Below are 54,825 nucleotides of genomic sequence, written 5' to 3' on the forward strand. Positions count from 1 at the left end.
ATGAGCGGCATCGATGCGACCAGCAAGAAGTATGTCGGCAATGCAGCCGTCATCAAGGCGCAGATTGCGGAAGTGCAGGCCGACAAGAAGATGTCCGCCAAGGACAAGAAGGAAGCCCTCGACGACCTCAATCAGGCAGCGAAGGCGCCCGATCAGACGATCGAGAACAAGGGCAACATCGATCTCGTCGTGAAGAATTACGACAAGCTCGCCGCCATCATGGGCGACGACCAGAACTGAATATGCGTCGTTCCGGCCAAGCGAAAGCGCGAGCCGGGACCCATACCGCGTGATCCGTCGGTCATGCGAATAATATCTGCCTGTGGTAATATCTGCCTGTGGTTATGGGTCCCGGGTCGGCGCTCGCGGAGCCTGTCATCGGGCGCGCATTCGCGCGACCCGTTGGCTCGCTTGCCCGGGACAACGAAATTACCGTCTGCCGCCAAACCGTTCTTCCATCGCCCGGCGCGTCTTGATGGTGTCGTTACTGGCGTCGAACTCGACATCGTCCCAACTCACGACGGCGCCATGGGCCACGTCTCGCTTCAACTTGAGGTGATGGGCAAGCCCGATCGGCAGTGCACGGGCCGCAAGGCTCGTTTGAGCCGGCATCAATTTGCCCCACACCGTGTAGCCGCCCTCGCCGTCGAGCATTTCGCCGGCGCGTAAGGCCCGTTTTGCGACAGCGGCGACGTCGCCGCGAAAACCTTGCGGCTGCCCGGTCGGCTCCTGGCGCAACGCCGCCGACAGGATCGAGATATTCAGTTCCAGTCCGATCAGATGATACGGCTTGTACATCGCCGCATAGCGCCCGCTGGCGTCGGTCTTCAGGCCATATTGCCTGAAACAGTCCGCGGCATAGTCGTTCGGCGCTTCCAGCACCACATAGACGCCCCAGCGCAGGTCCCGAAACACCCCCCGGCCGTCGCGCTCGAGCGATGACACCACTTCGACCACGCCGGATTTTTCCAGCACGCCGCCATGTCCGCGCGGCCGCATCACATGCGGCAGATCGTCGACGCCGCAGGGCGGAAACAAAAGGCCGTCTGACGGCACGTCGAGCCCGGTCGCATTGGCAATCGCCGCCATTTCGATCGCGGATTTGGTGCCATCGAGAAACGAATTGAACATCTGCGGATTCATGCCGGCCGACTGCGCCTCGCCGGCCGTGAGGCCATAGTGCTGCCACACGCCATCCGGCGTCACGTCGTGATAGGCCGGCAGATATTTGGTGCCCTTGCCGGCGGCAACCACGCGAAAGCCCGTGGCGCGCGCCCAGTCGACCATTTCGGCCGTGAGCGCCGGCTGATCGCCGTAAGCGAGCGAGTAGACCACGCCCGCACTTCGCGCTTCTTCCGCCAGCAGGGGGCCGGCGAGCGCATCGGCTTCGACATTGACCATCACGACATGCTTGCCGTTCCTGATCGCCTCGCGCGCATGTTTGATTCCGACAGCCGGATTGCCGGTCGCCTCCACCACCACCTCGATATTGCCCGCGATCGCCTTGGCGCCATCGGCGGTGAACGCCGTCGCGGCGATCCGGTCCCTGTCCCAGCCGACCGTGCGGCACGCCTCGCGCGCACGTTCCGGATCGAGATCGACGATCACGGGCACTTCGAGGCCCGGCACGTGCGGTACTTGCGAAAGAAACATCGAACCGAACTTGCCGGCGCCGATCAGCGCGACTCGCACGGGCTTGCCGACGGCATGTCGGGCGGCGAGGAGGGAGGAGAGGTTCATGGTGTGAAGTGAAACCCTTTCTGTCCGTCATGCCCGGCCTTGTGCCGGGCATCCACGTCTGGCCACATTGCACGAAAGACGTGGATGGCCGGGTCAAACCCGGCCTATCTTCTTCGCTACTCCGCCGCCTGCCGCGGCGCGCGGGCGAGGCGGATGAGCGAATCGTCGGCCACCGTCTTGATCGGTGTGAAATCGCGGTGCGCGATATAGTCCGGCCGCGTGGGGTTGCGAATGTAATTCGAGACGGCATTGAGCGTCAGGTAAACGATCTTGCGCGGGTAGGGCGTGATGTTGCCGGCCGAGCCGTGCACCAGGTTGCCGTGGAACATCAGCATGCTGCCGCCTTTTCCGGTCGGCGCGACGATGCCGCCTTCCTTGACCAGCCGCGTCACGGTTTCCTCGTCCAGCGTCCACAGCGGATAAGAGGTCGTTTGCAGGTCATGCGCGGCCTTGAGGTCGCCGGCATTCTGGCTGCGCGGCACCAGCATCAACGGCCCGTTGATCGGCAGCACCTCGTCGAGGAAGATCGCGATATTCATCGCGCGCGGCTCAGGCATGCCGTCGTCGCGCTTCCAGGTGCCATAGTCCTGATGCCATTGCCAGACGTCGCCGGTGAAGGCCGCCTTGGCGTTGATCTTGAACTGATGCATGTAGACCTTCTCGCCGAACAGCTGTTCGATCGGGTCGATCATGCGCGGATGCGCGCCGAGCAGCCGGAACGCTTCGTTATAGAGATGGGCTGCAAACGCGGTGCGCGGCGCGCCGCTCTTCTCGCGCCACACCTCCGGCCGGTTGGCGTCGTAAATGTTGACCGCCTCGCGCGCGAGCAAAGCGACTTCTTCCGGCGTGAACAGTTCCGGCAAAAACAGCCAGCCTTCGCGGTGAAAGTCGTCAATCTGCTGCTGTATGAGTTTCATGGCGGTTCCTCTCGCGCTTCGTTGGGATCAAGCCCATATTGTTCCTTGAGGTGAGGATATCATCTGACGGCGGGCTTGCCAGCGCTGAATGGGCGGCTATTGCGACGCAGAAACCGGGTGGATCGCAACAATCTCCAAGCCTAGATTTTGGCCCAAGAGCTAAACGGGCCTACATTTTGGAGTGAGCCATGACTGACCAGCATTATGCCCTGTTCGATACGGCAATCGGTATCTGCGGGATCGAGTGGGGTCCTCGCGGTATCAACGGACTGCAACTGCCGATGGGCAGCGACGAGAAAACCCGCGCCCGCATCCGCCAGCGCCGTGGCGACATCGGTGAAGCTGCGCCAACCGCAGAAGTGCAACGCGCGATCGACCGCATCGTCAAATTGCTTGCCGGCGAGCGCGACGACCTGATGGACATCGCGCTCGATCTCGATGGCGTGCCGGAGTTCAACCGCGGTGTCTACGATATCGCCCGAACCATACCGCCGGGCCAGACCATGACCTATGGCGATATCGCCAAGCGTCTCGGTGGGGTCGAATTATCGCGCGATGTCGGCCAGGCGCTCGGGCGCAACCCTTGTCCGATCGTGGTGCCGTGCCATCGCGTGCTGGCCGCAGGCAAGAAGCCCGGCGGATTTTCGGCCCGGGGCGGCGTCGACACGAAATTGAAAATGCTCGCGATCGAAGGCGCGGCCGTCAACCACACCCCGAGCCTGTTCGATTAGACCGCCTCGCAGCTGAATCCGCCGCCCTTGCGGCGGATCTTGCCGGTCGAGGGCGAGGGGAAGTGCGCCGTGCAGCACAGCGTATCGGTGTCGCAATAGCGCTCCAGGAAGTTCTTCCGCGTCACCGCAGCCTGAACCGGGTCGACGTCGAAGCGCGGCGACAATTCCGGATGCTGCAACTGGATCGGCGAGTGCATGATGTCGCCGACAAAGACCGCATCGTCCTTTGCCTTGCCCATCGCAAAGGCGATGTGGCCCGGCGTGTGACCCGGCGTCGGCAGGATGCGCAGGTGATCGCCGATGGCAAAGTCATGGCCCACCATGTCGGCGCGCTTGGCCTCGACCACCGGCAGCACGCTGTCGGCAAAGGGCGGTACTTCGGCCTTGGCGTTTTGCTCGGTCCAGTAGTCATACTCGGCCTTGCCGAAGATATAGCGCGCCTTCGGGAAGGTCGGCACCCAGCGTCCACCCTCAAGCCTGGTATTCCAGCCGACGTGATCGACATGCAGATGCGTACACATCACGAAATCGATGTCCTCGACCGCAAGACCGGCGGCGTTCAGTCCGCGCATATAGGTGTCGTCGGTCTTCTGGTGCCATTTCGGACGCGCCGGCCGCTGCTTGTCGTTGCCGATGCAGCTGTCGATCAGGATGGTGTGGTGCGGCGTGCGCACGACATAGGATTGGAAACAGAGGATCAGGACATCCCCGGCGTCGATTGCGTTCGACTTGCGCATCCAGTCCCGGTTCTCGGCCAGCAAATCGGGCGAAAGCGTCGGAAACAGCTCGAGCGCGGGAAAGAACGTGGTTTCCTGCTCGATGATGCGATGAATGCTGAGATCGCCGGCGTTGAATTTCAGGCTCATGGCGGCTCTCCTCGCGGTTACGCTTTGGGTGGCAGGGAGATTTTGATCGAAGGCCGCTCCAGCATCCGCTTATGGAAGGCGTCGAGATTTGGATAGGCCTTGCGCCAGCCGCAGTCGGGATAACGGAAATCGGCGTAGCCGAGCACGCAGGCGAGCGAGATCTGCACGATATCGAGCGGCCGCGACAGCACGTCTGGTTTGTTGTTGAAGCGCGCCATGCCTGTCCAGGCCCGGTTCCAGTGATCGTCGGACCAGCCCTGCCACTGCAAGCCCTTCGGCCGCACCATCCGTTCGTAGCGGCAGAGCAGCATGGAATCGAGCATGCCTTGCAGCATGGAGTGGTCGCTCTTGACCTTCCATCGATCCGGTCCGCTCGCCGGGATCAACTTGCCGCCGCCGGCGAGTTCATCGAGATATTCGACGATGACGTAGGAATCGAGGATCACGCTGCCGTCCCCGAGGATCAGCACCGGCAGTTTCTTCAGCGGCGTAATCTTCGAATATTCGTCATTGGCCGTGGCCGGCGCCACCGAGGTCGGCACCAGTTCGATTTTGTCGATCAGGCCAAGTTCGATCGCGGCGATGCGAACCTTGCGGGCGAAGGGAGAGGCTGCCGAGAAGGTGAGTTTCATTTGAAATCCCTTGAGAGGTCTTTCCGTCGTCATGCCCGGGCTTGACCCGGGCATCCACGTCTTGGCCGCAAGAAAGAAACGCGTGGATGGCCGGGTCAAGCCCGGCCATGACGGAAAGGGTTGCGGCCGTCAGCTTACGCCGCGACGATTTCCTGGCGCTGTTCGCCAAGTCCTTCGATGCCGAGCGTGACGACGTCGCCGACATTGAGGAACTTCGGCGGCTTCATGCCCATGCCGACGCCGGGCGGAGTGCCGGTGGCGATGACGTCGCCCGGCATCAGCGTCATGATCTCCGACAGGTATGACACGATCTTCTTGACGCCGAAGATCATGGTCGCGGTCGATCCGGTCTGGCAGCGCTTGCCGTTGACGTCGCACCACATCGGCAGTTTCTGCACGTCGGCGATTTCGTCCTTGGTGACCATCCATGGGCCAAGCGGGCCAAAGGTGTCGTGCGACTTGCCCTTGGTCCATTGTCCCAGGCGCTCGATCTGGAAGAAGCGCTCGGACACGTCGTTGCAGACGCTGTAGCCGGCGACGTGATTAAGCGCGTCGGCTTCGGAGATGTATTTGGCGCGACTGCCGATGATGATCGCGATCTCGACTTCCCAATCGAGCTTGGTCGAACCGCGCGGCTTTTCGACCGCGTCGTTGGGGCCGCACAGGCTGCTGTTGGCCTTCATGAAAACGATGGGCTCGGTCGGGATCGCGAGGCCAACCTCGTTCGCGTGATCGGTGTAATTCAGCCCGATGGCGAGGAATTTCGGCGAGCCGCCGACCGCGGCTCCGATGCGCGGCTTGCCGCTGACGGCAGGAAGTGAAGCAGGGTCGAGCGCAGCGATCTTGGCCAGCGACGACGGCGAAAGCGCGTCTCCGGCGAGGTCCGGAATATGCGCCGACAGGTCCCGGATCTGGCCCGATTTGTCGAGCAGGCCGGGCTTTTCCTTACCCTTTTCCCCATAGCGAAGAAGCTTCATGTCTCATCACTCCCTTAGATGGCTTTGTACGCTTGGCACGCTTCATGGAACAGGGAGCCGCCAAATTCAACTGCCTAAGGGGGCGGAGCAGGGCTGCCCATCGCCTTCGGCGGCGACCACTAGGCCGCCGCGATGAATTTGAAGGCATCCCCGTCGCGCTTGACGTGGCCGGCGTCGAAATGACCGCCGATGACCAGCACCTCGCGGTCGGCAAAGCGCGAAAACAGCTCCCGCCGGGTCTGGGTCGACTGGCGGGGATCGGAATCGGCGGTCGAGGACCAATCGAGATGGGCCATCTGGCAAGGGTGGTGGGCGACGTCGCCGGTAAGGCAGCCCTCTTCGCCAGCCGAGCGGATGTGCAGGCTGAGATGGCCGGGGCTGTGGCCGGGCGTCGGGATCAGGGTGATCTCCTCGCAGATCCGGGCGTCGCCCGCGACCAGGTCGGCCTTGCCGGCCTCGACGATCGGCGCCACGGAATCGCGGAAGATCGCCGCCTTGTCCGGCGCCGTCGAGTGGTTGCGCCAGTAGGCGTATTCAATGTCGGCGAACAGATAGCGCGCGTTGACGAAGGTCGGCACCCAGCGGCCGGCGACGAGCCTCGTATTCCAGCCGACATGATCGACATGCAGATGCGTGCACAGCACGGTGTCGATGCTGTCAGGCGGAAAGCCGGCTTTGGCTAGATCGCCGAGGAAATTCCCCTGCCGGTTGTTCCAGGTGGGAATGGTGCGGTCCTGCTTGTCGTTGCCGAGGCCGGTGTCGACCACGATCCTCCGCGTCGGCGTCTGGATCACCAGCGAATGGATCGACATCTTCAGCTGGCCCTCTTCTGTCGCGAAGTGCGGGATCAGCCACGGTAGTGCGCGGATTTCGTCGCGGCCGACCAAGGGCAAAATGAACCGCGTATGGCCGACCGTTTCCAGTTCGACGACCTTGGTGATCTTGACGTTGCCGATCCGCCAGTGCATCCGGCTGGCGCCTTAAAGCGTGCCGGGGAAGGCGCCGCCGTCGAGCAGGATGTTCTGTCCGGTGATGAAGCCGGATTTCGCCGCGCAGAGAAATGCGCATGCGAGGCCGAATTCGTCCGGTTCGCCGAAGCGGCCGGCCGGATTGAGCTTGGCGCGTTCGGCCAGCATGGCCTCGACCGTGGTCCCCCGCTTTTCGGCTTCGGCCTTGGCGACGGCGCCGCGCAGCCGGTCGGTGTTGAAGGGGCCCGGCAACAGCGCATTGATGGTGACGTTGTTGATCACGGTCTTGCGGGCGATGCCTGCGACGAATCCGGTGAGGCCGGCGCGCGCGCCGTTGGACAGGCCCAGCACCTCGATCGGCGCCTTCACCGCAGCCGAGGTGATGTTGACGATGCGGCCGAACTTGCGCGCCATCATGCCGTCCACCGTCGCCTTGATCAGCTCGATCGGCGTCAGCATGTTGGCGTCGATCGCCTTGATCCAGTCGTCGCGGGTCCAGTTGCGGAAGTCGCCGGGCGGCGGGCCGCCGGCATTGTTGATCAGGATGTCCGGTTCGGGGCAGGCTTTCAGCGCGGCCGCGCGGCCCTCGGGCGCGGTGATATCGCCGGCAACCTCGGTGACGGTCACGCCCGGATTGGCGTTGCGGATTTCATCGGCGGTCTTCTTCAGCGCTTCGGCGCCGCGCGCCGTCAGCGTCACATGCACGCCTTCGCCGGCAAGCGCCATCGCGCAGGCGCGTCCCAATCCCTTGCTCGATGCGCAGACGATGGCGCGACGGCCCTTGATGCCTAAATCCACTGTTTCACTCCCGTAAGTCCAAATGATTTTGTCGAGGCCGCCCTGATCAGGGAGCCCACGCCAAACGCATAGCAGAGACGGAGGCGAGTTTAAATCCGCCGATCCCTTTTCAGGCGGTCGACATAGGCCGCAATGTCCGGCGGCAGGGATTTGAGCCCCATCTGGCCGGCGGCGGAAAACAGCGGCCGAAGCCGGGAACCGGCGAGATAGGGCGGTTGGCGGTCTGGGGGGATGAGCTGATCGAAGACGACCACCACCGAGATGGCGACGAGGCCGACGCGGACTGCACCAAGCGCGCTGCCCGCGAGGCGATCGGCAATTCCGGATTCGGTTCCGATGGTCTCGTCGATCGCCATGCGCATGAGTTTTCCGAGCACGATGCCTGCGATCAGGAACGTTCCGAAGAACGGCAACGGATTTTGCACCAGCGCCAGGCTGCTGGTATCGCGCGTAACCTGCGAGGTGAGCCAGACCGCGATCGGCATCGCAATCAGGTAGGCCAGTATCGTCACCGCGCTGCGCAGCAGCCCGGCGTTGAAGCCCATGATCATCGCGGCGATCGTTGCCGCACAAACCACAACATCAAAGCTGTTCATGGACACCGCTCCTAGTGGTCCGATTCTAACATTCGCATCCCTTCTCAGCAGTCACTTTGCGAATGTTAGAATCAAAGGACCACTAGCAAATATAGGTCTCTAGTGGAGTTTAGGATCTGACATTCGCTTTCCGAACTTGCGGCTAGGTGGGGAGCGAATGTCAGATCCACTCCACTAGTCTTGCGCGATGGTGGCGAACCTTGGTGAACGAATTCGGTTTGCGGTCGTGAAAATCGTCTATATCAATCGGAGCTTGAGTGACGCTTTCGGAGTTCGTCATGTCCGGTCTATTCGACGTCAGTAAAGAAACCATCCTCATCACCGGCGCTTCGCAGGGATTAGGCCGGCAGTTCGCGCGCGTGCTTTCCGCCCATGGTGCGGCCGTCGCACTGGCCGCGCGGCAGACCGCCAAGCTGAAGGGGCTGGAAGAAGAGATCAAAGCCAAAGGCGGCCGCGCCGCCGCGGTCGCGATGGACGTCACCGACGGTGCCTCGATCGTCAGCGCCATCGATGCCGCGGAGGCCGCGCTCGGTCCCGTCACCGTGCTGATCAACAATGCCGGGATCGCGATCGAGAAGCCGGCGGTCGAGCAGACCGAAGCGGACTGGGATGCGGTGATCGGCGCCAATCTCAAGGGCGCCTACTTCGTGGCGACCGAAATGGCGCGGCGGATGATCTCGCGCAAGCAGGAAGGCAACATCGTCAACGTCGCTTCCGTGCTTGGATTCGGCGTGATGAAATTCCTCTCCCCCTACACCATCTCCAAGGCCGGCATCGTGCAGGCAACGAAGGCGATGGCGCTCGAACTTGCGGGCAACCGCATCCGCGTCAATGCGATCGCGCCCGGCTATATCGATACCGAGATCAACCACCATTTCTGGTCGACGCCGGGCGGCGAAAAGCTGACCAAGCGGATTCCGCAGCGGCGTGTCGGCAGCGAATCCGATCTCGACGGCGCGATCATGCTGCTGGCGTCTTCCGCCTCGCGCTACATGACCGGCAGCGTGGTCACCGTGGATGGCGGTTTTCTGCTGACCTGAGCCGGGACGATGCCCGGCGGTAACGATGGGTTCCCGTCAGGCCTGAGCGAGGGCCCTGACGGAAATCCGGCCGGGCGCGCTGGTTTCGGCCGGTTCGGCGAAAAAGGGCAGGTTTTTCGCCAATTTTGCTGTCACAAAATCCTCAAAAGTGACCTCGCGGCCCTTTCCAAAGCAGGCGGTCGTTGGTACATACCGCCCGCGACCTCAAGGCCTCAGCGGCCGTGGGTTGCCTTCTCAGGAAGCCTCTGGACGGAAGCGGCGCCTCTGGCGTTAACCTACCCGTTTCGGCTTTTCTAAAAGGCAAAGCAAAAGTTTATCGCGGGGTGGAGCAGCCCGGTAGCTCGTCAGGCTCATAACCTGAAGGTCATAGGTTCAAATCCTATCCCCGCAACCAAATAAAATGCTGTTTTATCAGCTTTATTTGAAAGAGCCGCTCTCCGGAGCGGCTCTTTTCCTTTCGGGAATCGCCATCGAGTCGCGACGCATGTTTTACTGCGAGTTCGCGGGCCTCATTTGGGCGCTTTCCGGTGGACACCGGGTTTTCGACTACCGTCATTCGTTTCGTAGTAGAACGCTCCAAAGAGGGACCCAGAATGTCACACGCTTACCAGCTAAACGATGAAGTGCTTCATCGCGGTCAGGGGCCGCAGGGACGGGTACAGGTCGAAACGCCCAAAATTTACACCATCGTCCAATGCATGCCGGTCGAGTCGGACGGACGTCTTAGATACCGCATTAAATCTGACAAGATAGAGCGTGTCGTCACGGAAGATGAGCTCTCGTATTGTCAGTAAGGCGCCGAGTCCGGTGATCGCTAAGGAAAAAGCATGCTGAATGATCGAGCGAAGATTCTGAGCGCTCTGCGCGAAAAGCCGCTCAAGGTTCATGAGGTCATGCGACGCGCCAATGTTGCGAACCAGGAAGCTTGCCAATCCCTCCTGCTGAAGATGCGAGATGAAGGTGCTGTAAAATTCGATATTCACAGCGGCCAATGGCTTCTCGCATGATCAGCAGAAGGGGTCCGAAGCTTTTTGCCGCGGATTGGGCGGCGGCCGGCTCCCGGACGTCCAATCATATCGTCCATCAAAAAAAGAAGATGAGGGCGAGGAGGGCGAGGGCCGAAACCACGATACCGAGGCCCACAGCAAGAATGACCGCCGCGTAGAGTGGGGTTCGGTCGGAAATTGACCGATTGGGCATGGTCAAGATCTCGTCCGAATGCGCTCCCTCGAGCGCTTCATGTCCCACGGTCGCAGGCCGCGAGCGGCCTGCCCGGGATTCGGGACTATCCCGCGGGCAGGCCGCTCTACGACGTCCAGGCCCAGCAAATTGGGGCATCCCAGGCCGGCCGTTTCCATCGCCAACCCGACGGTCGCGATTCTTGTCCCCGCAAAAATGCCCTGATAAGTTTCAATCAAAGAGGTCATGCGGCGATCCAGCTTCTCTGTCGCGATACTGCGGATACCTTTCGACGCTTTACCGGTAGGTTGAACGCTATGGCGTCTTACAAAACCAAACTGTATCGTTTACATAATTCATCTTCGGCGACCTGACAAGGAGGATTTTTGGTTGAGCAGGACGGGAACTAAAGTTCTGGAGCGGCGTGTCGGCGGCCGTCCCACCCGGGAAGAGGCTGAGGCACGTGACGCGCGGTTACTCGACGTCGCAACGCGGCTGTTCATGGAGCGAGGCTTCGACGGCACATCCATCGATGCGGTTGCGGAAGCGGCAGGCATCAGCAAGCCGACCGTCTATGCGCGTTACGACGACAAGCGGGATCTGTTTGCCGCTGTACTGCGCAAAAGGATTCGAGACTGGCTGGCTCCCTTGTCGGCGGCGGCTGAGGCTCAGGCCACCGAGGCAAAGCCTAAAAGCATCAAGACTACCCTGCATGAGCTTAGCCGCCATATGATTGCGTACACGTTGGCGCCGGAGGCTGGCGCGTGTCAGCGGATCCTTTCGGCGCAAGCCGTCCAATTTCCGGAGTTGGCAAAACTTGCAAATGAGGAAGGATGGCTGCGTGCGGTGCGAGGAGTTTCAAGTATAATGCGCCAGTCCGCCGCCCGCGGCGAGATCAAAGTGCACGACCCCGAGCTTGCGGCTCACATGTTCCTCAATCTTGTGCTCGGGCATTCCAAGCGCCTCGCGCTTTATGGCATCGCAACCGATCCAGAGACCGAGGAACGGCATCGAAAAGCCGCCGTCGATTTCTTCCTGAATGGGATTCGCAGCAAATGATGAGCTGCGACGCCGACGATATTGCAAAGCTATTTTCGGGATTGCGCGCGACGGTCATCGACCAGAGATCGGGCGCTCGCCCGCTCGGAATCGACTTGAACCCGAATGCTGAGAGGGCGTGCGGCAGCAAACTCCACGGCGCCGTTCAGGCTCGCCCCCTTCGGGTCTGACCGACCATGGACATAGCTTAGGTCCATATCGGAATAGGCAAAAATCACTTCCTTGCTCTCCAGCGTTGCTGCCGGAGAAAACGTGCGCGGCTCGAACTCCTTCACGGCATCGGGCCTGGATCTTTCATCATCTCAAACTTTCGCTTGCCAATGCGCCGAAGTGGGTCTAAATAAACGATACAGTTTGGTTTAGTAAATAGTACAGACCGGCGTTTTGCGAAGGCTTTCGATCGTGGCTCGCAAAGTGGACTGGAAGCCTATCGATGAAAGTTTCTTTTGATGGACTTGGATCCGCCGGCGTTCACCTTCTTGCTGCACGACGTAGCCCGTCTGCTGAAGAAGAGGTTCGAGCAAAATTCCCGTGGTCTCACCCGATCGCAATGGCAGGTTCTGGCCTACCTCGCGGAAAACCAGGGCATCAATCAAGCGAGACTCGCTGAGCTTATCGAAATCGAACCGATCACACTTGGCCGCATCGTCGTCAGGCTGGAGGCGCTGAGGCTGATCAAACGAGACTCGCATCCAACGGACCGCCGCGGATGGTTTCTCCATCTTACGCCGGTCGCGCGCGGCAGACTGGAACGAGCGCGTGAATACGACGATGTCACGCGCAGGGAAGCATTGGTCGGTGTGTCCGAAGAGGACAGACAGCATCTCCTGAAAACCTTGCAGGCGTTGAAAGAGAACCTGACCCAGGCATGCGCCGCGCCGCTTGCAGGACAAAAATGAGCAAGCCATGGCTAATCGAGAAAACAAGCTGAATGAAGCGACGAGTTCTCCGCAGGGCGGAGCTGGCGTTCGCGATGACATGGTGCGTCGGCTCGGTCGCCTTGCGGACGCCGCGAAAGATGCTTCGCCATTTGGCCAGGCTGCGGCACCGGACGTCAAGGTCTTGAAACCGGGTAGCCGTGAAGCGGAGGTGAAGGATGTGGGGCCACCTCTCGATCCGGGCCCCGACACTTTGGACGCACCGAAAAAGCCTCTGCTCCGGCCATTGATGTTTGCGCTATTGCCGTTGGCGCTCATTACCGGTGCGTACTGGTACACCACCGGCGGCCAGGTCGTTTCGATGGACGACGCGTATGTCGAAGCCGACAAGGTCGGCGTCTCAACCGATGTGCCCGGAATTGTCGCGGAAGTCGATGTCACGGAGAATCAGCATGTCCAGGCTGGTCAAATCCTCTATCGGCTCGATGATCTCCAGCTGCGGCTCGCCTTGGCTCGTGCCGAGGCACAGATCGGTACGGTCCGAAATTCCTTGAATGCCCTCAAGGCAAATTACCGCGACATGCAGTCTCAAATTCAACAGGCCCAGAACGATATCGAATATTACGACACCGAATTTCACCGTCAGCAGGATCTGCTGGCCTCGCACGTCGCGTCGCAAGCGACCTTCGATACTGCTCGTCGAAACCAGCAGAATGCGCAGCAGAAGTTCGCTTCCCTGACCCAGCAACTTGGGGCCATTGCCGCCAATCTTGACGACGATCCCACCGGCGCGGTGGAGAAGAAGCCTCGCTACCTCGACGCCGTAGCGCAGCGCGACGAAGCCGCGCGGCAACTTGCGCACACTGTTGTCAAGGCGCCTTTCGCCGGCATCGTGACGAACGTTCCGGCGATTGCGCCCGGCAAATACCTCCAGGCATCGGTAACGGCTTTCTATCTTGTCGCCGCGGATCATGTCTGGGTCGTCGCAAATCCCAAAGAGACCGAGTTGACATATGTTCGGCCGGGACAATCGGCGTCGGTGACGGTGGATACCTATCCCGACCTGCAATGGAGCGGGAGCGTCGAGAGCGTCAGTCCTGCGGCCGCGCAAGAATTCTCACTTCTGCCTGCACAGAACACCAGCGGCAACTGGGTAAAGGTCGTACAGCGTGTTCCGGTGCGGGTGCGGATCGATACAAATGGCAAGAGCTTGCCGCCGTTACGCCCCGGAATGAGCGTCGAGGTTGACGTCGATACCGGGCATAGCCGTGGCTTGCCGCATTTCCTGACTGCAATGTTCGGTCTTAGTCGGCAGGCACGATGATGTCGGCGGCGACTGATCTGCCCAAACGCACCAGGGTGGCGATCACCATCTGCGTGATCCTCGCCACCCTCATGCAGGCGCTCGACACGACCATCGCCAATGTTGCGCTTCCCTATATGCAGGGCAGTGTTTCGGCGAGTCAGGACGAGATCGCCTGGGTATTAACCTCATACATCGTTGCGGCCGCGATCATGACGCCGCCAACCGGTTACCTCACAAGCCGCTTCGGGCTGAAGCGTCTTTTCCTGGTTTCGATCGCCGGCTTCACCGTTTCCTCGGTCCTGTGCGGCATGGCGCAGTCTCTGGTGCAGATCGTGCTGTTCCGGGTTCTGCAAGGCGTGTTCGGCGCGGCGCTCGTCCCGCTTTCACAAACTGTACTGATGAACATCAATCCAAAAGAGCGACAAGGGTCCGCGATGGCGTTATGGGGGGTTGCGGTGATGGCCGGTCCGGTTCTTGGGCCGGTGCTCGGCGGCTGGCTGACCCAAGCCTTCAGTTGGCGCTATGTCTTCTACATCAATGTGCCTGTGGGCATCCTTGCCTTCTTCGGGATGATGACTTTTCTGTCCGATACGGCGCGGAACGCAACAGCAAAGCTGGACTGGCTTGGGTTTGGCACCTTGAGCCTCGCGATCGCCGCCATGCAGGTTTTACTGGACCGCGGCGAAGAGCTGGATTGGTTCGGTTCCGGTGAGATAGTCGCCGAGGCGATCATAGCTGTCTCGGCGTTCTACTTGTTTCTCGTCCATACCTTCACCGCGCACGAGCCCTTTGTAAGGCTCTCTTTGTTCCGTGACCCCAACTTTACAGCCGGAACTCTGTTCATCGCGATTGTCGGTCTCACATACTATGCCTCTCTGGCGCTGCAGCCTCCTTATCTGCAGAATCTCATGAACTATCCGATCATCAGCGCGGGCCTTGTACTGGGACCTCGTGGCGTTGGCACCATGGCCTCTATGCTGATTGTTGGAAGGCTGATCGGACGCGTCGACACACGATTTCTTCTGGCCTTGGGGCTCGGGCTCACGGCTTGGTCATTCTATGTGATGACCGGCTGGACGCCTGACGTGTCGCAAATGACGATTGTCGTCATCGGCATAGTCCAGGGTGTTGGCCTCGGCTTTATCTTCGTGCCGTTGAGCGTGGTGACGTTATCGACACTCGCGCCGGAGCGCCGGGCGGAGGGCGCCGGGCTTTACAGTCTGTCGCGCAATATCGGCTCCAGCATCGGCATTTCCGTGGTGAACAGCCTGCTGACGAGAAATACGCAGGTGAACCACGCCGAAATCGCGCGGAGCGTGACATCGGTCAATCGGGCGTTCGAGGACCTCACGATCACCCAGTTCTGGGACCCGGTCGGCGCCGCTGGACGTGCCGCACTCGATGCAGTGGTTACCCAACAGGCCCAGATCATTGCTTACATGGATGATTACAAACTGCTCATGATCGCAACACTCGCCGCGATCCCGCTTCTCGTCATCTTCAGGAAGCCGCCGCCCAGCGCTGCCGCCGATTCCATGCACGTTATGGAATGACGATGTCGGCCACGTTATTTCGGGTACTACTTCGCAATGGTTCGCGTTCGGGCGTGCGGATCGCCGTGGCCGTGCTTGGCACGGCAGTCGCTGGTTGTACCGTCGGGCCGGATTTTGAGGCGCCAAAGCCTCCATCGGTCATGCGCTATACCTCACCTGGCGAGACGACAGCGCCTGGTCCTGATGCCACAAAGGAGGTGCCGAGGCAGGCGATCGCACTTGGTGAGAAGGTAACGGCCAATTGGTGGGCGCTCTTCCGATCGCCGCAGCTCGATGTATTGGTGAAGCAGGCTATCGCAGGCAACTACACGTTCGAAAGCGTCAGAGCAAAACTGGAACAGGCGCGAGAGGCGGTCACAGTTGCCGCGAGCGCGCTCTATCCCCAGGTAGGGCTTAACGCCGGTGCATCAGAACAAAAACAAAGCGCCGCCACGTTCGGATTGACGCCCGAGGTTGCTCCGTTGCCACCGAGCTTCAATTTGTTTCAAGTCGGTCCAACAGCCAGCTATACGCCCGATCTATTTGGTCAGACGCACCGCCGAATCGAGCAGCAGGTCGCGCTCGCCGAATATCAGAGCGACCAACTCGATGCGGCATATTTGGCTCTCACGGGCAACACGGCTTCGCGGGCGCTTCAGCTTGCTGCGGCCCACTCTCAATTGAAGGCTCTGAACGACATTCTTGCCATCGATCGTCAAAATGTAGAGCTCGTGCGCAAGCAGCGCCAAACGGGAACTGTACCCGACAGCGATGTGATTGTTGCCGAAAGCCAGCTCGCGTCAGACGAGACATTGAAGCCGGGACTTGAACAGCAGCTCAGCTTGGCCAAGCACGCGCTCGCTGTTCTCATCGGCCGTGCGCCGGGCAACTGGTCGCCACCGGATTTTGATTTGGCGGCCTTCGCACTACCGCATCGTCTACCCGTCAGCATCCCGTCGCAGCTTGTCCATCAGCGGCCTGATATTCAGGCGGCTGAAGCGCAGCTTCATGCCGCAAGTGCACAGATCGGAATCGCTACGGCGCAACTCTATCCCTCAATAACGCTTTCAGCCGGTATCAGCGCCTCTTCGTTGAATGGAGGTGAACTGTTCAGTCCAGGCGGTCTCGTATGGAGCGTCGCTGCGGGACTTGCCCAACCGATCTTCGACGGTGGCATGCGAGAGGCCGAGCGCCGCGCGGCGCTTGCGGCCTTTAAGGAATCCGCGGCGGATTACCAACAGACGGTACTGCAAGCCTTTGGGCAGGTCGCGGACATCCTGCAGGCACTGAAGCATGATACGGATCTCCTCGTTGCGCAAAGGCGCGCGCTGTCGATGGCCTCGGAGGCCGTACGTCTGCAACGCATCAATTACGGCAGTGGCGGTTCAGGCATCATTGGTCTGCTCGATGCGCAGCGGCAATATCAACAGGCGCAGCTCGGCTACGTTCGCGCCGAGGCACAGCGCTACCAGGACACGGTCCAGCTCTTGGTGGCCATGGGAGGAGGGTGGTGGGACCAAAAGCTTGCGTTCGCGGACGTCAGTAGCAATCCGGCTCGCAATGAACCGCAGTAACGTCTGACACCGACCGCCGTTCAACACTGACTCTCGAATCCTCTCACGAAGAAAGCCCGTCAGCTTGCCAGAGATAAAACGATACGGTATGGTTTATGCGAGATGGCAGATTCTGCTGGTGACAAGCGGGACAGGGTCGCTGAGTTGTCTGAAGCCTGTAGGAGACCCACACATGCATAGATTCTATTTGGCATTCATCCTGTTGTCCGTGCCGGCTTCGACCGTCGTCCTTGCGCATAGCGGGACGGACCAGGAGGAGAAGGCTTGCACGCCCGATGTGCAGCGGTTCTGTCGCAAGCTCATGGATCAAAACGATTTAATCATTCTGAGCTGCCTCAAGGAAAACCGCGCAAAGCTATCTCACGCGTGCCGAGACGTGTTGGTCAGCCACGGGCAATAGCGAACGATAGGAACAGGACCAGCTATGGCAGATGATCTTTCGGTCGATCGCCGGACGAGCGCACTGCTCGTCATGGATTTCCAGACGCTGATCGTCGATAATTATGCCGCCGACGCGAAGGCGCTGCTCAATCGGACGGCGAGACTGATCGCCGCGGCGCGCACAGCCGGAATGCGGGTGATCTATGTGGTCGTCGGCTTCCGCCCGGGCTACCCGGAAATCAGCGACCGAAATGCGACGTTCAATGGACTCAAGGCCTCGGGCGCATTCGCCGCGGGCGCCGAAAGCGCGAAGATCCATCCGGCTGTCGCGCCGCTGGCCGAGGAAATCGTCGTCACCAAGCATCGGGTGAGCGCTTTCGCCGGGACCGATCTCGACCTGATACTGCGCGCCAACGGCATCGAGACCCTGATCCTGACAGGGATCATGACCAGCGGCGTCGTGCTCTCGACGCTGCGCCATGCCGCCGATGCGGACTACAGACTGCTGGTCGTCGGCGATTGCTGCTCTGATCGCGACGAGGAAACGCATCGGGTGCTGCTGGAGAAGGTCTTTCCATGGCAGGCCACCCTCACGACGGCTGCGGGGCTCGATCAGGCTATCGGGGCTCGGCGGTCGACGCCGTAACCGCTTCACCAGGGCAGACTCGAGTTCCTTGACCGTCATGCGAAAACTTTGGCGTCATGATCGTGAATTAGCCGAAGCAACCTCGCGGTCGCAACTTTCGCCTGCAAAATGCGCGCCTGGTGCGCGGCCGAAACGCTTACGAAACCTTCTCGCGAAATGGCTGTAATCGCGAAAACCGGATGCATACGCAATCTCGCTGAGCGCCTGACTTGCGCCAAGAGCGGATTGGCGCTGTAGAAGATGTGCGGCGTAATCCAGACGGAATGAGTAGATGAATTCACTGCACGTCGAGCCGCGCTCCGTAAATAGTTTCTGGAGATAACGCAATGAAATCCCCGCTCGTGTCGCCACCTCGGAAGGATCGAGATCCGGATCGACAAAGCCGTCCTTGATGACGCCACGGACGCGCACGAACAGCTTGTCCGAGTGACGCCCTGGCGCCGGATCACTCGGTGCAAAAAGGGCGCCTACAAGATCATGGACCGCTAGCCGCACGTAGCATTCAGTACGCGAGGGGGTTCCTTCTCCCTCTCCGGCATTGCGGATCAAATCAAGGAGAAGGCGGCCGATAACCGTTCCGTTGCGCCGGTGGAGCCCACCCTGCGGTTCGAATCCGAGATGCGATACCAGGGCCTGGCGCGGCAAAAGAAGAGCCATGGTATTCCAGGGCTCGCCCGCGTTGCCGGCAAAAAACGTAGCTGGCCGACCCACATCCACGAGCACGACATCGCCAACGCCGAAGCACACGGCTTCCTCATTGTGGGTCATTACTGAACGGCCTGCGAGTTGAAAGAGCACGACATAGTGATCTGCGCCATCGAGGCGAACGGGCCGCTGCGTGCGCTCGACCACACGAGCATTGGAGCCGACCTCGGCCGCAATGAGTCCGTAGGCACTAATGGGGCGAACCCAACCGGCAAACGCCTTGGGGTCGATTACCTGCGGGTCGAACCGGCCGCCCATCTTTCGGATCTGATCTTTCCACGTCTCGAAATCCAAATGTGGTGGAGCAGGGATCATGGGAGTCTCCACTTCTCAAACAACACTCGGTTTGTGACTGCCGATAAGAACGGTGGGCGCCACACGGAATGTAGGGTTCGCGACCGCGCTTTTCTCAAACGGGAAGCTGCCTGCTCCTCCGCCGAGGTCAGCAGAGTCTCGAAGGTTCGTGGGCCAAAATGAGGACAGCAGAGATCACGTCTTATCAAATTATTTCGGGGCGAGCGGACACTGTGTACCCTCTATCCGCAGCACCGATGAAAACAGCAAGCCGCGTATTGCGGTTGATGCCATGAAAGAAAATGGAAAACAGGACAGCATGATCGAGACGATAGGAACTCGTCTAAATTATTCTTTAGCCGCGTGTTGAGTGCAGCGTGTTCTTTGGGACGCCGCGGCGATCTGTAACGCGCAGAGATGCAGCTCGTGTGGTCGCGACAATTCTGCGTCTCATTGATGAGTCTGATCTTCGGAATTTGTGTGTCGTATGCCTGCGACGCCCTTTGACGGGTATGGACGCGCACTAGCACTTGCAGCACCAATCAAACGAATTAGGTCGCCGAAGCCGGGCTCACACTTTCACCCACGAGCTAAGGTCAAACATGCTGAAATTGAGGTCAATATGCAGAAACTGGACCGTTACTGCCTCTCCAATCTTCGCTCACAGTTGCTGGATCATCCCGTTTACATGGAAGTCGATTCCGTCGAGGATCTGAGACGGTTCATGCAAGATCATGTCTTCGCCGTTTGGGATTTCATGTCGCTCCTGAAGCGGTTGCAGCGAGACTTGACGTGTACAAACGTGCCGTGGTTCCCCGCAGGAAACGCAAAAGCTGCGCGCCTGATCAACGACATCGTCATCGGTGAGGAAACCGATGTCGATCCGGACGGCTCTTATGTCAGCCACCTCGATTTATACCTCCGCGCCATGGAGGACGTCGGCGCCAGCACACGCCAATTCGACACGTTCCGTTCACAGGCGCGGGCCGGTGCTTCGATCGAAGCGGCTATGGTGCAGACGGAAGTGCCACCGCACGTGCGGACCTTTGTCATGCATACGATGATGCTGGCCCAAACGGGATCGACGGAAGAAGTGTTGGCGGCGTTCTTCTATGGCCGCGAGGACATCATCCCGGAGATGTTCAGCAGGCTACGAAAGGTTCTCCCCGGTGCGCGGAAAACCAACGATCCCTTGCGCCATTTCGTCTACTACATCGAGCGGCACATCGAACTCGATGGTGACAGTCACGGGCCAATGGGGCGGGAGCTTCTCGAGGGATTGGTTGCGGACTCGCCGGAGAAGGACGAGCGTGCGCTGCACGCCGCGTGCAACAGCATCAGGGCCCGGATCGAGCTTTGGGATGGCACAGTAAGCATACTTCGTGACGCGCGCACGAAGAAGGCTACGCCACTTACCCAAGCTGCTGGACGGCAGATGGGCGAAGCCCGGGCGGTCTCAGGACGGGCGCACTGACAAGCAAGACACAGACCCGCCGCTTCCAGGCGGCGGGCCTCTGGCTTACGCAGTCGCCGCGGGCATTGTCCCGTTGTCTTGCAATGGATCAAGCTCGCGGCGACCTCGCGCTGCAGTCCAATGCCGTGCATCTTCGCATAATATTCATGGAACGACCGCTCTTGTCGCAAAGCGGTCGTAGAAGCGATGATGAAAAAGCCCGCCCTCTCAGGCTGTGTGAGAACTGGGGCAAATCAGATAGAGAGGCCGCATCATTAATGATGCGGCCTTTTTCATGCGCTACATTCGAGGTGGGGACCGTAACCAGGCGAGTTTTTTGCCGGCACGGATCGATGATTACGTTGCCGCTGATGCGGCGGTGCGGGTAATCGATGCCTTTGTTGAAGGTCTCGATATGTTCGGGCTCGGCTTGGTTCGAGCGACACCGGCGGCGACCGGGCGGCCTGGCTATGACCCGCGCGATCTTCTGAAGCTCTATATCTACGGGTACCTCAACGAGGTTCGTTCGAGCCGCAAGCTGGAACGCGAGTGCCGGCGCAATGTCGAACTGATGTGGCTGTTGGGGCGGCTTGCCCCCGACTTCAAAACAATTGCGGACTTTCGGCGGGACAATGCAGCCGGGATCGTAGGGGCATGCCGGGCCTTCGTGCTGTTCTGCCGCGAGCAGGGACTATTTGCGGCCCGTCTGGTGGCCCTCGACGGTTCGAAGTTCCGGGCGGTGGCGAGCGCCAAGCGGATTATGGGCGAACGCAAGGTCGCCGAAGAGGCCGGCCGGATCGATCAACAGATCGCGGCTTATCTTGCCAACCTCGACAGCATCGATGCGGGCGAGCGGGCCGATAGCGATGCGGAACAAACGGCTGCGGCTCTCCAGGCTCTCAGGGCACGCCGCACCGACCTTGATGCTCTGGCGGCGCGACTTAAGGCGGAAGATCGGACTAGTCTTGTAGAAGGTGAGCTCGATGCGCGGCCGATGGGTAAAGGGGCAGGCTCCAAGCCTCCTTCCTACAATGTCCAGACGGCGGTCGATGCTGCGACGGGGCTGATCGTCCACCATGAGGTTACAACCGAACCCACCGACAACCGGCTGCTCCATCCGATGGCCAAGGCGACGAAGGATGCGGTGGCGGCCGATACGCTCACGGTGGTGGCGGACGCTGGCTATTCGAACGGAGCAGACGCGGCAGCCTGCGAGAACGATGGCATCACGCCTTGTGTGCCAGCGAACCGGGCCGTCAACAATCAAGGCGACTTCTTCGACCGCACGGCCTTCATCTATGAGCCGCAAACCGACAGTTTTCGTTGTCCGGCGGGCCGAACACTGGTGCGCAAGCAAATCCTCACCAGAAAGCAGAGCGTCTTGTATATCGCCGACGATTGTTCGGGTTGCGCGCTCAAGCCGAGATGCACCCGCGTCGAGCGCCGCTTCGTTCAAAGACACCTTTACGAGGACGCGCTTCAACGCATGAATGCCCGCGTCGAAGCCGATCCACACCTCATGCGGCAGCGGCGATGCGCGGCTGAACACCCGTTCGGAACCATCAAGCGGATGACGGCTGGCGGCAGGTTCCTCACCCGAGGCCTTACCAACGTCAAGACTGAAGCCGCCCTCAGCGTTCTTGTCTACAACATCATGCGGGTCATCAATCTCATCGGCTCGCAAAGCCTCAAGATTAGGCTCGCCTGACCCTAAAAATTAAAAAAGAGGCCCCGGATCACCGCAGCCTCTCGTTTCCACACAGCCTGCTCTGGCGGGCTTTTTCATTGTTTGGAAGCGCGTCTTTTTTCTTCTCTGCGGCCAACCGGAGTCAGAAGCGCTCGCCCACCATCTCTTCGCTCTTGGCCCAGAGCGCTTTGGCGCGCTCTGGATCGAGCGCATAGGGTCTGACGCCGGGGCTCACCGGGCTGATCGGTCCTTCGGCAATTTTCGACACCTGGCAATTCTCGCAATAACGCCCGCCGACGTCGGCGGCTGGCGCCACAAAGCCGGCCCACACCGACGTCGCAGCGCCTTGCGGGATCGTCTTGAACTGGAACGGCGGCTGGCCGTCGGAGGCCAACTGGGCATTGATCTGCGCCACGAGATTTTCAAGCTCGCCGGGCGCCATATGACGGTCGAGTTCGGTCTTGATGCCGCCCGGATGCACCGCTGTCGCCCGCACACCGTGGGCCTTGTGCCGCCGGTCGAACTCCACCGCAAACAGGATGTTCGCGGTCTTGGAGCGGCCATAAGCGATCATGGGGTCATATGGCGTGCGCTCGAAATTGGGATCGTCGAGGTCGACGTCGGCATAACGATGACCGGAAGAGGCGACGTTCACGAGCCGCCCGCCGGCGGCGATCAGCGACGCGATGCGGTTCACGAATACGAAATGGCCGAGATGGTTGGTGCCGAACTGCGTCTCGAAGCCATCCGACGTGTGCCCGAAGGGTGTTCTCATCACGCCGGCATTGGCGATGATCGCATCGAAAGGCAGCCCTTTGGCGAGGAGCGCGTCGGCGCAGGCACGCACGCTTGCGAGCGAGGCGAGGTCCAGCTCCACGAGCTCAAGGCCGCCATTCTTTGCTTCTGCGGCGATTCCGCTGGTTGCTCGTTTGGCTTTTGCGAGATCGCGCGCCGTGCCGACGACATGGGCCCCGCGCGCCGCCAGCGCGCGCGCCGTCTCCACACCGAGTCCGGCCGATACGCCGGTGACAAGCACGCGTTTTCCGTGGAGATCGATACCCGTCAGCACGTCATCGGTGGTGGAGGTCGCGCCGAAGCCATTAGTCATGACAAACTCCTCAGGGTTGTTTTTGGACACGCCACTCCCCTCGCGGCAAACCATTGTCTGCCAACCTAATTTGACGTAAAAGGAGAGCGCCTCCGTTTAAATATGGAGACACTCTCCGTTTAGCAAGGGGTATTTTGAGCGTGGCGGATCAAGGAAAGCTCCCTGCTGGCCGCAAGCCACGGGCCGACGCGGAGCGAAACCGCGTCCGCTTGCTCGAGACCGCCAAGGCCGCCTTCGCCGAAAAAGGGGCAGGCGCCAGTCTCGATGAGATCGCGCGTACCGCGGGCGTCGGTGCAGGCACGCTCTACCGCCATTTTCCTACCCGCGACGCGCTGATCGAGGCGGTCTACCGCAACGAGATGGCCCAACTCGTCGACGCTGCCACAACGCTGACGGAGACGCAGGCTCCTGTCGCGGCCTTGCGGGAATGGCTGGTGCTGTTCGTGGACTACATGGTCACCAAGCGTGGGATGTCCGAGGCGCTCAATTCCCTCGTCAACGGTACGTCGGAGCTGTATTCGACTTCCGCGGATCAATTGAGGCGAGCCATCGCCAAGCTGATCGATCGCGCGGTCGCGAGCGGCGACATTCGTCTGGATATCGACCCGCTCGACCTGCTGCGTGCGCTGGCCGGCGTGACCAACGTCAATCCCGGACCGGACGGCACCAGGGCAGCCAAGCATATGGTCGACATATTGCTTGCGGGAATCCAGAACCGGACGTGAGCTTCAACGCTCGGCTCTATCGTGTGTGGAGCAGCCCGGAACTCGTCAGGCTCATAACCTGAAGATCATCGTTGCGGATTCTCGGGGCCCGACTGGCTGTGTCCGCCGTCCGGATGCCTTGACGCGATCCGGACGGCGAATTCGTGACTGCACAGATGGCAAACGATGCGGTCGCCGGTTCCACCGGACACAGTGACCGTGCGACCGTTCGTTGATGCCCTGGCTAGCGTTCGCGGCTCCACGGGAAGAGTGAGGCCGGGAAATCTGCCGCGTAGCGGTGACCGATCGGCGGGGAAGGCTCTTCTTGCGGGGGATTCGGGTCGGGCTCCACCACCTTCCTATAAAGATGCCAGGTGGCATGGCCGAGCACCGGCAGAACGACGGCGAGACCGACGAAGAATGGCAGCGAACCCACGGCCAGCAATACTGCGACAATCAATCCCCATACGGCCATCACAAATGCATTCTCCTTTACGGCCTGCAGCGACGTCCGGACTGCGTCGATCGCAGACGCATGCCGGTCAAGCATCAACGGAAACGACACAACACTGACGCACAGGGCCACCACGGCGAACAGGAAGCCGACGCCGCATCCGACGATAATGAGCGACCAGCCTTCCGGAGTCGTCAACACGCGCTTCGCAAAATCAGGGATGCTTGCGGCCGGAGCATTGCCGAAGGTTGCGACATAGATCGCGTCCGCGGCGGCGATCCAGATCCCGAACAGAACGAGCAGAAGGGCGCCAAGTTCGAGAATGGCACCGAAAGACGGTGCACGCAGCACATCCGTTACGTGCCACGCCGCGGCTTCCTCGCCGCGTTCGCGGCGGCGGCTGAGTTCGTAGAGGCCGAGCCCGGCGAAGGGACCAATCAGGGTGAAGCCGGCGGCCAGCGGAAATAGCAGCGGCAGCACCGAATAGCCAAGGACAAGTCTGAACAAGACCAGTCCGATAACTGGATAGATCACGCAGAGGACAACGGCGTGCGTCGGAATGGCCTGAAAGTCTTCCCAACCCAGGCGCAGCGCGTCCCTCAGGTCGGAGAGGCCAATTTTGCGAACGACATATGTGGTAGAGACGCCGAAGAATTGCAGTTTCGGCCTCGCGAAATACTGTGTGGCCATGGCCCGGTCTCCTTGCTCGTGGTCGCAGGGGAGAGCGCGCCTTCGAGTCGCGCGCAATCTGCCTCATGCGCGAAAATCGCGACTGAGTCCGGCCCCGGTTCAGCGAAAGGAGCTTTGCCGGACGACACCTGTCGCGACCGGTGCAATGAGCTTAGCGCGATTGAAGCAAGATAGCACGCCCCGTTGGATGAATTGTGCGTCTGCACAGGTTGCTTGTTGCATTGCATCACTAAACCATCGGCGCCGGCCCGTGCCCGCCAGCGAGCAGGCCTCTTCTATTGACGCCAACCTCGAAGGGGACCACATTCGCAACGCCCAACTCCGATGAGGTCAGCGGTCGTAACGTACATCCGTTGAGCCTTGACGTCGCGACCGTCTGGATGGGCGAGGCAACAGCCACGACGCTGACGAGTGCAAGTCAGCCATCGCGACAGATGTGTGCTCCGCCCTTCGTATCCTCGGCCTTTAGCGGCAAGGATGGCGAGAGATGGCTGTAGCATTCGCACTGCTCCTGGTAGCGATCGCCTCGGTGCTGTTTCACCTCTTCAGCCCCTGGTGGTGGACACCGCTTGCCTCAAACTGGCAATACATCGACGACACGATCACCCTGACCTTCTGGATCACCGGGGCCGTTTTCACGGCAATCGTCACGTTCATGGCCTATTGTGTCTTCCGCTTTCGTCACAAGAACGGAACGCGGGCAGCCTACGAGCCCGAAAACAAGAAGCTCGAATGGTGGCTCACCATCGGGACTGCAATCGGTGTCGCAGCCATGTTGGCGCCCGGGCTGGTCGTCTGGCACCAGTTCGTCACAGTTCCGGCCGGTGCAACCGAGGTCGAGGTCGTGGGACAGCAATGGATGTGGAGTTATCGGCTTCCCGGAAAGGATGGCCGGCTCGGCACCTCCGACGCGCGCGATGTTAGCTCCGACAATCCTTTGGGATTGAATCCCAACGATCCGAACGGGAAAGACGATGTCGTCATTCAAGGCGACGACTTGCACCTTTTGGTCGGGAAACCGGTGAAGGTGTTGCTCCGCTCGATTGATGTCCTGCATGATTTCTATGTGCCGGAGTTCCGCGCGAAGATGGATATGATACCGGGCTCGGTCACATATTTCTGGTTCACGCCCACCCGCACCGGAACATTCGAGGTTCTCTGCGCCGAACTTTGCGGCGCCGCGCATTCGCAGATGCGGAGCAAGGTCGTCGTTGACGACGAGAAGGACTATCGCGCGTGGCTGGACAAGCAGCGGACGTTCGCGGAGTTGTCAGGCCAGCGCAACGTCGCGAAGGCAGCGTACAAGACTGATACTGGCAAATAAACATGCCGACGAGGATCGGCCGGATATGAGGCGAACTCGTCGCTGAGCAGAAGACCAAGGAGGGTATTCCGGATGGTCGATGTCCCGTTTGACACAGTCGCAGGTGTTCCGCCCGCCGAAGTGAGCGAGGTCGAGCTTTATCATCCGAGAAGCTGGTGGACGAGGTACGTCTTTTCGCAAGACGCCAAGGTTATCGCCATCCAGTACTCGATCACGGCGATGTCTATCGGAATGGTTGCGCTGGTGCTGTCATGGCTGATGCGGCTGCAACTCGGATTCCCCGGCACGTTTTCGTTCATCGATCCGAACCAGTATCTCCAGTTTATCACCATGCACGGCATGATCATGGTGATCTATCTTCTCACCGCGTTGTTCCTCGGCGGCTTCGGCAACTACCTCATCCCATTGATGGTTGGCGCCAGGGACATGGTCTTCCCTTATGTGAACATGCTGAGCTACTGGGTCTACCTGCTCGCGGTCGTGGTGCTGGCTTCGACTTTTTTCGTGCCCGGCGGGCCCACTGGCGCCGGCTGGACGCTGTACCCGCCGCAAGCGATTCTCTCCGGGACTCCCGGGCAGGATTGGGGCATCGTTCTCATGCTGGCCTCCCTGATCCTGTTCATCATCGGATTCACCATGGGCGGGCTGAATTACGTGGTGACGGTGCTACAGGCGCGCACGCGCGGCATGACATTGATGCGCATGCCCTTGACGGTGTGGGGCATCTTCACGGCCACCGTGATGGCGCTGCTCGCCTTCCCGGCGCTGTTCGTCGCCTCGGTGATGTTGCTGCTCGACCGCCTGCTGGGAACCAGCTTCTTCATGCCCACGCTGGTCGAGTTGGGCACGCTGACGAAATATGGCGGTGGCAGCCCGATCCTGTTCCAGCATCTGTTCTGGTTCTTCGGGCATCCCGAAGTCTACATCGTCGCATTGCCGGCCTTCGGCATCATTTCCGATCTGATCAGCGTCCACGCGCGGAAGAACATCTTCGGCTATCGCATGATGGTTTGGGCCATCGTCGGGATCGGTGCGCTGAGCTTCGTGGTGTGGGCACACCACATGTATGTGAGCGGCATGCACCCGTATTTCGGGTTCTTCTTTGCCACCACGACGCTCATCATCGCGATCCCGACCGCGATCAAGGTTTACAACTGGGTGCTGACCCTTTGGCGTGGCGACATTCATCTCACCATACCGATGCTGTTTGCGCTGGCGTTCATCATCACGTTCGTGAATGGCGGCCTGACCGGCCTGTTTCTGGGCAATGTGGTTGTGGACGTGCCGCTGTCCGACACGATGTTCGTTGTCGCGCACTTCCACATGGTGATGGGCATTGCGCCGATCATGGCGGTGTTTGGCGGAATTTATCACTGGTATCCGAAAGTCACCGGACGGATGCTCAATGAGGCGATGGGACGATTCCACTTCTGGGTCTCGTTCCTCGGAGCCTATGCGATTTTCTTCCCCATGCACTATCTGGGCCTGCTCGGCATGCCCCGCCGCTATCACGACATCGGCGAGACCGCCTTCGTCCCCGCATCCGCCCATGACCTCAATGCCTTCATGAGCGTGGCGGCCTTGATCGTCGGCTTCGCCCAGCTCGTGTTCCTGTTCAATCTGATCTGGAGCCTGTTCAAAGGAAAAGAGGCTGGCAGCAATCCCTGGGGAGCCGCTTCGCTGGAATGGCAGACACCGCAGACCCCGCCGGGGCATGGCAACTGGGGCAAGGAACTCCCCATCGTCTATCGCTGGGCCTACGATTACAGCGTGCCCGGCGCCGCCAGGGACTTCGTGCCGCAAAATGAACCGCCGGCCGGATTGGTGGCGCAGGGAGCCCACCCGTGAGTGCCATCATCCTGTTCATGGCTGGAATAGCCGCAATTGCGGGCTGGTGGCTCTCACAGCAGCGGCTGACAGCCAAGCCCTGGCTGGAGGAAGGGCTGATCGTGGATTTTCGCGAACAGAATACGTCGTCCCTGCCACCGGCGAAAATCGGATTGGGCGTGTTTCTTGCGGTCGTCGGTTCGTTGTTCGCACTCTTCATCAGCGCCTACTCCATGCGCATGAATCTGGTGGACTGGCGGACACTGCCGGTGCCGGCGCTGTTGTGGTTCAACACCGGCGTCCTGGTCATAAGCAGCGCGGCATTGCAATGGGCCTACATGGCCGCGCGCCGCGGCGATATCGACGGCATAGCCGTCGGACTGTGCGCCGGTGGCGCGTCCGCTATTACATTCCTTGTCGGGCAACTACTGGCGTGGCGCCAGCTGAATGGTGCCGGGTACTTCCTGGCATCCAATCCAGCCAATTCGTTTTTCTACCTGATCACCGCCGTGCACGGGTTGCATCTGGTGGGCGGCCTGGTGGCGCTCGGCAGAACGGCCGCCAAGGTATTGCGTGGCGCCGAGGCGAGCCAAATTCGCCTGAGCGTGGAACTCTGCACTATCTACTGGCACTTCCTGCTGTTGGTCTGGCTGGTCCTGCTCGGCCTGTTGACGGGCTGGACAGACAATTTCGTCGATATCTGTCGCCAGTTGCTGAGCTAGGGAGGACAACCAGGTGGCAGAAACGGCGCTGACAAACAACATTGAAGCCGCGGCGCGGCCTGCAGGTTGGCGAGGCATCGCCGCCGACTGGTCCTCGGATCAGCGCGCCTTCAAGAACGTTTCCTGGGGGAAGGCCATGATGTGGATCTTCCTCCTGAGCGACACCTTCATCTTCAGCTGTTTCCTGCTGTCGTACATGACGGCGCGAATGTCGACGACCGTGCCGTGGCCCAACCCCAGCGAAGTCTTCGCCCTCAATATCGGGGGCAAGCAGATCCCGCTCATCCTGATCGCCATCATGACCTTCATCCTGATCAGCAGCAGCGGGACGATGGCGATGGCCGTCAATTTCGGTTATCGCCGGGATCGCGCCAAGACCGCAGCCTTGATGCTCGCCACCGCGGCATTCGGCGCAACGTTTGTCGGAATGCAAGCCTTCGAATGGACCAAGCTGATCATGGAGGGCGTGCGGCCCTGGGGCAACCCGTGGGGCGCAGCGCAGTTTGGTTCATGCTTCTTCATGATCACCGGCTTCCACGGCACGCACGTGACCATAGGCGTGATCTTCCTGATCGCCATCGCACGAAAGGTCCTTCGCGGTGACTTCGACGTCGAGCGGCCTGGCTTCTTCACGAGCCGGAAGGGGTACTACGAGATCGTCGAAATCACCGGCTTGTACTGGCACTTCGTCGATCTTGTCTGGGTCTTCATCTTTGCCTTTTTCTATCTCTGGTGAGGTTCGCGCATGACAAACGCAGCGGTACATGTGGAAGGGCAGGCAACACAACATGCGCTACACGCCTATGGGCATGAGGCCGTCGCATCAGGAGCCACGCACACAACGGGTCAGCAGCACCCGATCAAGCTCTATCTCGTGGTCTGGGGATGGCTGTTCGTTCTCAGCACCTGCTCCTATCTTGTCGACTTCTTTGGTATCCATGGCCATCTCCGATGGTCGCTGATCCTGTTGTTCATGGTGCTGAAGGCCGGCCTGATCGTCGCTGTGTTCATGCACATGGCCTGGGAGCGGTTGGCGTTGGCCTACGCCATCCTGTTGCCGCCGGTGCTGGTGCTGGTTTTTGTAGGGATCATGGTGTTCGAGTCCGACTATACGCATCTGCTCCGGGTCGTGTTCTTCGCGCCAACGGCTTAGCTACCATTGCTTCGTGCCAAGAGGAGGAGGACGGTTATGACAGCCTATGTCATGCTTGCAAATTGGACCGAGCAAGGCATCCTGAAGGCGAAGGACTCGCCACGTCGTCTGGACGCTGCGAAGAAAGCTCTCAAAGAGATGAGCGGCGAGATCAAGTCCTTCTACCTGACCATGGGTGACTACGACATGGTCGTGATCATCGAAGCTCCGGACGACGCTGTCGCGGCGCGTTTCAGCCTGCAGCTGGGGATGCTGGGAAACGTCCGGACGCGCACGCTGAAGGCGTTTCCCGAAGCAGCTTATCGGGAAATCATCAACTCGCTGGGCTAATCGGTTCGGGGACGGTGCCGGCCGGAACAAGTTCGCCAGGACGCCGTAGCGGCGCAAGGCATGGAGGTTTGTGGATGCAATTTACCGTCGGGTTTAAACTAAAGGGAAAAGCAGACCATGTCGTCCTGAATGCACAGGACGCGCTCGCCGCCGCGCTGAAGGTAAATGCAGAGTTTCCGGAAGCCGTCATCATGTACGTACGTCCCCAAAACCGGCGCGGCGACACACGTCATCCGTCACATGCGATTTGGCCAGCGGACCCTGCCTCATCGGGGACCGCATAAGAGCTCCCGAACAGGCAGGTAGGGACGCGGCCGAGATCGCGAATACGCGGTTTTCCGGAAAACGCCGGCAATCGCGAAGCAATCACGAAAAACGGCGTTGTGATTGAGGTTGAATCACCCTCGTTTGAATCGGCGCGCCGGAACGTGTGTCGTCATCATGGGGTTCTTGGCTGTAGGAAAAGTCACGAGGAGGGGTTCACCACATTAAGATGGAAAACCCTATGATCAATATCAAAGCACTTAGCGCTGTCGCGCTCGTAACCGCAGCTCTCTCGGGCCCGGCCTTCGCCCAGGATGAGGAAGCGACTGCTCCGCAGAAGCCGGTCCACGCGCTCCGTCACTACCGTCATGCTTACAACCAGGTGCAGGGCCCGAACTTCATCGCTCCGCGCGCCTCGGAAAACGGCCCCTACTTCGACGCGGAAAGCTTCGATCGTTCGCGCATCGGCGACCACGATGCGGATTTCAACCCGCCCGGCAACTAACCTTCGGCTCGTTCCGGTATAGAAATACGACAGAACGCCGCTACGGCGGCCTGGCTCATGCCGGGCCGCTGTTGCTTTTTCAACGGAAGAACAAAGACGCCTTTCGATCCGGATCGCCCCGACCGCCGGTGCTCAAGTGTCGCTGGCCGCCTTCTTTCGGGCGACGATGCCGGCGGCAATCTGCAAGGCCGCCCCGGCCGCCCAGGCCAGACCAATCAAAATCGCTGAGGCGCGATGTGGGCTCTCGTCCAGAACGATACTTGATACCGAGATCACGGCTGCGACCGCGGCGATGAATGTACCGGCCGCACTCAACAGTTCGACGGTGTCGGCCTTTGAGCCGAGGCCGTGACGCAACGGCAAGTGCATCTCGTGATCGACAGGCGGATGCGGCAGATCGATGCCGAGATAAAAACCCGCCGCGCCGATAATCATCATCGCGAAGACGGGGGTAGCCGAGCCGATCAGTTCGATGTCGGCCCGTCCGATATGCGCGGCGACGAACAGGCCGCACGACCCTCCGGTCAGCGCCAGCCCGATTCGCTCAAGGATGTGCGCCAACCTGGAGATCGTCGAGCGGGCGTCCCAAGGGGCTCTGCGGCTGATCATGCGGTCCGATACCGGTTCGTATCGTTGACTAGTGCCGCCCATTTGAAGTTCCTGCACCACAAGCGGCGAATTCGATCCAGGAACTTCAAATAGAAAAGCGGCACTAGGATCAGGATAGTCCGGCGTTTCCGCGTCGGCCACTGAAAAAGGGCGGTTAGAGCTCCGATTCCGAGGTTCGCATGATATGGCGGCGGCCTCTGATACGAGCCTGGCGCTACTCTTTGTGCTGGCCGGAAAGCTCCACGACCTTGCGCCAGCGCTCGGTCTCTGTCGCCAGCATGTCGCCGAACCGGCTGGCGCTGCCGGTTATGGCAATGGCGCCAAGCTCGGCAAATCGTTGCCTGATGACGGGGTCTTCATGCGCGGCGTTGATCTCCTTGTTCAGGAGATCGATGACCGCCGCCGGCGTCCCTTGCGGGGCGCCGACGCCATAGAACGAACTTGTCTCAAATCCCGGCAGTGTGTCTGCGATCGGCGGCACGTCCGGCAAAGTTTCGGAACGCTCCCGTGTTGTGACGCCGAGCGCACGCAGTTTCCCGGATCTTACGAATTCAAATGATGAAGTGACGTTGTCGAACATGCCTTGGATCTGACCCGCCATTACGTCGGTCAAACCCGGCGCGGAACCGCGGTAGGGCACATGGACGAACCGAACGTTCGCCATGGCCTTGAACAGCTCGCCGGAAAGATGCAGCGAAGTGCCGATACCGGATGAAGCGATGCTGAGCTTGCCGGGGTTGGCTTTCGCATAGGCGACGAAATCCGCAACGCTGCGGACCGGAAGCTCGTTGTTGACGACAAGCACCAGTGGAATACGTGCTGCGCCGGCAACCGGCGCGATTCCTTTCAGGAAGTCATACGGCAATGTCGGGTCGAACGAGGCGTTGATCGCGTTGGCGGTGCTTGTGAGCAACAGCGTATATCCATCCGGCGGCGAATTGATCACGGCCTGCGTGCCGATATTGCTCCCGGCGCCCGGTTTGTTCTCCACGATAAAGGTTTGACCGAGCCGATCCGACAGGCGCTGACAAATCAAGCGCGACAGCACGTCGGTCGCGCCGCCGGCGGCGTAGGGAACTATCCAGCGTACGGGATGGGACGGGTAAGGCACACCTTGCGCCGAGGCGTTCGTCCGGACGCCAAGCCAGGCCAGGCAGGTTGTCGCTGAACGAAGAAGTTGCCGTCTGTCGATCAAGGCAGCCTCTCGGAAATGATCGAAACCGACTCCGTAAGAATCGGGGGGTGAGATTGCGGGAACCGGCATCATCGCGAGAAAATTTCTACGCGTCCATAGCGGCTTATCTGACCTGCGCCGCAATTTTGATCAATCGCCGCCGCGCGTTTGATCAGGCCTTTGCTTAAGAACCGTTAACCAGTTTGGGGGAGAATCACCTACAAGATTCCCGAAAGGGAATTAGTGCGGCGAATTTGAAGTTCCTATCGGTTTCGCTGCGCGCTTGCGAACTTCGGAATCGGAACTCCAGTCATGGCGAAATTTGCGATTGGCGAACGCGTTGAAAAGACGAGCGACGACCATAAGGCCGGCATCGTCATTGCGATCTTCCCGACCACGGACGGCAACTACCGCTACGCCGTGGACATGGAAGGCTACGGTGCGCTCCAGTTCTTCCCTGAAGAAAAACTGGTTGTTCACGCCGGATAGGTTTTGAATCTATTTCCGATACGGCAGCGGACTCTCTTGCTGTGTGCCGGCGAACGAGCGCGTGCCCGCTTCGTTGATTTTTCATTGCGCCAATTCGCTCAATCTTAATGAGTTGACTTCACTGTTCGCCAGCAAACCCGAGCACCGGGCTTTCTTGCGTACGGAGGTACTGCGAATACCTCGCTGAAGTAACCGACGGCGATTTGATCCCATCATTTCCGGACACCGGCAGTCGAATCTCCGTTCTCAGCGGAAAGCCGACGAACCCGCTCGCATTCCTGCGGGCGGGTTTTCGCGTTGCGGGCACGCGCTTAACCCTGCCGATTAACACCTGGAAAGGCCTCGACGGTTATAAATAGCCATCACGCAGGAAAATTGTCAGCGATGAGCGCGGGCGTCATTGAGCACACGACAGCCGAACGGCCTGTGGCAGCGCCGCGGCCGCCCGGCAAACCGTCCACCGCCAGGATCTGGCTGAAAGCGATCGAGCGCACCTCTCGCATCGAGGCCAATCCGAACCGGCTGTTCGCCGATCTCATCGAGGAATGGGCTTCGCGTCAGCCGGATCATCTGGCGCTGTTGTCGGATCGCGAGAGCCTCAGCTATCGGCAACTAAACGAACGCATCAACCGCTACGCGCGCTGGGCGCTCGCGCAACGCATCGGCAAGGGCGAGACCGTCTGTCTCTTGATGTCGGGGCAGCCGGATTATCTCGCCGCCTGGCTTGGCCTCAGCAAGGTCGGCGTCGTCGCCGCGCTGATCAACACCAGGCTCGTGGGACCGTCGCTGGCGCATTGCATTGATGTCGCGGCAGCGTCTCACGTCATTGTGGGGCAAGACCTCCAAGCAGCGTTCGAGGAGGTCAGTCCCCGCCTGAAGCGGACGCCGAAAGTCTGGCGGCATGGTGCGAACGGAGACGAGACCGATCTCCGGACGGCGCTCGCCGGTTTCGATGCTTCATCGCTGAGTTCAAGCGAGCGGGGTGATGTCACCATCAACGATCGCGCGCTTCTGATCTACACATCGGGCACCACGGGCCTGCCGAAAGCGGCCAGCATCAGCCACCGCCGCATCCAGAACTGGGGCGGCTGGTTCACCGGGCTGACCGGCGCGTTGCCTGAAGACCGGCTGTTCAATTGTCTGCCGCTGTTTCACAGCGTCGGCGGTGTCGTCGCGCCGTGCAGCATGCTGGCGGCCGGCGCATCGGTCGTTCTGTCCGATAAATTTTCCGCCGGCACCTTCTGGCGCGACGTGGTGCGCTGGGACTGCACGCTGTTCCAGTATATCGGAGAGCTGTGCCGCTATCTTCTTAAAGCGCGCCCTTCCGACCTTGAAAGGCAGCATCGGCTGCGGCTTGCCTGCGGCAACGGTCTGCGCGGCGACATCTGGGAAGAGTTTCAGGCGCGGTTTTCGATCCCGCAAATCCTGGAATTTTACGCGGCGACGGAAGGCAATTTCTCGCTCTACAATGTCGAGGGCAAGCCCGGCGCGATCGGCCGGATACCGCCGCTGTTGGCGCATCGCTTTCCGGCCACCATCGTTCGGATCGACCCGGAAACGTTGACGCCGCTGCGGAACGCCGACGGCCTGTGCGAAGCATGCGCCGTTGGCGAGGCGGGCGAGGCCGTGGGTCGGATCGGGACCGCGGACGATGCCGGTGGCCGCTTCGAGGGCTATACCAACTCGGCCGATACCGAGAAGAAGATCCTGCGCGACGTGTTCGCCAGGGGCGACGCCTGGTTTCGCACCGGCGACCTGATGAAGATCGACGAAGCCGGCTTCTTCCACTTCGTCGATCGCCTCGGCGACACCTTCCGCTGGAAGGGCGAGAACGTCGCGACATCGGAGGTGAACGAGGCGATTTTGGAGTGTCGAGGCGTGACCGACGCCACGACTTACGGCGTTCAGCTCACAGGCGCCGATGGCCGCGCCGGCATGGCCGCGCTCGTCACCGATGCGAGTTTCGATCTCGCCGAATTCAGCGCGCATCTCGCGCGGCTGCTGCCGGCCTACGCTTGCCCGGTCTTTGTTCGTCTCAGCGCCACGTTGGACAGCACCGAAACGTTCAAGCAGAAGAAGCAGGACCTGATCCGCTCGGGTTTTGATCCACGCACCGTTACGGATCCCTTGTTCTTTCGGGACCCGAAGTCCGGCGCTTTCTTAGCCCTCGATGCCGATCAATATGCCAAGGTAGTGCAAGGCATCATTCGTCTCTAACGCTTCACATGCCGTAAATTGCCAGTTCCGTGTCGGCGAGATCGCCGAGTCTCGGCTGACGCGGGCCTTTGAAATATTTGCGGCCGCGCGCCTCGCTGTAGATGTCTGCAAGGCCGGCGATCGGGCCATTGGCGTCCGCGATCACGATCGGGCAGCCGCGCCAGACCAGGTGACGTCCGATCGCACCCGCACACCTGACATAGTCGGCGATCTCGCGGCAGAAGCCGAGTTGAAGCGCCGGCAGCGGGATGATCCCGCGGCGCTTTCGCAAGCGGAAGAAAACGAACGGAATGACTTCGGTGTCACTGCGGCAAACCAGGCTGAGGCAACCGTAGCCGGCGTGGCGCCTGAGCAGTTCGAGTTCGTGGTCGGGGAGGCCCGCGATCGCTGTCGTGTCCGCCGTGATGGTCTCGACGCGCATGCCGCCTCGATTACGCGACAGTCCCGGAAGCGAAAAGGAGAGACCGCGGCAGTAGACCTTGAATCCCTGCGCTTCGAGTATAGGCCATGTCGGCGTCGCCGGCGTCACGTTGAAGTAAGTCACGTCCTTGCGTTTCTGCGTCATCGTGGCAAACAGCGCGGCGTAATTGCGGAACTCCGAATCGACGTACCAGCTTGAGTTGTTGCAACAGACAACAGTCTCGCCGTCGATCGTTTTGGTCGAATAGATCAGGAGCAGGCAACCGACCGGCTTGCCGTCGTGTTCCATCAGATAGCCGTAGCGTGGCGCGTTCGCCGGCAGCGATCGCGCGCCCTGCCGTTTCAGGCCGGCCATCCAGTACTGACGGCTGCGATGCACGAAACCCCGAGTCAGAAGGTCGGCGATCGCATCGACGTCGCTCTCCTGAATCTCGCGGAACCGCGGCTGGACGGCAGGCATGGTGTTTACCAATGGACTCAAAAGATCGTGCAAGCGTGGGGGTTAGTTCATCTTTTCGCTCTATCATGGACTCTCAAAATTTTATGAGAATGCGGAGCAATCCATGTCGGTAAGGTTAAAGATTATTGCAGCGATCCAGCAGATCGCCGCCGAGCAGCATGTCAGTCTTCCGCCGCTGGAAGACAGACTGTCGCTCCATGAAACCGGCTTCGACTCGCTCGCGTTTGCGATCCTGGTGGCAAGACTGGAAGACGATCTTGGCATCGATCCGTTTACCATCTCGGCGGATGCAAGCTTTCCTCTCACGATAGGCGATTTCATTAAGGCCTATGAAAATGTCCCCGCGTGAAATCTTCGCGCTGCGTGACTATCTCGATCCCGGCCTGGGCGGCCGCACGATTTCGGATGCGCGCCATTCGGCGTCCCTGACGGACATCGCCGGGCAGACCTGCCTGAAAGGCCGGCTCGCCGAACTCTCCGGCCGCTCGGTGCTGCTTGCCGTGACTAGCCAGTTCCTTACCGGTCTCGTCATGCTCGAGATCGACGGGATTGCGCGGCGCATGCTGCTCTGCCCGCCGGATCTCAATGCCGACCATCTCCAGGCCATCGTCGAAGACGCGGAAATTGATGCCGTCGTCACCGACCAGCCGGAGCGTTTTGCAGGTTTCGGAATTGCATTGGTCGTCACATCAGGCGAAGAACTGGAGGCCGGGCCGCGTGCCCGGACCGAGCGCGCCACCGAATGGCTGATGCTCACCTCCGGTACGCTGGGTTTGCCGAAAATTGTCGGCCATACGCTCGAAGGCCTGACCGGCGCGATTGCGGCCGACACTCCGGCCCGCGGCGTCCGGCCGATCTGGGCGACGTTCTACGATATCCGCCGCTATGGCGGCTTGCAGATTTTCCTGCGCGCGGTGATCGGCGGCGGCTCGCTGGTGCTGTCCGAGCCCGGTGAGGCGCTCTCCAACCATGTCGCGCGCCTCGACGAAAAAGCCGTCACGCATATTTCCGGTACGCCCTCGCACTGGCGCAAGCTCCTGATGAGCGGCGCGGCCTCGGCATTTTCACCGAAGTATGTCCGTCTCTCGGGCGAGATCGCCGATCAGGCGGTGCTCGACGGTCTACAGCAGGCCTTTCCTGACGCCTCGATCGGCCACGCCTATGCGTCGACCGAGGCCGGCGTCGGCTTTGCCGTCAACGACGGGCTTGAGGGTTTTCCCGCCAGCATGATCGGGACCAACCGCGACGGCGTCGAGATGAAGGTCGTGGACGGTTGCTTGCAGATTCGCTCGCGCCGCGCCGCACATGCCTATGTCGGCCGCCACGCCGCAGCACTGACGGACGGAGATGGCTTCGTAGACACCGGCGACATGGTCGAATTGCGCGGCGATCGCTATCACTTCGTCGGCCGCCGCGGCGGCATCATCAATATCGGGGGCTTAAAGGTTCATCCCGAAGAGATCGAAGCGGTGATCAACCGGCACGACTCCGTGCGCATGTCGCGCGTCAAGGCGCGCAAGAGCCCGATCACCGGCGCTATCGTCGTCGCCGATGTCGTCCTTGCCGACGGCAGTGATGCGAGCCGGGGCGACGAAATCAAAACCGGCATCATCGCCGATTGCCGCGCACACCTCGCGCCCCACAAGGTGCCTGCCATGATCAAGTTTGTCGACAAGCTCGACATCACGGCGGCCGGAAAGCTCGCGCGATCAGATGCGTAATGTTCTCCTGACAGGCGGCAGCCGCGGCATCGGGCTTGCGATCGCGCAAAGGCTCGCGGTCGCCGGCTATCATGTGATCGCGGTCGCGCGCCGCGAAAGCGACGATCTGCGCGAGGCGGCTGCGGCGAAAGGCAATGGCCGCATTTCGTTTCGCGCCTTCGATCTCAGCGACGTCGACGGCATTCCTGTTTTCGTGAAAGGCTTGCGCGACGAATTTGGCGCGATCTACGGCCTCGTCAACAATGCCGGCCTCGGCACCGAAGGCCTGCTCGCGACGATGCACAACAGCGAGATCGAGGCGCTGCTGCGCCTCAACGTGTTGTCGCCGGTCATCCTGACCAAATATGTCGTGCGCCACATGATGGCGGATGGCACAGGCGGTCGCGTCGTCAACATGTCCTCGATTATCGCCTCGACCGGCTATAACGGCCTGTCGGTCTATGGCGCGACGAAAGCGGCTGCGACCGGTTTCACGAGATCGCTGGCGCGCGAGGTCGGCAAGCTCGGCATCACCGTGAATGCGATCGCGCCAGGTTTCATCGATACAGAACTGACGCACAACCTGGGACCTGAACAGCGCCAGCGTATTGCCGGCCGCAGCGCGTTGCGCCGCTTGCCGGAGACCGACGATGTGGCCAGCATGGTCGAATACCTCCTGGGCGAGGGCGGCCGCAATATCACCGGCACGGTTCTGACCGTGGATGCCGGAAATACGGCCTAGTGCCGCCGATATAACTTCACGGATGCCCGTGACGATTTGACCCGGTCAGCGGACAATACGCTGAACCTATTATCCCGATCGCTTCGTATCTTCCCGCAAAACCTGTCAACCAAAACCTGTCAACGATGGCGCGCCATGAATTCACAGAGCGGCAGCGACAGATTCTACGGCACCGTGAAGGTGTTCCGGGGCTTTACGCGGCTGATGGAGCCACAGCTCTATTCGCCGTTACCCGACGACTGGAGCATCGGGGTCGCTGATATCGTTGGATCTACCAAGGCGATTGCTCAGGCGCGCTACAAGGCGGTGAACATGGCGGGAACGGCCGTCATTGCCGCCGTCACCAACGCGCTTGAGGGCCGCGAATTTCCGTTCGTGTTTGGCGGCGACGGCGCAAGTTTTGCGGTCGGGCCCGACGACCTTGAGCGTGCGCGAGAGGCACTGGCCACAACGGCCACCTGGGTGAGCGAAGACCTCGATCTCGCGATGCGGGTGGCGCTGGTGCCGATCGCTGCGATCCGTGCGCAGGGGCTCGATGTGCGCGTGGCGCGCTTTGGCCCGTCTGCCAACCTTTCCTATGCGATGTTTTCGGGCGGTGGTCTCGGCTGGGCGGACGCCGCCATGAAGCGCGGCGAGTTCGCGGTCGCGCCTGCGCAGCCCGGCTCGCATCCGGACCTCTCCGGGCTTTCATGCCGGTTCGAGGAAATACCGGCGGTGCGCGGGCTCATTCTCGCCGTGCTGGTGATGCCGGTGGAGGGCGCCGATCCCAAAGCCTATCGCAAGCTGATCGAAGACATCGTTGCGCTGGTCGAGCGCAGCCCCGATCAGGGACGGCCGGTGCCGCCGGGCGGGCCGCCGCTGCGCTGGCCGCCCGCAGGCGTCGAATTCGAGGCGCGGGCACAGCGCGGAGGGTCATTGTTCAAGCGGCGGCTGGGCGTATTCGCCTGGACCCTGTTTTATTATTTTATTATGCGCTTCGGCATCAAGGTCGGAGGCTTTGTGCCGGAAGTCTATGTGCAGCAGGTGGTCGAGAATTCCGACTTCCGCAAATACGACGACGGCCTGCGGATGGTGCTCGATTGCACGCCGGAGCTCGAGCAGGCGCTGAGTGCACGCCTGGCCGCGGCGTCATCGGCCGGCGTCGCAAGATATGGCTTGCACCGGCAAGACGCGGCGATGATGACCTGCTTCACGCCCGCAGCGACGCGAAGCGACCACGTCCATTTCATCGACGGCGCACGCGGCGGCTATGCGTCAGCGGCTACCGCGTTGAAGACAGCGCTGCCGTGATTCTGATTTCGCATCGCTAATGCGAGCTTCGGCTCCAGTCTTCGCCGCCGCAGAGGCCGGCGCCGACGCATCCCTCAACCTTCAGCGTCGCAGGTCCGGTGACGGAAATCTTGCTCGCATAGATCTTGCCGTCATCGGCGTTGTAGATCTGGCCCGCCCATTGGTTGGGCCCGGTCGGATGCATCCCCGAAAACAGCGAAAGCCCGATAATGGGCCGTTTGGCGAGCGCCGGATTGGGGTTCTTGTCGTCGACCTGCGGCTTTCCGGTCGCCGGATCGATCGGCTCCCTCAGCCAGACCACCACGCCGCAAATTCCCGCACCACACTTTGAGACGCGCACTTTTGCATCCCCTGCCTGGGTCAGCCAGATGCCATCCGGGCCACCAACAGCACTTTGCGCCGTGGCGGGCGCTGCCATAAACAACGCCGCCACGATCGCGACGACGAATTCAAACCTGCACGACATTTATATCTCTCCGGAAACGGCGGGCATGCATAGCAACAAAAAGCCGGCGCGCAAATCCGTCACCACGGCAGACCACACATGTCGAGCGTGCCGAGCGTCGGCGCGCGCCGCTTCAGATCGAGCACGAACGGTGCCATGGCCTCGAAGCGGATTTTGCCGGCCGGCTGTTCGGCATAAACCGTCCCGGTAAACGGATGCCAGCCCCGCGATTGATAGAATGCGAAGTTGTGCGATTCGCAGAACAGCACGGCGAATTGGGCGGCATCGTGGTGGCGCATCGTCTGGACGGCGGCCTCGAGTGCGATACTCGCGTAGCCGCGGCGGCGGTGGCCGGGGTGCGTAGCGACCTGGCCGACACCGCCGACATGCACCTTCTGGCCATTCCATGTGACGGTCCTGAAGAAAATACCGGCATGGCAGACCAGCCCGCTGTCGGGATCGTCGACCATCACGCGCAAATCAGGATCAGCCCATGTGATGTGGGCCCAGCCGGGCTCGTTCTCATTCCCTTTCTCACGTCTTTGGGCGTCGTGAGGCTCGATTTGCTGGAACAGAGTTTCGGCTTGCGGCCGGGAATGCTCGCCATTCAGGACTTCGATTTCGATGCTCATGCGTGCCCGGAATGCGACCGACGGGTTGATCGGGGGAATTTCAGTGTCTAAGTGGGTAGGAACCTTCTATAAGGGTTCCCGTTAGAAATTGTACCCCACCAGTTCGGACATGACCCCATGACCTTCACGCTCCCCGACCTTCCTTATGCCCATGACGCTCTCGCGCCGTATATGTCGAAGGAAACGCTGGAATTTCACCACGACAAACACCACCAGGCCTATGTGACCAACGGCAACAACCTGCTGAAGGGCACCGAGTTCGAGGGCAAGTCCCTGGAGGAGATCGTCAAGGGCTCATTTGGCAAGAATGCCCCGCTCTTCAACAATGCGGGCCAGCATTACAACCACATCCATTTCTGGAAATGGATGAAGCCCAATGGCGGCGGCAGCAAATTGCCCGGCCGTCTCGAAAAGAAGATCAATGAGGACCTCGGCGGTCTCGAAAAATTCAAGACCGATTTTGCCGCCGCCGGCGTTGGCCAGTTCGGCTCCGGCTGGGCCTGGCTGTCGGTGAAGAACGGCAAGCTCGAAATCTCCAAGACGCCCAACGGCGAAAACCCGCTGGTGCACGGCGCGACCCCGATCCTCGGCGTCGATGTCTGGGAGCATTCCTACTACATCGATTATCGCAATCGCCGTCCCGACTATCTGAAGGCGTTCGTCGACCATCTCGTGAACTGGGAACACGTCGACGAGATGTTTTCGAAGGCCTGATCTCTCGGTTATCTCTGGCGAAAAGCGGCAGCCTCGCGGCTCGCCGCTTTTTTGTTGCCGTTTGCCGGTTAGTACCGCCGACGGCGTGCGAAACTTCGGAAAAGTGGGCACTAGTGGCGCTTGCGAGCCGCGCGCCCTTGCGGCAAAGCTGCTGTTGCCGGCAGCTTTGCTTTGGGAATTCTGCGATGAACTATCTTCTGGTTTTTATCGGCGGGGGCCTTGGCTCGTGCCTGCGCCACATCGTCAACGTCACCTGCCCACGCTTCCTCGGCACCAATTTCCCGTACCACACCTTCATCATCAACATCACCGGCTCGACCGTCATGGGCCTGATCGCGGGCTATCTCGCTTTCAAGGGTGATGCCGCCCAGTCCTGGCGGCTGTTCCTGATGACCGGCATTTTGGGCGGCTACACCACGTTTTCGGCATTCTCACTCGATGCCGGATTGCTCTATGAGCGCGGGGAACTCGGGCTTGCGGCGCTTTATGTGCTGGGGTCGGTGGTGCTGTCGATCGTCGGCCTGTTTGCCGGGCTTGCCTTGGTAAGGTCGCTGGTGGCCTGACCTCAAGCCGCCCGCTCATGGACACCCCAAATGTTATAATATAACATTTGGGGATGGTAACGACCCATTCCCATGGCCCCGATCACGGCCATTCGCATCACCACCCCCATAGCCATGGTCCGGCCGCGCCACACCCGGCGCAGGCGGTCACCTGGTCGATTTTGCGGATGACGGTTCTCGCTCGCTTTGCGGCCGCTGCCGCCGTCAGCGCCGCGCTTTGGGCCTTCATCTGGCTGGCGATGAACTGAAGATGCAGCCGCTCGTGCAATTCCGCGATGTCACGCTCGGCTATGATCGTCACCCGGCCGTGCATCATTTGAACGGCGAGGTGGCGCCTGGCGCCTTGCTCGCCGTCGTCGGGCCGAATGGCGCCGGCAAATCGACGCTGTTTCGGGGGCTCGTCGGAATCCTCAAACCGCTGTCGGGCTCGGTCCTGACCGGCGGAATCGACCCCAAGGATATCGCCTATCTGCCGCAGACCGCCGACATCGACCGCAGCTTCCCGATTTCGGTGTTCGACTTCGTTGGCACCGGACTGTGGCGGCAGACGGGATTCTTCGGCGGCATCGGCAAAGGGGCGCGCGAAAAGATCGGCCGCGCGCTCGGGTCGGTGGGTTTAAGCGGATTCGAGAACCGCGGCATCGGCACGCTGTCAGGCGGCCAGATGCAACGCGTGCTGTTTGCGCGGGTGCTGTTGCAGGACGCGCGCCTCATCGTGCTCGATGAGCCCTTCAACGCGATCGACGCCAAAACCTCGGCCGATCTTCTGGCGCTGGTCCGGCAGTGGCATGCGGAGGGACGCACCGTGCTGGCCGCGCTTCACGACATGGAACTCGTGCGCGCCCATTTTCCGGAGACGCTGTTGCTGGCGCGCGGCAAGGTCGCCTGGGGCGCGACATCAGAGGTGCTGACCGCGGACAATCTCGCCGAGGCGCGGCGGATGTGCGAGGCCTTCGACGATCACGCGGTTGCCTGCGTGGCCGAAGAAGACAGTTCGAAGGCCGCCTGAGCGATGATTTACGACGCGCTGATCGCGCCTTTCCTCGAATTCGAATTCATGCGCCGGGCGCTCGCCGCCGTGGTCGCGCTCTCGCTTGGCGCAGCTCCGATCGGCGTGTTCCTGATGCTGCGGCGGATGAGCCTCGTCGGCGACGCGATGGCGCACGCCATCCTGCCGGGGGCGGCGGTCGGCTTTCTGCTGTCCGGCCTCAACCTGTTCGCGATGACGGCGGGCGGGCTGATCGCCGGATTTGCGGTGGCGCTGCTCGCGGGCGTGGTCACGCGCGTCACCGATCTGAAGGAAGACGCTTCGCTTGCGACCTTCTATCTCGCCTCGCTCGCGCTCGGCGTCACTATCGTCTCGGTGAAAGGTACCAACATCGATCTCCTGCATGTGCTATTCGGCAATATTCTGGCGATGGACGACCAGACGCTGCTCGTGGTCGCTTTCAACGCCACGCTCACGCTGGTCGTGCTCGCGGTGATCTATCGTCCGCTGGTCATCGAGAGCGTCGATCCGTTGTTCCTGCGCACCGTCAGCCGCGCCGGCAGCATCGCGCATCTGACGTTTCTGGCGCTCGTTGTCGTTAATCTCGTCAACGGCTTTCAGGCGCTGGGCACGCTGCTGGCGGTCGGTTTGATGATTTTGCCCGCAGGCATTGCGCGGTTCTGGTCGCGCGAACTGACCGGTATGATCACGATCGCGGTGGCGAGCGCGATTCTGTCGGGCTATGCCGGACTGGTGCTGTCGTTCCAGACCCGCATTCCCTCCGGGCCCGCAATCATCCTGGTATCGGCCGTGCTCTATGTGGTCTCGATCCTGTTCGGCAACGTTCGGGGCGTGGTCCGGCAGCTCTTTCCCGCACCCCATCTCGAGGCGTGAGGCGCGCCATGCGATGCTGGCGTCTTCTGTTGGGATTGGCGTTGTCGCTCGGCGCGAGCCCGTTGCACGCGCAAGCCCGGCTGAACGTGGTGGCGAGCTTTTCGATCCTCGGTGATTTCGTCAAGAATGTCGGCGGCGATCGGGTCGAGGTCACAACGCTGGTGGGGCCCGACGGCGACGTGCATGTCTATACGCCGACGCCGGCCGACGTGCGCAAGATTGCCGACGCAAAACTGCTCGTCATCAATGGCTTTGGCCTCGAAGGCTGGCTGCCGCGGCTGCTTCAGGCTGCGAGCAGCAAGGCCACCATTGTCACGGCAACGATGGGCATCGCGCCGCTCAAGGCAGGCTCCGATGCCGATCCGCATGCCTGGCAGTCGGTCGCCAACGCCGAAAAATACGTGGCCGATATCCGCGACGCGCTCGTGGCCGCCGATCCCGTGGATGCGGACGTTTTTCGTCAAAATGCGAAAACCTATCTGGCAAAGCTCGAGGCGCTGGACGGCGAGGTGCGGCAGGCGATCGGCCAGATCCCGGAAAGCCGCCGCAGGATGATCTCGACCCATGATGCCTTCGGCTATTTTGCCGCCCGCTACGGCATCGCGTTCATTGCCCCGGTCGGCGTCTCGACCGAGGCCGAGCCGAGTGCGCGCGACATCGCCAGAATCATTGGCCAGGTCAAAGCCGAGCACATCCCGGCGGTCTTCCTGGAGCGGATCGGCGACCCCCGCCTGATGCGCCGGATTTCGGAGGAGACGGGGGCCAAGGTCGGCGGGACGCTGTATTCCGACAGCCTGACCGACGAAAAGGGCGAGGCCCCCACTTACATTGATATGGTCAGGCACAATATAAGGACGCTGACCAGCGCGCTTGCAAATTAGGCCGAAACGGCCTTCCTTTCAGCGACGCAAATACCGTTTCCCGCGGAGTTGTTATGTCGGAAGTGACGTCCCAAAAAATCCCCGTGACCGTGCTGACGGGCTATCTCGGCGCCGGCAAGACCACGCTGCTCAACCGCATCCTGTCGGAAAATCACGGCAAGAAATACGCCGTCATCGTCAATGAATTCGGCGAGATCGGCATCGACAACGATCTGATCATCGGCGCCGACGAAGAAGTCTTCGAGATGAACAACGGCTGCGTCTGCTGCACGGTCCGTGGCGACCTCGTGCGCATCCTCGATGGCCTGATGAAGCGCAAGGGCAAGTTCGACGCCATCATCGTCGAGACCACGGGCCTCGCCGATCCCGCGCCGGTCGCGCAGACCTTCTTCGTCGACGAGGACGTGCAGAAGAATGCCCGGCTCGATGCGGTGGTGACGGTTGCCGACGCCAAATGGCTCAGCGACCGGCTGAAGGATGCCCCGGAAGCCAAGAACCAGATCGCCTTTGCCGACGTGATCGTGCTCAACAAGACCGATCTCGTCTCCAAGCCCGAGCTCGCCGAAGTCGAGGCACGGATCAGGGGCATCAACCCCTACGCGAAACTCCATCGCACCGAGCGTTGCAAGGTGGCGCTGTCCGATGTGCTGGAGCGCGGAGCGTTCGACCTCGACCGCATCCTGGAGATCGAGCCCGATTTCCTGGAAGAGGACGATCATCACCATCACGATCATGACCACCATCACCATGATCACGACCATCATCACCACGACCATGGTCACGGCCACGGCCTGAAGCACTATCACGACGAGGACATGCAATCGCTGTCGCTCTCGACCGAGAAGCCGCTCGATCCGTCGAAGTTCATGCCATGGTTGCAAAACCTTGTCGCGAGCGAGGGCCAGAAGATCCTGCGTTCGAAGGGCATCCTTGCCTTCCACGACGATGATGAGCGTTACGTCTTCCAGGGCGTCCACATGATGCTGGAAGGCGATCACCAGCGGCCATGGAAGGACGCGGAGCCGCGCGTCAGCCGTCTTGTCTTCATCGGCCGCGAATTGCCGGAAGCGCTGATCCGCGAAGGCTTCGAGAGCTGCATCGTCAAGCAATGACCGATTTCGAACCGGGCGAATCCGCTTCCATCGTTTCCGTGACTGACAAGGTGCGCGCGCTTGCGATTGGCGCGTCGGTGAGCGCTGTGCACTTTCTCGGCGATCAGGCCGCCTTTGTCGGCTCGGAAGAAAATATCTTCGTGGTCGCGGGCGAGGCAGAGCCCGCCGCTGTTGCCGTGCATGGCGGTGGCATCCTGTGCGCGACCTCTGATGGCAAGCGCATCGTCACCGGCGGCGATGACGGCAAGGTCGCCGCGCTCGATGGCAAAGGCGAGGTCACGGTGCTCGCGACCGACGCCAAGCGGCGCTGGATCGATAACGTCGCGCTTCATCCCGACGGCGCGGTGGCGTGGTCAGCCAGCAAGACCGCCTTCATCCGCAGCGGCAAGGATCAGGAAAAATCGCTAGACGTGCCCTCGACTGTCGGCGGGCTTGCGTTCGCGCCAAAAGGACTGCGGCTCGCGGTCGCGCACTATAACGGCGTGACGCTGTGGTTTCCAAACATGACGGCGACGCCGGAATTTCTGCCGTGGGCCGGCTCGCATCTGGCGGTGACGTTCAGTCCGGACAACAAGTTTCTGGTCACCGCGATGCATGAGGCGGCGCTGCATGGCTGGCGGCTTGCCGACAACCGGCACATGCGCATGACCGGCTATCCCGGCCGCGTCCGCTCGTTCGCATGGAGTGCAGGCGGCAAGGCGCTCGCGACCTCGGGCGCCGACATGGTCATCCTATGGCCGTTCGCGAGCAAAGACGGCCCGATGGGCAAGGAGCCGGCGATGCTGGCGCCGTTGAAGGCGCGCGTCTCCGCGGTCGCTTGTCATCCGGATCAGGCTATCCTCGTCGCGGGCTACAGCGACGGTACCGTCTTGATGGTGCGAATGGCCGATGGCGCGGAGATCCTGGTCCATCGCAACGGCGGTGCCGCGATCGCAGCGCTCGCCTGGAACGCCAAGGGCACGTTGCTGGCCTTTGCTGCCGAAGACGGCGAAGCCGGTATTCTGGAGCTCTGATTTCCATCCCGGTTCCCGGCCGAGCGGTAGCTAATGTCAAATTCACTCCACCGGGTTCCCGGAACAACGCTTCTCAGCGCCCGTTAGCGCCACGAACCATTTGTGGACGATGAGCGATGTTGAACGATCGAAAACGCCGGGCGGATTTTTTCATTGCCTCCGCCATGCTGGCGTCGGGGCTGATGCTGACGGGTTACTCCATGGTGTCCGTCGCCCAGACCACCCGCGTTCATCTGGCGCAGGCCACGCCGCCGGTGCAGTCTCAACCGGCGCCCGCGGACAATGACAAGCCTGCCGAATCCAAGCCCGGCGGCACGCGCCCGACCACGCCGGCGCCCGAGCCGGCGCGACCCGGCACGCAGGCGCAACAAGAAGGCGCCAAGCCCGCGCTTCCGCCCGCGCCGCCTGAGAAGATGGCGCCGCCGATACAGCAAAAGCAGTGATGGAGATTAGCCGCGGCGCGTGAGTGTCCTGGTTTGCTTGCGCCCTGAGCAGGGGCCGGTGCCTTTTCTTTCGTCTCGTTTGTGTCACCTTGTTGCCTCATGCTGCGCCAACGCGCGCGAGGCGAGTGACGAAATAGACGGCGAAAGGGGCAATCATGAAGATCGAGGATGTCCGGCGAAACGCCTATTCCATGCCGCTCACGAATCCCGCCTTTCCGCCGGGCCCCTACCGCTTCTTCAACCGCGAATATTTCATCATCACCTATCGCACCGACCCGGAGGCGCTCGCCGCCGTCGTGCCGGAACCGCTCGAAGTCACCGAGCCGATCGTCAAATACGAATTCATACGCATGCCCGACTCGACCGGGTTCGGCGATTACACCGAAACCGGCCAGGTGATTCCGGTGCGCTTCAATGGCGAGGAGGGCGCCTACACGCATGCGATGTATCTCGACGATGAAGGGCCGATCGCGGGCGGCAGGGAGCTGTGGGGATTTCCCAAGAAACTGGCGCGGCCCAAGATCGAGGTCGAAAGCGACGTGCTGGTCGGCACCTTGCATTACGGCTCCGTGCTCTGCGCTTCGGCGACCATGGGCTACAAGCATCGCGCCGTGGATCACGACACCGTTTTGAAAGGCATGAAGGCGCCGAATTTTATCCTCAAGATCGTGCCGCATGTCGACGGCAGCGCGCGGATTTGCGAGCTGGTGCGCTTTCATCTCGAGGACATCACGCTGAAGGACGCCTGGACCGGGCCGGCGGCGCTCGGCCTGTTTCCGCATGCGCTCGCCGATGTCGCGCGCCTTCCCGTGCGCGAGGTGATCTCGGCGCTGCATTACAAGGCCGATCTCACGCTCGGACTGGGAAGCGTGGCGTTCGATTATCTGGCGAAGTGACGTCCGCGGCGATCAGTCACCAAAGAAGCCGAACCGCGGCGGCTCGCGAACCATGCGCGGGCCGTCGTCGTCTCCGAACCATTCGAAATGGCGCGGGCGAGAGCGGAAACGCGGCGCCTCGTGTCGCTCGATGACCTCATCCACGACGCTGCCCCGCGGCATCTGCCGGACCACATTGGTCGCCTCGTCCAGCCGGCGCTCGTCCTGATCCTGACGACGCCTGCGATCCGAGAACTTGCGGTCATCGGGCTTCCGCTCGTCCGCGCGTCGGCGAGTGGTGTCCCTGTTCGGTTCGACCGAACGAGAAACATCTGAACGCGAAACGTCCGGGCCCGGGTCGGGCGCGCGGCCGACTGTGGTGCGTTCGTTCTTTGCGGGAGCCGTGTCGTCGCTCCTGGCGACGGGCGACGGTGACTGGTTCTTCGCCGCAGGCGAAGGCGCGGGTTGTTCATGGACATTCGCCGTTGCGTCCGTCTTGGTTGCATCGGCTTTGGCCGCGGCCGGAGGTGCTGGCTGCGGTTGTGGATCGGCCGCCGGGGCAGGGGGCGTGGCGGCTGTGACCGGCGTGGACGGCGTTTCCTGTGGCGCAGGCTTTGCCGTGTTGGCCTGTTCCGCGGGAACGACGGTGCCAACAGCGACGCGCTCCAGCCTGTTCGGTGGCTGGACCGTGCTGGTTGTGATCATGGAGCCGCCGGCAAATCCGACTGCGATCGCGGCGAAGGCCGTTCCAATGCCAAAAAAATAGGACGATCCGCTGAAAGCCATGTCGTCTCCTCCGATTTCGTCGGAGCAACGCGGCATGGCTTCGGGCGTTCCTGCCCGCTTCCAAATGCGGCCGGGGAACCTCAGGCCATCATGGAACGCGAAGGTTTCGCCTCAGCGCACCAGCACGTTGCGGAACTGCCAGGGATCGCTCGTGTCGATGTCCTCCGGGAACAGTCCGGGGCGATCGGTGAGCGGTGTCCAGTCGGTGTAGTAGCCTTTCACCGGGCCGAGATACGGCATCTGGATTTCAAGCAGGCGGTCGTAATCCATCTCGTCGGCTTCGACGATGCCTTCGTGCGGGTGTTCCAGCGCCCACACCATGCCGCCGAGCACGGCAGAAGTCACTTGCAGGCCGGTGGCGTTCTGATAGGGCGCGAGTTTGCGGGTTTCCTCGATGGATAGCTGCGAGCCGTACCAGTAGGCGTTGTTGTCATGGCCGAACAGCAGCACGCCGAGCTCGTCGATGCCATCGACGATTTCGTTCTCGTCGAGGATGTGGTGCTTTGCCTGCATCCTCGCTGCGCGGCCGAACAGTTCATGCAGCGACAGCACCGCATCATCGGCCGGATGATAGGCATAATGGCAGGTCGGCCGATAGATTGCCGCACCCGATGCGTCACGCACGGTGAAGTAATCGGAGATCGAGATCGACTCGTTGTGGGTGACGAGGAAGCCGTACTGCGGGCCGCGGGTCGGGCACCAGGTGCGCACGCGCGTGTTGGCGCCGGGCTGCATCAGATAGATGGCAGCGCCGCAGCCAGCTTGGTGGGTGCGCGCATTGTCGGGCATCCATTTTTCATGCGTGCCCCAACCGAGTTCGGACGGCTGCACGCCTTCCGACAGAAAGCCTTCCACCGACCAGGTGTTGACGAAGACATCCGGCTCTTTCGGCGACTTGGTGCGCTGGGTGTCGCGCTCGGCGATGTGGATGCCCTTGATACCGGCCTGTCGCATCAGGTCCGCCCATTCGGCCCTGGTCTTCGGCTTGGGGGCGTTGAGCTTCAGATCTGCGGCGACATTGAGGAGCGCCTGCTTGACGAAAAAGGAGACCATGCCGGGATTGGCGCCGCAGCAGGAGACTGCCGTCGTCGAGCCCTGAGGGCGCGCCTTCTTGGCGGCCAGCGTCACTTCGCGAAGGGCATAGTTGGAGCGTGCTTCCGGGCCCTTTGACGAATCGAAGTAGAAGCCGAGCCAGGGCTCGTTGACGGTGTCGATATAGAGCGCGCCAAGTTCGTTGCAGAGCTCCATGATGTCGGTCGAGCCGGTATCGACCGAGAGATTGACGCAAAAGCCCTGGCCGCCGCCTTCGGTGAGCAGCGGGGTCAGCAATTCGCGGTAATTGTCCCTGGTCACGCCCTTCTGGATGAAGCGTACATTGTGCTTCTCGCAATGCGCCTTGCGGCCCTCGTCCTTGGGATCGATCACGGTAATGCGCGACTTGTCGTAGTCGAGATGCCGCTCGATCATCGGCAGCGTGCCTTTGCCGATGGAGCCGAAGCCGACCATGACGATGGGACCGGTGATCTTCGCGTAGATCTGCGAGGCGGGGCTCATGGGATAGTCTCTCCGAAAAAGTGCTGGCGGATAGTCGTGGGATTCAGGCGGTGCGCTGCCTTATGGGCTGCGTCGTTTGGCGGTCACTTCGATCTCGACCTTCATCTCTGGCTTCAACAGCGCCGATACCACGAGCATCGTGGCCGCGGGGCGGATTTCGCCCAGGACTTCGCCGCAGACCGCAAAATGCGCATCGGCATCCCTGACGTCGACGAGATAGTAGGTGGCGCGGACGATGTCGGTCATCGCGAAACCGCCCTCCTTCAAGGCCGCTTCGATGGTCTTGAAGCAGTTTCGTGTCTGGCTCGTGACATCGGCCGGCATGGTCATGGTAGCGTAGTCGTAGCCGGTGGTACCCGCGACAAAAGCAAAATCGCCGTCAATGACCGCGCGGCTGTAGCCAGAGGTCTTCTCAAACGGTGAACCAGTCGAGATCAAACGGCGGCGCATGACGAGAGCTCCGATTTCCCAAGTCTTGACGGGATTAGCTCAGGGCAGACGGCGTGTCACGTCCGGGGCGGCCGGCGGGGTACTCCACCGCCGCGCCAAAATGTCCCGAACGATGAGCACACTCAGTGCCATCACCAGCATCGTCATGACGGTGCCGCGAAAACGGGTCCGCGGCACCGCGCGGGCGGTTGGTGAGATCTTGCGCATGAGAGGCCGCTACGCCGCGCGGGCGCGCGGCGCCTTCCTGGTTGGCAGAGGAAGCCCGGTCGGGACGATCATGCCGTGCGCGCCGTCGAGCGCGCCCTGGTGCAGATCCAGGCCAAGCAGGCGGTCACGCTCGAACGGGCCCGGCAGCGACAGCCCGGCCATCCTTTCGGACGAGAAGCCGAAGCGGGCGTAGTAGGGCTCATCGCCGAGCAGAATAACCGCGCGATGGCCACGCGCTCCCGCCGCCGCGAGCGCGTGGTCCATCAGCGCGGTCCCGACCCCGAGCTTGCGGGAGGATGCCTCAACCGCGAGCGGGCCGAGCACGAGCGCCGGGATGCCCCCGGCGCTGACGTGCCACAACCGCAGCGTTCCGACCACGCGCCCTTCCGCCATCGCCGAGAAGGCAAGGCCTTCGGCGGGCGCACGTCCGTCGCGCAGGCGCTGGCAGGTGCGCATATGGCGGTTCTCGCCAAAGCAGGCATCGAGCAGCGCTTCGCGGGCGACGACGTCCGAAGCCTTCTCCGCACGGATCGCGAACGGAGCGGCTTTCGGGGTGAGGGCGAGTTTGGTCTTTCGCAAGTCAGTCATGGCACGTCAGTCTCCACAGCACACGCGCGGCAAAGCCCGCAGCTGCGTTGTCCAAATCGGCAATGTCAGGATAAGGAGCCGGCGAGCCGGCTCCCGATGATGTCAGGCCTTCAAAGAGGCCGGGTCAGATGTGGTAGGTCTTGAGCGGCGGAATGCCGTTGAAGGCCACCGACGAGTAAGTCGACGTATACGCCCCGGTTCCCTCGATCAGCACCTTGTCGCCAATCTCGAGCGTTACGGGAAGCGGATACGGCATCTTCTCGTACATGACGTCGGCGGAATCGCAGGTCGGACCTGCGAGCACGCACGGCGTCATTTCCGCCCCGTCATGCGGGGTGCGGATCGCGTAGCGGATCGACTCGTCCATGGTCTCGGCGAGACCACCGAACTTGCCGATATCCAGGTACACCCAGCGCACCTCGTCCTCGTCGCTCTTCCTGGAGATCAGGACGACTTCGGACTCGATGATGCCAGCATTGCCGACCATGCCGCGGCCCGGTTCGATGATCGTTTCCGGGATCTGGTTGCCGAAATGCTTGCGCAGCGCGCGGAAGATCGACCGGCCGTACTGCACGACCGGAGGAACGTCCTTGAGGTACTTGGTCGGGAATCCACCGCCCATGTTGACCATGGAGAGGTTGATTCCCCGCTCGGCGCAGTTGCGAAACACCTGGGAGGCCATCGCCAAAGCGCGGTCCCAAGCCTTCACCTTGCGCTGCTGCGAGCCGACGTGGAAGGAGATCCCGCACGGCTCCAGGCCCAGACGCTTGGCGAGGTCGAGCACCTCGACCGCCATTTCCGGGTCGCAGCCGAACTTCCGCGACAGCGGCCATTCGGCGCCGGCGCAGTCGTAGAGAATGCGGCAGAACACCTTCGCAGCCGGAGCGGCACGGGCGACCTTTTCGACTTCGGCGGCGCAATCGACTGCGAACAGCCGAATGCCGAGCGCGAAGGCACGCGCGATGTCGCGCTCCTTCTTGATCGTGTTGCCGAAGGAGATGCGGTCAGCCGCCGCACCGGCGGCCAGCGCCATCTCGATCTCCGCAACGGTCGCGGTATCGAAGCACGACCCGAGCGAGGCCAGCAGCGACAGCACTTCCGGGGCCGGGTTTGCCTTCACCGCGTAGAACACGCGGCTGTCGGGCAGCGCCTTGGCGAAGTTCTGATAGTTGTCGCGCACGACGTCGAGGTCGACGACGAGGCAGGGCTCAACGTCGTTGCCTTCGTTCCGGCGGCTACGCAGGAATTCCATGATGCGTTCGGTCATAGCACCCTCCAAACGGCCCAAGCGACGGGGCCCGTTCAAAATGATCTCGGTCGTAAGTGTCGTGACCTGGTCGCACGATGGAGACGCGACGAAGCCTCGAACTCAGAACCGAACTGTGCTGCCGTTGGATTGGTTGGGAATTTTCCCGCCCGATCACCTGGCAATGAAGGACAAGCCTTTTCAGTAGCCCGCGCCGGCGGTGGAATGCCGGTAGAGACCAAAAAAGCCCGATCCGTCGTTGCTTTAAGTCGCGTCCCCCGTTGAGAACGAGGTGCGCCGGTTCGCCTCCGGCTGCCAGTCACGGTTGCAAGGAAATGAAGGGACCTTCAACGGCATCTCTGGAGAGAGAGGCTGGCCTCTGGAGTCTTCGACTTGAAAAGTCTTGTCGACTTTGACGTCTCGGACCTGAGCGACCCTCGGTTCTTCATCCCTTGGCGGCTGTCCGGCCTCTTGTCCGGATACCTACCGACTGACACACGACCACAGGCACGTGCGAAATTGGGCAAGAACGCACATAATCTTTTTGACTCTGCTTCGCAACAATTTTTTTAGGCTGAGCGCAAATTTCCCTAACACGCGATTACGTCGCCGCGCGCGACGCGCGAAAGCGGCATCGAAAATGAACGCACGTTAAGTTTGTTTAAGGAAGCGTAACGTTCTCGCGCGCGATGAACCGCGCTTGTCCGCGGTGAGCGCGTCAGATGCGAATCAGCTGCGGCGGGTGAAAGGCTCGACGCGCTGAGCGGCGCGGATGAAGGTGATCATCACGAACACGCCGATCGCAAATAAGACAGCCTGCAGACCATGGGCCCACGCGTCCTGAGAGATGCTCAGAGCAAATGTCTCCGGTGGCACCAGGATCGCGAGCGCCCAGCCGCCGGCAAACGCGGCGCCGAACACTTCGGCGCCGATCAGGATCGCCGCGCTGATGACGGTGATGACGCTCGGCCAGACGATCTGGCGGCCAGTGGTCGGAGAGGTCTGCGCACTCATGGACGTGAACCCGTCAATTCTCTGTCAGTTCCTGTTTTCGGGCCGCAATCTCTATGAAAAGCCGGCTCGTATCAAGCGCAAAAGGCCCAAAAAAGCCGCACCGCGTGATATAGCCTGAAGCCTCAAATCGGCATTCAAAACGGGATTTTCGATGTCAGAAGACCAGGCACAGGCTCCTCAATCTGCGCAGGCCAACCCGCTGCTGCGGCCGTGGCAGACGCCGTTCGAAACGCCACCCTTTGCCGAGATCGCGCCGGAGATGTTTTTGCCGGCGTTCGA

The 54,825-nt window shown here is 61.2% G+C and carries 62 protein-coding genes and 1 tRNA gene (2 of these 63 cut by a window edge); 38 read left to right on the top strand and 25 right to left on the bottom strand.

The window, feature by feature from the left end; translation table 11 throughout:
• A protein-coding gene (locus tag BUA38_RS18270; protein WP_072819894.1) for a hypothetical protein crosses the window boundary here: on the top strand, window positions 1–240 show its final stretch. The gene continues 357 nt to the left of window position 1, outside the view; only the last 240 of its 597 coding nucleotides appear in the window; the start codon falls outside the window, past its left edge; its stop codon occupies window positions 238–240.
• 189 nt (window positions 241–429) lie between these two features.
• Here the strand turns inward: BUA38_RS18270 and BUA38_RS18275 are convergent, their stop codons facing one another.
• Window positions 430–1,740 (bottom strand): NAD(P)H-dependent oxidoreductase, encoded by a 1,311-nt coding sequence (locus BUA38_RS18275; protein ID WP_072819896.1) that lies wholly within the window; start codon window positions 1,738–1,740, stop codon window positions 430–432.
• A gap of 116 nt (window positions 1,741–1,856) precedes the next feature.
• Window positions 1,857–2,657 (bottom strand): phytanoyl-CoA dioxygenase family protein, encoded by an 801-nt coding sequence (locus BUA38_RS18280; RefSeq protein WP_072819898.1) that lies wholly within the window; start codon window positions 2,655–2,657, stop codon window positions 1,857–1,859.
• Window positions 2,658–2,845: 188 nt separating this feature from the next.
• On the opposite strand from BUA38_RS18280, the gene BUA38_RS18285 reads away from it, so the two are divergent.
• The gene (locus BUA38_RS18285; protein WP_072819900.1) at window positions 2,846–3,388 is read left to right on the top strand and encodes a methylated-DNA--[protein]-cysteine S-methyltransferase; all 543 of its coding nucleotides are present in this window, start codon (window positions 2,846–2,848) and stop codon (window positions 3,386–3,388) included.
• On the opposite strand, the gene BUA38_RS18290 is transcribed toward BUA38_RS18285, so the two are convergent.
• From BUA38_RS18290 to BUA38_RS18315, 6 genes are all read right to left on the bottom strand, one after another.
• Entirely contained in the window at window positions 3,385–4,254 is an 870-nt protein-coding gene (locus tag BUA38_RS18290; RefSeq protein ID WP_072819902.1) for an MBL fold metallo-hydrolase, read from the bottom strand. The genes BUA38_RS18285 and BUA38_RS18290 overlap by 4 nt on opposite strands.
• A 17-nt stretch (window positions 4,255–4,271) precedes the next feature.
• On the bottom strand, window positions 4,272–4,886 hold the full coding sequence (locus tag BUA38_RS18295) for a glutathione S-transferase family protein (RefSeq protein WP_072819904.1): 615 nt from the start codon (window positions 4,884–4,886) through the stop codon (window positions 4,272–4,274).
• A 134-nt stretch (window positions 4,887–5,020) separates the two neighbouring features.
• Window positions 5,021–5,863, bottom strand: coding sequence for a fumarylacetoacetate hydrolase family protein (locus BUA38_RS18300; protein ID WP_072819906.1), 843 nt, complete (start codon window positions 5,861–5,863; stop codon window positions 5,021–5,023).
• A gap of 119 nt (window positions 5,864–5,982) precedes the next feature.
• Entirely contained in the window at window positions 5,983–6,831 is an 849-nt protein-coding gene (locus BUA38_RS18305; protein ID WP_072819908.1) for an MBL fold metallo-hydrolase, read from the bottom strand.
• A gap of 12 nt (window positions 6,832–6,843) precedes the next feature.
• Entirely contained in the window at window positions 6,844–7,629 is a 786-nt protein-coding gene (locus BUA38_RS18310; RefSeq protein WP_072819910.1) for an SDR family oxidoreductase, read from the bottom strand.
• 89 nt (window positions 7,630–7,718) lie between these two features.
• Window positions 7,719–8,225, bottom strand: a complete 507-nt coding sequence (locus BUA38_RS18315; RefSeq protein WP_072819912.1) for a CvpA family protein — start codon at window positions 8,223–8,225, stop codon at window positions 7,719–7,721.
• A 278-nt stretch (window positions 8,226–8,503) separates the two neighbouring features.
• On the opposite strand from BUA38_RS18315, the gene BUA38_RS18320 reads away from it, so the two are divergent.
• Both BUA38_RS18320 and BUA38_RS18325 read left to right on the top strand, forming a co-directional pair.
• Entirely contained in the window at window positions 8,504–9,265 is a 762-nt protein-coding gene (locus BUA38_RS18320; RefSeq protein WP_072826217.1) for an SDR family oxidoreductase, read from the top strand.
• A gap of 317 nt (window positions 9,266–9,582) precedes the next feature.
• Window positions 9,583–9,659 (top strand) — tRNA-Met (locus BUA38_RS18325).
• A gap of 217 nt (window positions 9,660–9,876) precedes the next feature.
• On the opposite strand, the gene BUA38_RS37550 is transcribed toward BUA38_RS18325, so the two are convergent.
• Entirely contained in the window at window positions 9,877–10,257 is a 381-nt protein-coding gene (locus BUA38_RS37550; RefSeq protein WP_172806044.1) for a hypothetical protein, read from the bottom strand.
• A 577-nt stretch (window positions 10,258–10,834) separates the two neighbouring features.
• Between BUA38_RS37550 and BUA38_RS18345 the strand changes: the two genes are divergently transcribed.
• Window positions 10,835–11,503 (top strand): TetR/AcrR family transcriptional regulator, encoded by a 669-nt coding sequence (locus tag BUA38_RS18345; protein ID WP_072819918.1) that lies wholly within the window; start codon window positions 10,835–10,837, stop codon window positions 11,501–11,503.
• Window positions 11,504–11,532: 29 nt separating this feature from the next.
• Here the strand turns inward: BUA38_RS18345 and BUA38_RS36780 are convergent, their stop codons facing one another.
• Window positions 11,533–11,778, bottom strand: coding sequence for a hypothetical protein (locus BUA38_RS36780; RefSeq protein ID WP_156898571.1), 246 nt, complete (start codon window positions 11,776–11,778; stop codon window positions 11,533–11,535).
• 174 nt (window positions 11,779–11,952) lie between these two features.
• Here BUA38_RS36780 and BUA38_RS18350 point away from each other — a divergent pair, with 174 nt between their 5' ends.
• The 5 genes from BUA38_RS18350 to BUA38_RS18375 all read left to right on the top strand — a co-directional run bounded on the left by BUA38_RS18350 (window position 11,953) and on the right by BUA38_RS18375 (window position 17,820).
• Window positions 11,953–12,402: a MarR family winged helix-turn-helix transcriptional regulator gene (locus tag BUA38_RS18350; RefSeq protein ID WP_072819920.1), complete on the top strand. Its 450-nt coding sequence runs from the start codon at window positions 11,953–11,955 to the stop codon at window positions 12,400–12,402.
• Between the two features lie 7 nt (window positions 12,403–12,409).
• Window positions 12,410–13,705 (top strand): HlyD family secretion protein, encoded by a 1,296-nt coding sequence (locus BUA38_RS18355; protein WP_244552987.1) that lies wholly within the window; start codon window positions 12,410–12,412, stop codon window positions 13,703–13,705.
• Entirely contained in the window at window positions 13,702–15,240 is a 1,539-nt protein-coding gene (locus BUA38_RS18360) for a DHA2 family efflux MFS transporter permease subunit (protein WP_156898572.1), read from the top strand. The genes BUA38_RS18355 and BUA38_RS18360 overlap by 4 nt, the downstream gene beginning before the upstream one ends.
• 2 nt (window positions 15,241–15,242) lie before the next feature.
• Window positions 15,243–16,793, top strand: a complete 1,551-nt coding sequence (locus BUA38_RS18365; RefSeq protein WP_072826220.1) for an efflux transporter outer membrane subunit — start codon at window positions 15,243–15,245, stop codon at window positions 16,791–16,793.
• A gap of 424 nt (window positions 16,794–17,217) precedes the next feature.
• Entirely contained in the window at window positions 17,218–17,820 is a 603-nt protein-coding gene (locus tag BUA38_RS18375; RefSeq protein ID WP_072819926.1) for an isochorismatase family cysteine hydrolase, read from the top strand.
• 54 nt (window positions 17,821–17,874) lie between these two features.
• Here BUA38_RS18375 and BUA38_RS18380 read toward each other — a convergent pair whose 3' ends face one another.
• Window positions 17,875–18,840, bottom strand: coding sequence for a helix-turn-helix domain-containing protein (locus BUA38_RS18380; RefSeq protein ID WP_083587638.1), 966 nt, complete (start codon window positions 18,838–18,840; stop codon window positions 17,875–17,877).
• Window positions 18,841–19,441: 601 nt separating this feature from the next.
• On the opposite strand from BUA38_RS18380, the gene BUA38_RS18385 reads away from it, so the two are divergent.
• Both BUA38_RS18385 and BUA38_RS18390 read left to right on the top strand, forming a co-directional pair.
• On the top strand, window positions 19,442–20,293 hold the full coding sequence (locus BUA38_RS18385; RefSeq protein ID WP_072819930.1) for a DUF3050 domain-containing protein: 852 nt from the start codon (window positions 19,442–19,444) through the stop codon (window positions 20,291–20,293).
• A gap of 274 nt (window positions 20,294–20,567) precedes the next feature.
• Window positions 20,568–21,980: an IS1182 family transposase gene (locus tag BUA38_RS18390; protein WP_072816060.1), complete on the top strand. Its 1,413-nt coding sequence runs from the start codon at window positions 20,568–20,570 to the stop codon at window positions 21,978–21,980.
• 121 nt (window positions 21,981–22,101) lie between these two features.
• On the opposite strand, the gene BUA38_RS18395 is transcribed toward BUA38_RS18390, so the two are convergent.
• Window positions 22,102–23,067 (bottom strand): SDR family NAD(P)-dependent oxidoreductase, encoded by a 966-nt coding sequence (locus BUA38_RS18395; RefSeq protein WP_072819932.1) that lies wholly within the window; start codon window positions 23,065–23,067, stop codon window positions 22,102–22,104.
• Window positions 23,068–23,207: 140 nt separating this feature from the next.
• Here BUA38_RS18395 and BUA38_RS18400 point away from each other — a divergent pair, with 140 nt between their 5' ends.
• The gene (locus BUA38_RS18400) at window positions 23,208–23,792 is read left to right on the top strand and encodes a TetR/AcrR family transcriptional regulator (protein WP_072819934.1); all 585 of its coding nucleotides are present in this window, start codon (window positions 23,208–23,210) and stop codon (window positions 23,790–23,792) included.
• A gap of 223 nt (window positions 23,793–24,015) precedes the next feature.
• Here BUA38_RS18400 and BUA38_RS18405 read toward each other — a convergent pair whose 3' ends face one another.
• The gene (locus tag BUA38_RS18405) at window positions 24,016–24,915 is read right to left on the bottom strand and encodes a DUF2189 domain-containing protein (RefSeq protein WP_072819936.1); all 900 of its coding nucleotides are present in this window, start codon (window positions 24,913–24,915) and stop codon (window positions 24,016–24,018) included.
• Between the two features lie 487 nt (window positions 24,916–25,402).
• Here BUA38_RS18405 and BUA38_RS18410 point away from each other — a divergent pair, with 487 nt between their 5' ends.
• The 8 genes from BUA38_RS18410 to BUA38_RS18445 all read left to right on the top strand — a co-directional run bounded on the left by BUA38_RS18410 (window position 25,403) and on the right by BUA38_RS18445 (window position 31,040).
• The gene (locus tag BUA38_RS18410) at window positions 25,403–26,239 is read left to right on the top strand and encodes a cytochrome c oxidase subunit II (RefSeq protein ID WP_072819938.1); all 837 of its coding nucleotides are present in this window, start codon (window positions 25,403–25,405) and stop codon (window positions 26,237–26,239) included.
• Window positions 26,240–26,311: 72 nt separating this feature from the next.
• Window positions 26,312–28,087, top strand: coding sequence for a cytochrome c oxidase subunit I (gene ctaD, locus BUA38_RS18415; RefSeq protein ID WP_072819940.1), 1,776 nt, complete (start codon window positions 26,312–26,314; stop codon window positions 28,085–28,087).
• Entirely contained in the window at window positions 28,084–28,788 is a 705-nt protein-coding gene (locus BUA38_RS18420) for a cytochrome c oxidase subunit 3 (RefSeq protein WP_072819942.1), read from the top strand. Before ctaD ends, BUA38_RS18420 begins: the two co-directional genes overlap by 4 nt.
• Before the next feature lie 13 nt (window positions 28,789–28,801).
• Complete coding sequence (locus BUA38_RS18425; RefSeq protein ID WP_072819944.1) at window positions 28,802–29,524, top strand: heme-copper oxidase subunit III family protein; 723 nt, start codon at window positions 28,802–28,804, stop codon at window positions 29,522–29,524.
• 9 nt (window positions 29,525–29,533) lie between these two features.
• Window positions 29,534–29,941, top strand: a complete 408-nt coding sequence (locus BUA38_RS18430) for a cytochrome C oxidase subunit IV family protein (RefSeq protein WP_072819946.1) — start codon at window positions 29,534–29,536, stop codon at window positions 29,939–29,941.
• Between the two features lie 36 nt (window positions 29,942–29,977).
• A complete protein-coding gene (locus BUA38_RS18435) occupies window positions 29,978–30,271 on the top strand; it encodes a GYD domain-containing protein (protein WP_072819948.1) in 294 nt (97 codons plus the stop codon).
• Between the two features lie 74 nt (window positions 30,272–30,345).
• A complete protein-coding gene (locus BUA38_RS18440; protein ID WP_072819950.1) occupies window positions 30,346–30,555 on the top strand; it encodes a hypothetical protein in 210 nt (69 codons plus the stop codon).
• A gap of 221 nt (window positions 30,556–30,776) precedes the next feature.
• On the top strand, window positions 30,777–31,040 hold the full coding sequence (locus tag BUA38_RS18445) for a hypothetical protein (RefSeq protein WP_072819952.1): 264 nt from the start codon (window positions 30,777–30,779) through the stop codon (window positions 31,038–31,040).
• A gap of 132 nt (window positions 31,041–31,172) precedes the next feature.
• On the opposite strand, the gene BUA38_RS18450 is transcribed toward BUA38_RS18445, so the two are convergent.
• Window positions 31,173–31,649, bottom strand: a complete 477-nt coding sequence (locus BUA38_RS18450; RefSeq protein WP_072826221.1) for a hypothetical protein — start codon at window positions 31,647–31,649, stop codon at window positions 31,173–31,175.
• 214 nt (window positions 31,650–31,863) lie between these two features.
• Entirely contained in the window at window positions 31,864–32,844 is a 981-nt protein-coding gene (locus BUA38_RS18455) for a Bug family tripartite tricarboxylate transporter substrate binding protein (RefSeq protein ID WP_072826222.1), read from the bottom strand.
• Between the two features lie 291 nt (window positions 32,845–33,135).
• Between BUA38_RS18455 and BUA38_RS36785 the strand changes: the two genes are divergently transcribed.
• Both BUA38_RS36785 and BUA38_RS18460 read left to right on the top strand, forming a co-directional pair.
• On the top strand, window positions 33,136–33,312 hold the full coding sequence (locus BUA38_RS36785; RefSeq protein WP_156898573.1) for a hypothetical protein: 177 nt from the start codon (window positions 33,136–33,138) through the stop codon (window positions 33,310–33,312).
• A gap of 375 nt (window positions 33,313–33,687) precedes the next feature.
• Window positions 33,688–35,529, top strand: a complete 1,842-nt coding sequence (locus tag BUA38_RS18460; protein ID WP_425304923.1) for a long-chain-acyl-CoA synthetase — start codon at window positions 33,688–33,690, stop codon at window positions 35,527–35,529.
• Window positions 35,530–35,533: 4 nt separating this feature from the next.
• Here the strand turns inward: BUA38_RS18460 and BUA38_RS18465 are convergent, their stop codons facing one another.
• Complete coding sequence (locus BUA38_RS18465; RefSeq protein WP_072819953.1) at window positions 35,534–36,409, bottom strand: acyl-CoA acyltransferase; 876 nt, start codon at window positions 36,407–36,409, stop codon at window positions 35,534–35,536.
• 103 nt (window positions 36,410–36,512) lie between these two features.
• On the opposite strand from BUA38_RS18465, the gene BUA38_RS18470 reads away from it, so the two are divergent.
• From BUA38_RS18470 to BUA38_RS18485, 4 genes are all read left to right on the top strand, one after another.
• Window positions 36,513–36,758, top strand: a complete 246-nt coding sequence (locus BUA38_RS18470) for a phosphopantetheine-binding protein (protein WP_072819955.1) — start codon at window positions 36,513–36,515, stop codon at window positions 36,756–36,758.
• Entirely contained in the window at window positions 36,745–38,130 is a 1,386-nt protein-coding gene (locus BUA38_RS18475; protein ID WP_072819957.1) for a class I adenylate-forming enzyme family protein, read from the top strand. Before BUA38_RS18470 ends, BUA38_RS18475 begins: the two co-directional genes overlap by 14 nt.
• The gene (locus tag BUA38_RS18480; RefSeq protein ID WP_072819959.1) at window positions 38,123–38,851 is read left to right on the top strand and encodes an SDR family NAD(P)-dependent oxidoreductase; all 729 of its coding nucleotides are present in this window, start codon (window positions 38,123–38,125) and stop codon (window positions 38,849–38,851) included. The genes BUA38_RS18475 and BUA38_RS18480 overlap by 8 nt, the downstream gene beginning before the upstream one ends.
• Before the next feature lie 135 nt (window positions 38,852–38,986).
• A complete protein-coding gene (locus BUA38_RS18485; protein WP_072819962.1) occupies window positions 38,987–40,141 on the top strand; it encodes a DUF3095 domain-containing protein in 1,155 nt (384 codons plus the stop codon).
• 16 nt (window positions 40,142–40,157) lie between these two features.
• On the opposite strand, the gene BUA38_RS18490 is transcribed toward BUA38_RS18485, so the two are convergent.
• Window positions 40,158–40,607, bottom strand: a complete 450-nt coding sequence (locus BUA38_RS18490) for a DUF2147 domain-containing protein (RefSeq protein WP_072819964.1) — start codon at window positions 40,605–40,607, stop codon at window positions 40,158–40,160.
• Window positions 40,608–40,666: 59 nt separating this feature from the next.
• Window positions 40,667–41,218, bottom strand: coding sequence for a GNAT family N-acetyltransferase (locus BUA38_RS18495; RefSeq protein ID WP_072819966.1), 552 nt, complete (start codon window positions 41,216–41,218; stop codon window positions 40,667–40,669).
• Between the two features lie 117 nt (window positions 41,219–41,335).
• Between BUA38_RS18495 and BUA38_RS18500 the strand changes: the two genes are divergently transcribed.
• From BUA38_RS18500 to BUA38_RS18545, 10 genes are all read left to right on the top strand, one after another.
• The gene (locus BUA38_RS18500; RefSeq protein WP_072819968.1) at window positions 41,336–41,932 is read left to right on the top strand and encodes a superoxide dismutase; all 597 of its coding nucleotides are present in this window, start codon (window positions 41,336–41,338) and stop codon (window positions 41,930–41,932) included.
• Between the two features lie 185 nt (window positions 41,933–42,117).
• On the top strand, window positions 42,118–42,495 hold the full coding sequence (crcB, locus tag BUA38_RS18505) for a fluoride efflux transporter CrcB (RefSeq protein ID WP_072819970.1): 378 nt from the start codon (window positions 42,118–42,120) through the stop codon (window positions 42,493–42,495).
• Window positions 42,496–42,548: 53 nt separating this feature from the next.
• The gene (locus tag BUA38_RS18510) at window positions 42,549–42,743 is read left to right on the top strand and encodes a hypothetical protein (RefSeq protein WP_072819972.1); all 195 of its coding nucleotides are present in this window, start codon (window positions 42,549–42,551) and stop codon (window positions 42,741–42,743) included.
• Window positions 42,744–42,745: 2 nt separating this feature from the next.
• The gene (locus BUA38_RS18515) at window positions 42,746–43,504 is read left to right on the top strand and encodes a metal ABC transporter ATP-binding protein (RefSeq protein ID WP_072819974.1); all 759 of its coding nucleotides are present in this window, start codon (window positions 42,746–42,748) and stop codon (window positions 43,502–43,504) included.
• A gap of 3 nt (window positions 43,505–43,507) precedes the next feature.
• Window positions 43,508–44,377 carry a metal ABC transporter permease gene (locus tag BUA38_RS18520; RefSeq protein ID WP_072819976.1) on the top strand — a complete coding sequence of 290 codons (870 nt, stop codon included), beginning with the start codon at window positions 43,508–43,510 and terminating at the stop codon, window positions 44,375–44,377.
• Window positions 44,378–44,385: 8 nt separating this feature from the next.
• Entirely contained in the window at window positions 44,386–45,258 is an 873-nt protein-coding gene (locus BUA38_RS18525; protein WP_072819978.1) for a metal ABC transporter substrate-binding protein, read from the top strand.
• Window positions 45,259–45,311: 53 nt separating this feature from the next.
• Window positions 45,312–46,370 carry a CobW family GTP-binding protein gene (locus BUA38_RS18530; protein ID WP_072819980.1) on the top strand — a complete coding sequence of 353 codons (1,059 nt, stop codon included), beginning with the start codon at window positions 45,312–45,314 and terminating at the stop codon, window positions 46,368–46,370.
• A complete protein-coding gene (locus tag BUA38_RS18535) occupies window positions 46,367–47,383 on the top strand; it encodes a WD40 repeat domain-containing protein (RefSeq protein WP_072819982.1) in 1,017 nt (338 codons plus the stop codon). Before BUA38_RS18530 ends, BUA38_RS18535 begins: the two co-directional genes overlap by 4 nt.
• 116 nt (window positions 47,384–47,499) lie before the next feature.
• Window positions 47,500–47,826 (top strand): hypothetical protein, encoded by a 327-nt coding sequence (locus tag BUA38_RS18540; protein WP_072819983.1) that lies wholly within the window; start codon window positions 47,500–47,502, stop codon window positions 47,824–47,826.
• A 155-nt stretch (window positions 47,827–47,981) separates the two neighbouring features.
• Window positions 47,982–48,722 (top strand): acetoacetate decarboxylase, encoded by a 741-nt coding sequence (locus BUA38_RS18545; RefSeq protein WP_072819984.1) that lies wholly within the window; start codon window positions 47,982–47,984, stop codon window positions 48,720–48,722.
• 12 nt (window positions 48,723–48,734) lie between these two features.
• Here BUA38_RS18545 and BUA38_RS18550 read toward each other — a convergent pair whose 3' ends face one another.
• The 7 genes from BUA38_RS18550 to BUA38_RS18575 all read right to left on the bottom strand — a co-directional run bounded on the left by BUA38_RS18550 (window position 48,735) and on the right by BUA38_RS18575 (window position 54,546).
• Window positions 48,735–49,487, bottom strand: coding sequence for a hypothetical protein (locus tag BUA38_RS18550; RefSeq protein ID WP_156898574.1), 753 nt, complete (start codon window positions 49,485–49,487; stop codon window positions 48,735–48,737).
• Between the two features lie 111 nt (window positions 49,488–49,598).
• Window positions 49,599–51,041, bottom strand: a complete 1,443-nt coding sequence (locus BUA38_RS18555) for a homospermidine synthase (RefSeq protein ID WP_072819986.1) — start codon at window positions 51,039–51,041, stop codon at window positions 49,599–49,601.
• A gap of 60 nt (window positions 51,042–51,101) precedes the next feature.
• On the bottom strand, window positions 51,102–51,491 hold the full coding sequence (locus BUA38_RS18560; protein ID WP_072819987.1) for a RidA family protein: 390 nt from the start codon (window positions 51,489–51,491) through the stop codon (window positions 51,102–51,104).
• 39 nt (window positions 51,492–51,530) lie between these two features.
• Window positions 51,531–51,698: a hypothetical protein gene (locus BUA38_RS37555; RefSeq protein WP_172806045.1), complete on the bottom strand. Its 168-nt coding sequence runs from the start codon at window positions 51,696–51,698 to the stop codon at window positions 51,531–51,533.
• Window positions 51,699–51,707: 9 nt separating this feature from the next.
• Window positions 51,708–52,286: a GNAT family N-acetyltransferase gene (locus tag BUA38_RS18565; RefSeq protein ID WP_072819988.1), complete on the bottom strand. Its 579-nt coding sequence runs from the start codon at window positions 52,284–52,286 to the stop codon at window positions 51,708–51,710.
• A gap of 124 nt (window positions 52,287–52,410) precedes the next feature.
• The gene (locus BUA38_RS18570) at window positions 52,411–53,553 is read right to left on the bottom strand and encodes a type III PLP-dependent enzyme (RefSeq protein ID WP_072819989.1); all 1,143 of its coding nucleotides are present in this window, start codon (window positions 53,551–53,553) and stop codon (window positions 52,411–52,413) included.
• Window positions 53,554–54,261: 708 nt separating this feature from the next.
• The gene (locus BUA38_RS18575) at window positions 54,262–54,546 is read right to left on the bottom strand and encodes a hypothetical protein (protein WP_072819990.1); all 285 of its coding nucleotides are present in this window, start codon (window positions 54,544–54,546) and stop codon (window positions 54,262–54,264) included.
• A 151-nt stretch (window positions 54,547–54,697) separates the two neighbouring features.
• Here BUA38_RS18575 and BUA38_RS18580 point away from each other — a divergent pair, with 151 nt between their 5' ends.
• On the top strand, window positions 54,698–54,825 hold the start of the coding sequence (locus BUA38_RS18580; protein ID WP_072819991.1) for a M3 family metallopeptidase. 1,960 nt of this gene lie beyond the right edge of the window; only the first 128 of its 2,088 coding nucleotides appear in the window; its start codon is at window positions 54,698–54,700; the stop codon falls past the right edge of the window.

The organism is Bradyrhizobium erythrophlei, from assembly GCF_900142985.1.
Taxonomy (GTDB): domain Bacteria; phylum Pseudomonadota; class Alphaproteobacteria; order Rhizobiales; family Xanthobacteraceae; genus Bradyrhizobium; species Bradyrhizobium erythrophlei_B.

Coding starts and splice junctions, on each gene's coding strand:
- BUA38_RS18475 (WP_072819957.1), top strand. CDS start 36,745: ATGTCCCCGCGTGAAATCTTCGCGCTGCGTGACTATCTCGATCCCGGC.
- BUA38_RS18305 (WP_072819908.1), bottom strand. CDS start 6,831: ATGCACTGGCGGATCGGCAACGTCAAGATCACCAAGGTCGTCGAACTG.
- BUA38_RS18570 (WP_072819989.1), bottom strand. CDS start 53,553: ATGACCGAACGCATCATGGAATTCCTGCGTAGCCGCCGGAACGAAGGC.
- BUA38_RS18290 (WP_072819902.1), bottom strand. CDS start 4,254: ATGAGCCTGAAATTCAACGCCGGCGATCTCAGCATTCATCGCATCATC.
- BUA38_RS18540 (WP_072819983.1), top strand. CDS start 47,500: ATGTTGAACGATCGAAAACGCCGGGCGGATTTTTTCATTGCCTCCGCC.
- crcB (WP_072819970.1), top strand. CDS start 42,118: ATGAACTATCTTCTGGTTTTTATCGGCGGGGGCCTTGGCTCGTGCCTG.
- BUA38_RS18465 (WP_072819953.1), bottom strand. CDS start 36,409: ATGCCTGCCGTCCAGCCGCGGTTCCGCGAGATTCAGGAGAGCGACGTC.
- BUA38_RS18435 (WP_072819948.1), top strand. CDS start 29,978: ATGACAGCCTATGTCATGCTTGCAAATTGGACCGAGCAAGGCATCCTG.
- BUA38_RS18405 (WP_072819936.1), bottom strand. CDS start 24,915: ATGGCCACACAGTATTTCGCGAGGCCGAAACTGCAATTCTTCGGCGTC.
- BUA38_RS18395 (WP_072819932.1), bottom strand. CDS start 23,067: ATGACTAATGGCTTCGGCGCGACCTCCACCACCGATGACGTGCTGACG.
- BUA38_RS18550 (WP_156898574.1), bottom strand. CDS start 49,487: ATGGCTTTCAGCGGATCGTCCTATTTTTTTGGCATTGGAACGGCCTTC.
- BUA38_RS18520 (WP_072819976.1), top strand. CDS start 43,508: ATGATTTACGACGCGCTGATCGCGCCTTTCCTCGAATTCGAATTCATG.
- BUA38_RS18315 (WP_072819912.1), bottom strand. CDS start 8,225: ATGAACAGCTTTGATGTTGTGGTTTGTGCGGCAACGATCGCCGCGATG.
- BUA38_RS18575 (WP_072819990.1), bottom strand. CDS start 54,546: ATGAGTGCGCAGACCTCTCCGACCACTGGCCGCCAGATCGTCTGGCCG.
- BUA38_RS18500 (WP_072819968.1), top strand. CDS start 41,336: ATGACCTTCACGCTCCCCGACCTTCCTTATGCCCATGACGCTCTCGCG.
- ctaD (WP_072819940.1), top strand. CDS start 26,312: ATGGTCGATGTCCCGTTTGACACAGTCGCAGGTGTTCCGCCCGCCGAA.
- BUA38_RS18390 (WP_072816060.1), top strand. CDS start 20,568: ATGCGCTACATTCGAGGTGGGGACCGTAACCAGGCGAGTTTTTTGCCG.
- BUA38_RS18495 (WP_072819966.1), bottom strand. CDS start 41,218: ATGAGCATCGAAATCGAAGTCCTGAATGGCGAGCATTCCCGGCCGCAA.
- BUA38_RS18515 (WP_072819974.1), top strand. CDS start 42,746: ATGCAGCCGCTCGTGCAATTCCGCGATGTCACGCTCGGCTATGATCGT.
- BUA38_RS18410 (WP_072819938.1), top strand. CDS start 25,403: ATGGCTGTAGCATTCGCACTGCTCCTGGTAGCGATCGCCTCGGTGCTG.
- BUA38_RS18275 (WP_072819896.1), bottom strand. CDS start 1,740: ATGAACCTCTCCTCCCTCCTCGCCGCCCGACATGCCGTCGGCAAGCCC.
- BUA38_RS18485 (WP_072819962.1), top strand. CDS start 38,987: ATGAATTCACAGAGCGGCAGCGACAGATTCTACGGCACCGTGAAGGTG.
- BUA38_RS18350 (WP_072819920.1), top strand. CDS start 11,953: ATGGACTTGGATCCGCCGGCGTTCACCTTCTTGCTGCACGACGTAGCC.
- BUA38_RS18375 (WP_072819926.1), top strand. CDS start 17,218: ATGGCAGATGATCTTTCGGTCGATCGCCGGACGAGCGCACTGCTCGTC.
- BUA38_RS18525 (WP_072819978.1), top strand. CDS start 44,386: ATGCGATGCTGGCGTCTTCTGTTGGGATTGGCGTTGTCGCTCGGCGCG.
- BUA38_RS18445 (WP_072819952.1), top strand. CDS start 30,777: ATGATCAATATCAAAGCACTTAGCGCTGTCGCGCTCGTAACCGCAGCT.
- BUA38_RS18430 (WP_072819946.1), top strand. CDS start 29,534: ATGACAAACGCAGCGGTACATGTGGAAGGGCAGGCAACACAACATGCG.
- BUA38_RS18555 (WP_072819986.1), bottom strand. CDS start 51,041: ATGAGCCCCGCCTCGCAGATCTACGCGAAGATCACCGGTCCCATCGTC.
- BUA38_RS18365 (WP_072826220.1), top strand. CDS start 15,243: ATGTCGGCCACGTTATTTCGGGTACTACTTCGCAATGGTTCGCGTTCG.
- BUA38_RS18535 (WP_072819982.1), top strand. CDS start 46,367: ATGACCGATTTCGAACCGGGCGAATCCGCTTCCATCGTTTCCGTGACT.
- BUA38_RS18470 (WP_072819955.1), top strand. CDS start 36,513: ATGTCGGTAAGGTTAAAGATTATTGCAGCGATCCAGCAGATCGCCGCC.
- BUA38_RS37555 (WP_172806045.1), bottom strand. CDS start 51,698: ATGCGCAAGATCTCACCAACCGCCCGCGCGGTGCCGCGGACCCGTTTT.
- BUA38_RS18285 (WP_072819900.1), top strand. CDS start 2,846: ATGACTGACCAGCATTATGCCCTGTTCGATACGGCAATCGGTATCTGC.
- BUA38_RS18300 (WP_072819906.1), bottom strand. CDS start 5,863: ATGAAGCTTCTTCGCTATGGGGAAAAGGGTAAGGAAAAGCCCGGCCTG.
- BUA38_RS18545 (WP_072819984.1), top strand. CDS start 47,982: ATGAAGATCGAGGATGTCCGGCGAAACGCCTATTCCATGCCGCTCACG.
- BUA38_RS18380 (WP_083587638.1), bottom strand. CDS start 18,840: ATGATCCCTGCTCCACCACATTTGGATTTCGAGACGTGGAAAGATCAG.
- BUA38_RS18295 (WP_072819904.1), bottom strand. CDS start 4,886: ATGAAACTCACCTTCTCGGCAGCCTCTCCCTTCGCCCGCAAGGTTCGC.
- BUA38_RS18560 (WP_072819987.1), bottom strand. CDS start 51,491: ATGCGCCGCCGTTTGATCTCGACTGGTTCACCGTTTGAGAAGACCTCT.
- BUA38_RS18490 (WP_072819964.1), bottom strand. CDS start 40,607: ATGTCGTGCAGGTTTGAATTCGTCGTCGCGATCGTGGCGGCGTTGTTT.
- BUA38_RS18360 (WP_156898572.1), top strand. CDS start 13,702: ATGATGTCGGCGGCGACTGATCTGCCCAAACGCACCAGGGTGGCGATC.
- BUA38_RS18530 (WP_072819980.1), top strand. CDS start 45,312: ATGTCGGAAGTGACGTCCCAAAAAATCCCCGTGACCGTGCTGACGGGC.
- BUA38_RS18280 (WP_072819898.1), bottom strand. CDS start 2,657: ATGAAACTCATACAGCAGCAGATTGACGACTTTCACCGCGAAGGCTGG.
- BUA38_RS36785 (WP_156898573.1), top strand. CDS start 33,136: ATGGCGAAATTTGCGATTGGCGAACGCGTTGAAAAGACGAGCGACGAC.
- BUA38_RS18450 (WP_072826221.1), bottom strand. CDS start 31,649: ATGATCAGCCGCAGAGCCCCTTGGGACGCCCGCTCGACGATCTCCAGG.
- BUA38_RS18355 (WP_244552987.1), top strand. CDS start 12,410: ATGGCTAATCGAGAAAACAAGCTGAATGAAGCGACGAGTTCTCCGCAG.
- BUA38_RS18385 (WP_072819930.1), top strand. CDS start 19,442: ATGCAGAAACTGGACCGTTACTGCCTCTCCAATCTTCGCTCACAGTTG.
- BUA38_RS18510 (WP_072819972.1), top strand. CDS start 42,549: ATGGTAACGACCCATTCCCATGGCCCCGATCACGGCCATTCGCATCAC.
- BUA38_RS18480 (WP_072819959.1), top strand. CDS start 38,123: ATGCGTAATGTTCTCCTGACAGGCGGCAGCCGCGGCATCGGGCTTGCG.
- BUA38_RS18440 (WP_072819950.1), top strand. CDS start 30,346: ATGCAATTTACCGTCGGGTTTAAACTAAAGGGAAAAGCAGACCATGTC.
- BUA38_RS18565 (WP_072819988.1), bottom strand. CDS start 52,286: ATGACTGACTTGCGAAAGACCAAACTCGCCCTCACCCCGAAAGCCGCT.
- BUA38_RS18320 (WP_072826217.1), top strand. CDS start 8,504: ATGTCCGGTCTATTCGACGTCAGTAAAGAAACCATCCTCATCACCGGC.